Origin of the sequence: Pseudomonas sp. 1D4, from assembly GCF_001728925.1 — a bacterium.
Taxonomy (GTDB): domain Bacteria; phylum Pseudomonadota; class Gammaproteobacteria; order Pseudomonadales; family Pseudomonadaceae; genus Metapseudomonas; species Metapseudomonas otitidis.
The window spans coordinates 1-43,200 of sequence record NZ_LXJQ01000051.1 but is presented as its reverse complement, the minus strand read 5'-3'; the positions used below and the strand labels follow the sequence as shown (position 1 = coordinate 43,200).

General features: G+C 69.4%; 45 protein-coding genes, 2 pseudogenes and 2 riboswitches. Of the genes and pseudogenes, 27 read left to right on the top strand and 20 right to left on the bottom strand.

All coding sequences use genetic code 11. From position 1 onward, the window contains the following. The 4 genes from cbiT to A7D27_RS21815 form a co-directional block, all read left to right on the top strand. Window positions 1-626 (top strand): precorrin-6Y C5,15-methyltransferase (decarboxylating) subunit CbiT (cbiT, locus tag A7D27_RS21830; protein ID WP_069566071.1); only part of this gene is annotated, 626 nt, incomplete at its 5' end. Beyond that, a complete protein-coding gene (locus A7D27_RS21825; RefSeq protein ID WP_069566068.1) occupies window positions 623-1,354 on the top strand; it encodes a cobalt-precorrin-6A reductase in 732 nt (243 codons plus the stop codon). The genes cbiT and A7D27_RS21825, both read left to right, overlap by 4 nt. Next, entirely contained in the window at window positions 1,351-2,058 is a 708-nt protein-coding gene (locus tag A7D27_RS21820; protein ID WP_069566067.1) for a ferredoxin, read from the top strand. Before A7D27_RS21825 ends, A7D27_RS21820 begins: the two co-directional genes overlap by 4 nt. A gap of 32 nt (window positions 2,059-2,090) precedes the next feature. Next, window positions 2,091-2,336, top strand: coding sequence for a type II toxin-antitoxin system CcdA family antitoxin (locus tag A7D27_RS21815; protein WP_069566066.1), 246 nt, complete (start codon window positions 2,091-2,093; stop codon window positions 2,334-2,336). Between the two features lie 127 nt (window positions 2,337-2,463). Here the strand turns inward: A7D27_RS21815 and A7D27_RS21810 are convergent. The 3 genes and pseudogenes from A7D27_RS21810 to A7D27_RS21800 all read right to left on the bottom strand — a co-directional run. After that, window positions 2,464-2,688: pseudogene (locus A7D27_RS21810) on the bottom strand (MFS transporter); the annotation flags it as partial. 528 nt (window positions 2,689-3,216) lie between these two features. Further along, complete coding sequence (locus A7D27_RS21805) at window positions 3,217-3,945, bottom strand: VWA domain-containing protein (protein ID WP_083265734.1); 729 nt, start codon at window positions 3,943-3,945, stop codon at window positions 3,217-3,219. Further along, window positions 3,870-4,877, bottom strand: coding sequence for an ATP-binding protein (locus tag A7D27_RS21800; protein WP_069566064.1), 1,008 nt, complete (start codon window positions 4,875-4,877; stop codon window positions 3,870-3,872). The genes A7D27_RS21805 and A7D27_RS21800 overlap by 76 nt, the downstream gene beginning before the upstream one ends. Before the next feature lie 513 nt (window positions 4,878-5,390). Between A7D27_RS21800 and A7D27_RS21795 the strand changes: the two genes are divergently transcribed. Beyond that, window positions 5,391-6,482 carry a 3-deoxy-7-phosphoheptulonate synthase gene (locus tag A7D27_RS21795; RefSeq protein WP_069566063.1) on the top strand — a complete coding sequence of 364 codons (1,092 nt, stop codon included), beginning with the start codon at window positions 5,391-5,393 and terminating at the stop codon, window positions 6,480-6,482. 51 nt (window positions 6,483-6,533) lie between these two features. On the opposite strand, the gene A7D27_RS21790 is transcribed toward A7D27_RS21795, so the two are convergent. Then, the gene (locus A7D27_RS21790; RefSeq protein WP_069561537.1) at window positions 6,534-6,875 is read right to left on the bottom strand and encodes a zinc ribbon domain-containing protein YjdM; all 342 of its coding nucleotides are present in this window, start codon (window positions 6,873-6,875) and stop codon (window positions 6,534-6,536) included. A gap of 251 nt (window positions 6,876-7,126) precedes the next feature. On the opposite strand from A7D27_RS21790, the pseudogene A7D27_RS21785 reads away from it, so the two are divergent. Then, window positions 7,127-7,774: pseudogene (locus A7D27_RS21785) on the top strand (sulfotransferase family 2 domain-containing protein). Then, the gene (gene cysC / locus A7D27_RS21780) at window positions 7,761-8,369 is read left to right on the top strand and encodes an adenylyl-sulfate kinase (RefSeq protein ID WP_044402573.1); all 609 of its coding nucleotides are present in this window, start codon (window positions 7,761-7,763) and stop codon (window positions 8,367-8,369) included. The pseudogene A7D27_RS21785 and the gene cysC overlap by 14 nt, the downstream one beginning before the upstream one ends. Window positions 8,370-8,472: 103 nt before the next feature. Here the strand turns inward: cysC and A7D27_RS21775 are convergent, their stop codons facing one another. Then, window positions 8,473-8,949, bottom strand: coding sequence for an LEA type 2 family protein (locus tag A7D27_RS21775; protein WP_240920493.1), 477 nt, complete (start codon window positions 8,947-8,949; stop codon window positions 8,473-8,475). 233 nt (window positions 8,950-9,182) lie between these two features. On the opposite strand from A7D27_RS21775, the gene A7D27_RS21770 reads away from it, so the two are divergent. Then, entirely contained in the window at window positions 9,183-10,082 is a 900-nt protein-coding gene (locus tag A7D27_RS21770; protein WP_083265733.1) for a YihY/virulence factor BrkB family protein, read from the top strand. A 4-nt stretch (window positions 10,083-10,086) separates the two neighbouring features. Here the strand turns inward: A7D27_RS21770 and cobN are convergent, their stop codons facing one another. Both cobN and cobW read right to left on the bottom strand, forming a co-directional pair. Continuing rightward, window positions 10,087-13,821 (bottom strand): cobaltochelatase subunit CobN, encoded by a 3,735-nt coding sequence (gene cobN, locus A7D27_RS21765; RefSeq protein ID WP_069566061.1) that lies wholly within the window; start codon window positions 13,819-13,821, stop codon window positions 10,087-10,089. Between the two features lie 61 nt (window positions 13,822-13,882). Further along, window positions 13,883-14,935, bottom strand: coding sequence for a cobalamin biosynthesis protein CobW (gene cobW / locus A7D27_RS21760; RefSeq protein ID WP_069566060.1), 1,053 nt, complete (start codon window positions 14,933-14,935; stop codon window positions 13,883-13,885). Between the two features lie 90 nt (window positions 14,936-15,025). Then, window positions 15,026-15,220, bottom strand: a riboswitch (cobalamin riboswitch). Window positions 15,221-15,318: 98 nt separating this feature from the next. On the opposite strand from cobW, the gene A7D27_RS21755 reads away from it, so the two are divergent. From A7D27_RS21755 to A7D27_RS21740, 4 genes are all read left to right on the top strand, one after another. Next, window positions 15,319-15,759 carry a cobalamin biosynthesis protein gene (locus A7D27_RS21755; RefSeq protein ID WP_069566059.1) on the top strand — a complete coding sequence of 147 codons (441 nt, stop codon included), beginning with the start codon at window positions 15,319-15,321 and terminating at the stop codon, window positions 15,757-15,759. Then, window positions 15,756-16,508: a precorrin-4 C(11)-methyltransferase gene (gene cobM, locus A7D27_RS21750; protein ID WP_069566058.1), complete on the top strand. Its 753-nt coding sequence runs from the start codon at window positions 15,756-15,758 to the stop codon at window positions 16,506-16,508. The genes A7D27_RS21755 and cobM overlap by 4 nt, the downstream gene beginning before the upstream one ends. A 202-nt stretch (window positions 16,509-16,710) precedes the next feature. Next, on the top strand, window positions 16,711-17,595 hold the full coding sequence (locus A7D27_RS21745; RefSeq protein ID WP_069561530.1) for a sugar nucleotide-binding protein: 885 nt from the start codon (window positions 16,711-16,713) through the stop codon (window positions 17,593-17,595). Further along, window positions 17,588-18,514, top strand: a complete 927-nt coding sequence (locus A7D27_RS21740; RefSeq protein ID WP_069561529.1) for an NAD-dependent epimerase/dehydratase family protein — start codon at window positions 17,588-17,590, stop codon at window positions 18,512-18,514. Before A7D27_RS21745 ends, A7D27_RS21740 begins: the two co-directional genes overlap by 8 nt. 130 nt (window positions 18,515-18,644) lie before the next feature. On the opposite strand, the gene A7D27_RS21735 is transcribed toward A7D27_RS21740, so the two are convergent. From A7D27_RS21735 to A7D27_RS21715, 5 genes are all read right to left on the bottom strand, one after another. Further along, window positions 18,645-19,337 (bottom strand): OmpW family protein, encoded by a 693-nt coding sequence (locus A7D27_RS21735; protein ID WP_069561528.1) that lies wholly within the window; start codon window positions 19,335-19,337, stop codon window positions 18,645-18,647. 270 nt (window positions 19,338-19,607) lie between these two features. Then, window positions 19,608-20,129: a DUF3299 domain-containing protein gene (locus tag A7D27_RS21730; RefSeq protein WP_069561527.1), complete on the bottom strand. Its 522-nt coding sequence runs from the start codon at window positions 20,127-20,129 to the stop codon at window positions 19,608-19,610. Window positions 20,130-20,136: 7 nt separating this feature from the next. Continuing rightward, window positions 20,137-21,399, bottom strand: coding sequence for an ABC transporter permease (locus A7D27_RS21725; RefSeq protein WP_069561526.1), 1,263 nt, complete (start codon window positions 21,397-21,399; stop codon window positions 20,137-20,139). 1 nt (window position 21,400) lies between these two features. Then, on the bottom strand, window positions 21,401-22,108 hold the full coding sequence (locus tag A7D27_RS21720) for an ABC transporter ATP-binding protein (protein ID WP_069561525.1): 708 nt from the start codon (window positions 22,106-22,108) through the stop codon (window positions 21,401-21,403). Window positions 22,109-22,148: 40 nt separating this feature from the next. Then, on the bottom strand, window positions 22,149-22,748 hold the full coding sequence (locus A7D27_RS21715) for a DUF2796 domain-containing protein (protein WP_069561524.1): 600 nt from the start codon (window positions 22,746-22,748) through the stop codon (window positions 22,149-22,151). 104 nt (window positions 22,749-22,852) lie between these two features. On the opposite strand from A7D27_RS21715, the gene A7D27_RS21710 reads away from it, so the two are divergent. Then, the gene (locus A7D27_RS21710; protein ID WP_069561523.1) at window positions 22,853-23,206 is read left to right on the top strand and encodes a hypothetical protein; all 354 of its coding nucleotides are present in this window, start codon (window positions 22,853-22,855) and stop codon (window positions 23,204-23,206) included. Between the two features lie 51 nt (window positions 23,207-23,257). Here the strand turns inward: A7D27_RS21710 and trxA are convergent, their stop codons facing one another. The 3 genes from trxA to A7D27_RS21695 are packed head-to-tail and all read right to left on the bottom strand — an operon-like array spanning window position 23,258 to window position 25,282. Beyond that, window positions 23,258-24,127: a thioredoxin gene (gene trxA / locus A7D27_RS21705; protein WP_069561522.1), complete on the bottom strand. Its 870-nt coding sequence runs from the start codon at window positions 24,125-24,127 to the stop codon at window positions 23,258-23,260. A gap of 37 nt (window positions 24,128-24,164) precedes the next feature. Then, window positions 24,165-24,854, bottom strand: coding sequence for a methyltransferase (locus A7D27_RS21700; protein WP_069561521.1), 690 nt, complete (start codon window positions 24,852-24,854; stop codon window positions 24,165-24,167). Continuing rightward, a complete protein-coding gene (locus A7D27_RS21695) occupies window positions 24,851-25,282 on the bottom strand; it encodes a YbaY family lipoprotein (protein ID WP_069561520.1) in 432 nt (143 codons plus the stop codon). The genes A7D27_RS21700 and A7D27_RS21695 overlap by 4 nt, the downstream gene beginning before the upstream one ends. 125 nt (window positions 25,283-25,407) lie before the next feature. Here A7D27_RS21695 and nrdR point away from each other — a divergent pair, with 125 nt between their 5' ends. From nrdR to A7D27_RS21635, 13 genes are all read left to right on the top strand, one after another. After that, the gene (nrdR, locus tag A7D27_RS21690; protein ID WP_044402522.1) at window positions 25,408-25,872 is read left to right on the top strand and encodes a transcriptional regulator NrdR; all 465 of its coding nucleotides are present in this window, start codon (window positions 25,408-25,410) and stop codon (window positions 25,870-25,872) included. 3 nt (window positions 25,873-25,875) lie between these two features. Beyond that, window positions 25,876-27,000 (top strand): bifunctional diaminohydroxyphosphoribosylaminopyrimidine deaminase/5-amino-6-(5-phosphoribosylamino)uracil reductase RibD, encoded by a 1,125-nt coding sequence (gene ribD / locus A7D27_RS21685; RefSeq protein ID WP_069561519.1) that lies wholly within the window; start codon window positions 25,876-25,878, stop codon window positions 26,998-27,000. Between the two features lie 85 nt (window positions 27,001-27,085). Beyond that, window positions 27,086-27,242: riboswitch (FMN riboswitch) on the top strand. Window positions 27,243-27,425: 183 nt separating this feature from the next. Further along, window positions 27,426-28,088 carry a riboflavin synthase gene (locus A7D27_RS21680; protein ID WP_069561518.1) on the top strand — a complete coding sequence of 221 codons (663 nt, stop codon included), beginning with the start codon at window positions 27,426-27,428 and terminating at the stop codon, window positions 28,086-28,088. A gap of 25 nt (window positions 28,089-28,113) precedes the next feature. Continuing rightward, entirely contained in the window at window positions 28,114-29,208 is a 1,095-nt protein-coding gene (ribBA, locus tag A7D27_RS21675; RefSeq protein WP_069566057.1) for a bifunctional 3,4-dihydroxy-2-butanone-4-phosphate synthase/GTP cyclohydrolase II, read from the top strand. A gap of 62 nt (window positions 29,209-29,270) precedes the next feature. Continuing rightward, a complete protein-coding gene (ribE, locus tag A7D27_RS21670; protein WP_069561516.1) occupies window positions 29,271-29,747 on the top strand; it encodes a 6,7-dimethyl-8-ribityllumazine synthase in 477 nt (158 codons plus the stop codon). Continuing rightward, a complete protein-coding gene (gene nusB, locus A7D27_RS21665) occupies window positions 29,744-30,232 on the top strand; it encodes a transcription antitermination factor NusB (protein ID WP_069561515.1) in 489 nt (162 codons plus the stop codon). The genes ribE and nusB overlap by 4 nt, the downstream gene beginning before the upstream one ends. Before the next feature lie 12 nt (window positions 30,233-30,244). Further along, window positions 30,245-31,213, top strand: coding sequence for a thiamine-phosphate kinase (thiL, locus tag A7D27_RS21660; protein WP_069561514.1), 969 nt, complete (start codon window positions 30,245-30,247; stop codon window positions 31,211-31,213). Next, window positions 31,206-31,721: a phosphatidylglycerophosphatase A gene (locus A7D27_RS21655; RefSeq protein ID WP_069561513.1), complete on the top strand. Its 516-nt coding sequence runs from the start codon at window positions 31,206-31,208 to the stop codon at window positions 31,719-31,721. Before thiL ends, A7D27_RS21655 begins: the two co-directional genes overlap by 8 nt. A 19-nt stretch (window positions 31,722-31,740) precedes the next feature. Then, the gene (locus A7D27_RS21650) at window positions 31,741-32,496 is read left to right on the top strand and encodes an ABC transporter substrate-binding protein (protein ID WP_069561512.1); all 756 of its coding nucleotides are present in this window, start codon (window positions 31,741-31,743) and stop codon (window positions 32,494-32,496) included. Next, the gene (locus A7D27_RS21645) at window positions 32,483-33,160 is read left to right on the top strand and encodes a TIGR02281 family clan AA aspartic protease (protein WP_069561511.1); all 678 of its coding nucleotides are present in this window, start codon (window positions 32,483-32,485) and stop codon (window positions 33,158-33,160) included. Before A7D27_RS21650 ends, A7D27_RS21645 begins: the two co-directional genes overlap by 14 nt. A 120-nt stretch (window positions 33,161-33,280) precedes the next feature. After that, a complete protein-coding gene (gene ribA / locus A7D27_RS21640) occupies window positions 33,281-33,895 on the top strand; it encodes a GTP cyclohydrolase II (protein ID WP_069561510.1) in 615 nt (204 codons plus the stop codon). After that, on the top strand, window positions 33,892-34,311 hold the full coding sequence (locus A7D27_RS27450) for an MFS transporter (RefSeq protein WP_083265732.1): 420 nt from the start codon (window positions 33,892-33,894) through the stop codon (window positions 34,309-34,311). Before ribA ends, A7D27_RS27450 begins: the two co-directional genes overlap by 4 nt. After that, window positions 34,311-35,117 (top strand): cobalamin-binding protein, encoded by an 807-nt coding sequence (locus A7D27_RS21635; RefSeq protein WP_083265731.1) that lies wholly within the window; start codon window positions 34,311-34,313, stop codon window positions 35,115-35,117. Before A7D27_RS27450 ends, A7D27_RS21635 begins: the two co-directional genes overlap by 1 nt. 228 nt (window positions 35,118-35,345) lie before the next feature. Here the strand turns inward: A7D27_RS21635 and dxs are convergent, their stop codons facing one another. From dxs to A7D27_RS27445, 4 genes are all read right to left on the bottom strand, one after another. Further along, window positions 35,346-37,268: a 1-deoxy-D-xylulose-5-phosphate synthase gene (dxs, locus tag A7D27_RS21630; RefSeq protein WP_069561508.1), complete on the bottom strand. Its 1,923-nt coding sequence runs from the start codon at window positions 37,266-37,268 to the stop codon at window positions 35,346-35,348. A gap of 114 nt (window positions 37,269-37,382) precedes the next feature. Beyond that, window positions 37,383-37,919, bottom strand: a complete 537-nt coding sequence (locus A7D27_RS21625) for a hypothetical protein (RefSeq protein WP_240915809.1) — start codon at window positions 37,917-37,919, stop codon at window positions 37,383-37,385. Window positions 37,920-38,209: 290 nt separating this feature from the next. After that, window positions 38,210-41,479, bottom strand: a complete 3,270-nt coding sequence (locus tag A7D27_RS21620) for a carboxyl transferase domain-containing protein (protein ID WP_069566055.1) — start codon at window positions 41,477-41,479, stop codon at window positions 38,210-38,212. Then, complete coding sequence (locus A7D27_RS27445) at window positions 41,476-41,733, bottom strand: hypothetical protein (RefSeq protein WP_240919558.1); 258 nt, start codon at window positions 41,731-41,733, stop codon at window positions 41,476-41,478. The genes A7D27_RS21620 and A7D27_RS27445 overlap by 4 nt, the downstream gene beginning before the upstream one ends. On the opposite strand from A7D27_RS27445, the gene A7D27_RS21615 reads away from it, so the two are divergent. Next, the gene (locus tag A7D27_RS21615; RefSeq protein WP_069561506.1) at window positions 41,732-42,637 is read left to right on the top strand and encodes a phosphatase PAP2 family protein; all 906 of its coding nucleotides are present in this window, start codon (window positions 41,732-41,734) and stop codon (window positions 42,635-42,637) included. The two genes, A7D27_RS27445 and A7D27_RS21615, sit on opposite strands and share 2 nt — an antisense overlap. A 4-nt stretch (window positions 42,638-42,641) precedes the next feature. On the opposite strand, the gene A7D27_RS21610 is transcribed toward A7D27_RS21615, so the two are convergent. After that, window positions 42,642-43,028 (bottom strand): hypothetical protein, encoded by a 387-nt coding sequence (locus A7D27_RS21610; protein WP_069561505.1) that lies wholly within the window; start codon window positions 43,026-43,028, stop codon window positions 42,642-42,644. Between the last annotated feature and the right edge of the window lie 172 nt (window positions 43,029-43,200).

The window sequence follows — 43,200 nt, the reverse complement described above, 5'->3', positions numbered from 1 at the left end:
TGGCGGTGGCCGACCTCAACCTGGTGGCGGTGGAGGTGGCGGCCGACCCCGGCACCCGCGCGTTGCCGGTCACCTGCGGCCTGCCCGACGACGCCTACCGCCACGATGGCCAGCTCACCAAGCGCGATGTCCGCGCCGTTACCCTGGCCCGTCTGGCGCCGCGCCCCGGCGAGCTGCTGTGGGACGTGGGCGCCGGCTGCGGCTCCATCGGCATCGAATGGATGCGCGCCCATCCGGCGTGCCGTGCCCTGGCCATCGAGGCCAACGCCGGGCGCCAGGCGCACATCCAGCACAACCGCGACGCCCTCGGCGTGCCCGGCTTGCAGTTGGTGGCCGGCGAAGCCCCGGCCGCGCTGGAGGGCCTGCCGGCGCCGGATGCCATCTTCATCGGCGGCGGCGTCACCGACCCCGGCGTGCTGGCGCAGTGCTGGGCGCGGCTCAAGCCGGGCGGTCGCCTGGTGGCCAACGCCGTGACCCTGCAGAGCGAGGCGACCCTGGTGGCCTTCCGCGCCGAGCACGGCGGCAGCCTGACCCGCATTGCCGTCGCCCAGGCGCAGCCGCTGGGGGACTTCGACACCTGGCGCTCGGCCCTGCCCATCACCCTGCTGGAAGCATTCAAGCCATGAGCCGCCTCCTGCTGCTGGGCGGCGTGACCGAGGCCCTGGCCCTGGCCCGTCGCCTCGGCCCCACCCATGTCTACAGCCTCGCCGGTCTCGGCAAGGTGCCCCAGGACCTGGCCTGCCAGGTGCGCGTGGGCGGCTTCGGCGGGGCGGACGGGCTGGCGCAGTACCTTCGCGAGGAAGGCATCGACCTGCTGCTGGACGCCACCCACCCCTATGCCGCGCAGATCAGCCACAACGCCGCCCGCGCCGCCGAACTGGCCGGGGTGCCCTGCTGGGCGCTGCGCCGCCCCGGCTGGCAGGCCGGCCCCGGTGACGATTGGCGCGAGGTGGACGACTGGGCCGGCCTGATGGCCGCGCTGGCGCCGTTCCGCCGACCCTTCTTCACCCTCGGCCGCGAGCCGTTGGAGCACCTGCACAGCGTGCCCGAGCACCAGCACTGGACGGTGCGCTGCCTGCAGGGGCAGGCGCCCGGCGAGCGCTTCGAGGTGATCGGCTCGCGCGGGCCATTCCATCTGGACGAGGAGCGTGCGCTGTTCGAGCGCCTCGGCACCGACGTGCTGATCAGCAAGAACAGCGGCAGCCAGTCCACCGAGCCCAAGTTGCAGGTGGCCCGCGAGCGCGGCCTGCCGGTGCTCATTCTCAAGCGCCCGGCATTGCCGCCGGTGACCCGCGAATTCGACTCGGTCGAGGCCCTCTGGCAGGCCCTCGGCCCCTACCTGGACACACCATGACCGCCACTGTTTACGCCCGCGTGCTGTTCGCCGGGCCCGACCTCGCCGAGGGCGTCTTCGCCGAGCTGTTCCGCCGCCAACTGGTCGCCCTGCGGGGCGAGGCCGCGTTGGCCGATGTGATCGACACCGGCGCCGGCCTCGACGCCCTGCGCGAGGCCGTACAGGCCAGCCCGCGCCCGCTGCTGGTGATCGACCTCGACCCGCAGAGCACGCCGCCGCACCTGGACTGGCTGCGCAGCGAACTCGGCCAGTACCCGGCCCCGGAGCAACTGTTCATCGCCAGCCTGCTGGGCCAGTACGACAGCGACCCGGCCGGCGCCGCCTGCGCCCTGGTGGCGCGTACCGAACTGCACCTGGCCTGCGCCGAGGTGCCGGCGTTGCCGGAGAGCCACGCCTGGTCCTGCATTCCGCCCCATGCCCGGCGCCTGCTGCTGTGCAACGGCCCGCGCTGCACCCGCCGGGGCGCGCTGCCGCTGTGGAAAAAGCTGCGGGAGACCCTCAAGGCCGCCGGCAAGCTGGAATGCGCAGGCGGCGTGCACATCACCCGTACCCAGTGCCAATACCCCTGCGACCTCGGCCCCACCGCCAGCCTCTACCCCGAAGGCGAGTGGTACCGCCTGGAGAGCGAAGAGCAGGTGCTGCGCTGGGTGCAGGCGCGCATCGTCGAAGAGCGGGCGGTGCCGGAATTGTTGATGAAGGGGTGAGTGCCTGCGCACGCGCTCATGGAGGTAAACCCATGCCTGTCCTGTATGACCCTCGGGCTCCGAAGAAACCTGTCTGCTTCGGCGTCAACGGCGACCTCCTGGGAAAAGCCCGAGCGCTCGGCATCAACCTGTCTGCGACCTTGGAGCAGGCCCTGGTCGAGGTTTTGCGGGCGCGCCAGCGTGAGGCTTGGCTGGCGGAAAACGGCGAGGCCATTGCGGCCTACAACCAGCACGTGGAAAACGATGGCGTCTTCAGTGACGGGTTGAGGCGCTTCTGATGCAGGCAGTTCCCGCTCAGCGCACGAACCCGCGCGCCGTCAGCGGGGCCGAGAGCATCAGCACCCCGAGGATCACGAAGGCCGTCACCAGTCCCAGCCCCTGGGCGACGAAGCCCACCAGTGCCGGCCCACCCCGCCCCGCCAGCACACCGGCCACCGGCATCGACAGCATCGAGCCGACACCCAGGCACAGCAGCAACAGCCCCAGCATCGCTTCGCCGATGCCCGGGCGCGCCTTCGCATAGGGCACCAGCGGCGCCCAGCAGGCCATACCGAAACCGGAGACGAAGAACGCCAGGCGCGTGGCCAGACGGGTGGCAGGGCTGTCGGCACAGGGCACGGCGTGGGTCATGGGCGCTTCCGAACGGGAAAAAGGGGTGGACCCTAACACGGGCACGCGCGCCTTGTGGCTCCACCAGGCGGTTGATGGACGAGGTCGTGTGGTCGTGAGTGGGGCTCGCGTGGGGTGCATGGCGCTTTTCCATCCACCCGTTCTGGGCACTCCGGCTTTGGGGGTAAACCCGATCCCGGGATGAAGACCGTGCAACGAAAGGTGGATCGATGGAGCGCGATCCACCCTACGGGGCGTGAGGGTGCGTAGGGGGGATGGCGCTCTTTCCATCCACCAATTCCGGGCACATGGCCTTGGGGATAACCCCGGTCCTGGGATGAGGTCCGTGCAACGAAAGGTGGATCGATGGAGCGCGATCCACCCTACGGGGTGTGAGGGTGCGTAGGGGGGATGGCGCTCTTTCCATCCACCAGTTCCGGGCACATGGCCTTGGGGATAACCCCGGTCCCGGGCTGAAGCCCGGGCTACGAGTTGGTGGGCTGAAGCCCACCCTACGGGCGGTGTCTCAATCCGTGTACCCCTGATGGATCAATCCGCCAGCGCCTGGTACTCGGCTTCGAGGAGGGTGGCGAGCTGGCGGGCGCGGCCGAGGCGGATGGGGCCGGATTCGATGTCCACCAGCAGGGTGGTGCAGCCCAGGGGGTGCAGGGCTGGCAGGTCCTTGAGGCGGCCGTCGGTGAGGATCAGCACGCGCTGCTCTTCGCCGGGCCGTTGCCGCTGGCGTGTGGCGAGCCAGCGCGCGGCCTGGGCCAGGGCGTCGGGCAGGGGCGTGCCGCCGCCGGCTCCGAGGCCCTGCAGCCAGGGCTGCAGGCGGGCGTCGGCCTTGCGGCCCTGCCAATGCCACTGGGCCTGACGACCGCTGGCGGCGAGCACGGCGAGGCGTGCGCGTGCGCGGTAGGCGTCATCGAAGAGCTGGGCCAGCAGCCCCTTGGCACGGGACAGGGCGCCGTGGCGGCGGGTGGAGGCGGAGGCGTCGACGATCACCAGCCAGAGCTGTTCCGGTGCGCGGCTGCGGGGTGTACGGATGAGATCCTCGGCCCGGCGCGGGCGGCCGCGCAGCAGGGTCGGCAGCCAGGCGATGGCGCCCTCCTGGCCGGGGCTGCGGGCGCCGCTGCGGCCTTGGCCGAGGCGCCCTGGCCGGGGCTTGGCACCCGTCCCCTTGGCGTGGCGCGGGCGGGTGCTCAGGGCTTTTTTGGCCAGGCGGGCAGGGCCCTGCGTTCCCCGGTGGGTGTGGGTTGGGCGGGCAGTTCGCCCCATTGGCCTTCGCCGCTGGCGTCCTGCTGGGGGCGAGGGGGCTGGCCAGGCGCTTCGCGGGGTGGCTGTGCGGCCGGCGGCGCTGCGTGGTGGCGACGGTGGGCGAGGGCGAAGTGCTCCACGGCGTCGATGTCCTCGGGGGCGATGGCGGTCGCGCCGCGCCAGGCGGTGTGGGCGCGGGCGGCGCGCAGCCAGACCAGGTCGGCGCGCAGGCCGTCGACACCGGCGTCGAAGCAGCGCTGGGCGATGGCGTCCAGGGCGTGGTCGTCCAGCGGGATGGCGGCGAGGCGTTCGCGGGCGTCCTGGCAGCGGTGGGCCAGGGTCTGCTGGTCAGCGCTCCAGCGGGCGATGAAGGCGGCCGGGTCGGCGTCGAAGGCCAGGCGACGGCGGATGATCTCGGCGCGTTCGGCCGGAGCCGGGGCGTGGTCGAGGCTGACCTTGAGGCCGAAGCGGTCCAGCAGTTGCGGGCGCAGTTCGCCTTCTTCGGGGTTCATGGTGCCGATCAGCACGAAGCGCGCCGGGTGGGCGTGGGACAGGCCGTCCCGCTCGACGCGGTTGGTGCCGCTGGCGGCGACGTCCAGCAGCAGGTCCACCAGGTGGTCCGGCAGCAGGTTCACTTCGTCCACGTAGAGCACGCCCTCGTGGGCGCGGGCCAGCAGGCCGGGGGAGAAGCGCGCGCGGCCTTCGCCGAGGGCGGCGTCCAGGTCCAGGGTGCCGACGATGCGGTCCTCGCTGGCGCCCAGGGGCAGGGTGACGAAGATGCCGCGCGGCAGCAGGTCGGCGATGCCCCGGGCCAGGGTGGACTTGGCCATGCCGCGCGGGCCTTCGATCAGCACGCCGCCGATGGCGGGGTCGATGGCGGCGAGGTAGAGCGCGAGCTTCAACGTGTCGGCGCCGACCACGGCGCTGAGGGGATAGTGGCCAGGTTCGGACATGGGGGGTTCCTGCTCAGAGATGCCGCGCATGGTAGCGAAAGGCCGATGCAGCCGATAGAAATCCGTGATTGAACGGCGCCTCGGGATGCAGTAGGTTAGCCAGCATTCGCTTTGGAGATCGTCATGTCGCACCGTCCGTCCACTTCGCTCATCGCTGCTCCGGCCCTGGCCGTGGCAGGCGCGCGCGTGGCCGCTGCGACCGGCTATTTCTACGGGTATTGGTTTAGCCACGGGCTGACCTGATACCCATCAGGCGGCCCACTCCAGCAGGGTCGCCGCCAAAGCTCCACGAAACCCCCGGTCGGCAACCCGACCGGGGGTTTTTGTTTTCCGACGGTCCACAAGACCACCACGACGTTACCGAGGATCGCACCATGATCAGTTACCGCACCCATCGCTATTACCGCACCGACTGGCGATTTAGCCGCTCCACCCGCACCCCCACACCGACAAGTCGAACACCCAGTTAGTGCGCCGCGCGCGGATCTGCCGCGCCGGCCGAGGAACCCAGCCATGAATTCGTCCGTTTCCGCCCTGTCCACCGCCGCCCAGCCCCTGCACGTCGTTGCCCTGGATGCGCCGGCATCGTCCACCCGCACCACCCGCCCCCTGCCCACCCCCGCCGAGCTGCGCCGCCGCTTGCCGCTGTCCGTCGAACTGGCCCGCCAGATCCAGGCCCAGCGCGAAGCCGTGCGCGCCGTGCTGGATGGCGAGGATTCGCGCCTGCTGGTGGTGGTCGGCCCCTGCTCGATCCACGACCCGGAGGCCGCTCTGGACTACGCCCGCCGCCTGGCGGCCCTGGCCCCGCTGGTGAGCGACCAGTTGCTGCTGGTGATGCGTGCCTACGTCGAGAAGCCGCGCACCACCGTCGGCTGGAAGGGCCTGGTGTACGACCCGCACCTGGACGGCAGCGGCGACATGGCCGAGGGCCTGGCCCTGAGCCGCCGGCTGATGCTGGAGATCGCCGGGCTCGGCCTGCCGGTGGCCACCGAGCTGCTGCAGCCGCTGGTGGCCGGCTACCTGGACGACGCCCTGAGCTGGGCGGCCATCGGCGCGCGTACCAGCGAGTCGCAGATCCACCGCGAGATGGTCAGCGGCCTGGACCTGCCGGTGGGCTTCAAGAACGGCACCGACGGCAGCCTCGGCATCGCCACCGATGCCATGCGCTCGGCTGCCCACGCCCACCAGCACTTCGGCCTCGATGCCCAGGGTCGCCCGGCGCTGGTGGAAACCGCCGGCAACCCGGACACCCACTTGGTGCTGCGCGGTGGCCACAAAGGCCCGAACCATGATGCCGCCAGCGTGCAGGCGGCCCGCGAAGGGCTGGAGAAACTGGGGATCGCGCCGCGCATTCTGGTGGACTGCAGCCACGCCAACAGTGGCAAGGACCCGCTGCGCCAGCCGGCGGTGCTGGCGGACGTGATCGACCAGCGCCTGGCCGGCCAGGACGCCCTGCGCGGGGTGATGATCGAGAGTCATCTGTTCGACGGTGCCCAGTCGCTGTCGTGCGAGCTGCGCTACGGCGTGTCCATCACCGATGGCTGCCTGGGCTGGGAGGGGACGCAGCGGATGCTGCTGGAGGCGGCCGCGCGCCTGCGCGGTTGAACCGAGCCGGGCGCACCGCGAGGGTGCGCCCGTGACGCGGAGGTGCGGGGGTCAGACCTTGCGCACGAACTCCGACTTGAGCTTCATGGCGCCGATGCCGTCGATCTTGCAATCGATGTCGTGGTCGCCGTCCACCAGGCGGATGCCCTTCACCTTGGTGCCCACTTTCACCACCAGGGACGACCCCTTGACCTTCAGGTCCTTGATCACGGTGATGGTGTCGCCGTCCTGCAGCACATTGCCGACCGAATCCTTGATCACGCGGCCTTCTTCAGCGACGGCTTCGCTGGCCTCGGCGGACCATTCGTAGGCGCATTCGGGGCAGATCAGCAGCGCGCCGTCTTCGTAGGTGTATTCGGAATTGCACTTGGGGCAGGGTGGCAGGTTGCTCACGGGGTACTCACTGTGTGGCACGAAAAAGGCCGCATAGTGTATAGGGTTTTAGCCGCGGATTGGCGGTGGCTGTGGTGGCCGGGGGTTGTATCGGTTTGCTGACACGCTTTACCAAGTGGGCATAAGCCGTGGCATCGCGGTTGATAAGGTTTTCGCAGGGCGCGCGACTGCTCTTGCGTACAGGGATGTGGCGCGACCTCAACCGCGGGGCATGAGACCCCGTATCGCCACGGCCACCCGATGCTGCAGTTCTGCTGGGCCGCCTCGCGGTGGTGGAGGCCGCCAGGCCGTGAACAAGGTGATGTCGGCCAACCTCGCGTTTCCCGAACCGTTCCAGCAGCGCGCCTGCCTGTTCGTTCATGTGCCCAAGTGCGCCGGCAGCAGCGTTTGCGTCAGCCTGTTCGATGGCTGGTACCCCGGCCACCTGCCGCTGTACGGGTACGAGCGGCAGTTCCCGGAGCAGTGCGCCGCGGGCTTCAAGCTCACCTTCGTGCGTGACCCGCTGGAGCGGGTCTGCTCGTGCGGGGCAACCCGCCGCCGCCCGCTATGCCGGGGCTCAGCGCCTGGTGCAGAGCTTTCGCGACTTCGACGAGTTCGTCGCCCGCGGGCTGCACCTGGACAATCTCCACCGCCAGCTACACTTTGCGCCGCAGACTGATTTCCTGGTCGATTCGCTCGGGCAACTGGCCGTGGATTTGATTGGCCGCCAGGAAAACATGGCGCATGATTTCCACCGTCTCTGCCAGTGGCCCGGGGTTCAGGCCGACCTGCCCCGTGCCAACGTCTCATGCGAGCGCCAGGCGGCGCCGGTGAGGCAGTTCTGTACCGCTCGAACCCGCCGCCTGGTGCGACGGGCCTATCAACGCGACTACGAGATGCTCGGCTATGCCCAGTCCTGATTCCTCCGCCGTACCGGCGTGGATCCGCCCCTACAACCTGGCCCTGTCCAAGTCCGCGCGCGCTGCGATCAAGCATCAGCGCCCCTGCTGCATCTGGCTGACCGGCCTTTCCGGCGCCGGCAAGTCGACCCTGGCCAACGCCCTGGAAATGGAGCTGAATGCCCGTGGCCTGCACACCTTCGTGCTGGACGGCGACAACGTGCGCAACGGGCTCTGCCGTGACCTGGGCATGGACGATGCCTCGCGCCGCGAGAACATCCGCCGCATCGCCGAGGTGGCCCGGCTGATGGTGGATGCCGGGCTGGTGGTGATCGTCTCCGCCATCTCGCCGTTCCGCGCCGACCGCGAGGCGGCGCGGGCGCTGTTCCAGTTGGGCGAGTTCCACTGCGTGTACGTCAGCACCTCCTTCGAGGCCTGTGCCCGGCGCGACCCGAAGGGCCTGTACAAGGCCGCGCAGGAAGGGCGCATCCGCAACTTCACCGGGCTCGACAGCCCCTACGAGCCGCCGCTGGACGCCGAATGCGTGATCGACACCGAGGAGGTGGAGGTGCCGCAGGCGCTGGAGCTACTGGTGGACCTGGCGCTGGGGCGTTAGGCGCTCGGTCGTTCCTGGCGGGGCCGTTTGGTCTCGCCGGCCATCTCGCTCCATGGGGCGCTGTTCGGCGCCACCCAGCCTGTGCTTCCAGCTACCCAGCCGCTCAATACACCTGCACCGGTTCGGCCAGGTTCAGCACGCCGCTGTCGTTGAAACGCACGGTGCCCCAGAACCCGCCGCCGAGCTTGCCGCGCACGCTGTAGGGGATGCCGGCGCGGGTGTTGCGGCTGGTGGTGGCGCCCCAGGCCTGGCGCAGGGCGGAGAAGGCCGAGATGGTCACCGGCACGCTCACCACGGTTTCGCTGAAGCGGGGGATTTCCCCGGCCTGATCGGAGACGCCGCTGGCCAGCGGCTGGTTGTTGATGTCCAGGTCCAGGGCGATGCCGTTGTAGCGGATGGGCGTGTCGTTGGGGTTCTGCACCCGCAGCTTCACCACGAAGCGCATCTCCAGCCCCTGGCCGGGGACCGGCTCCATGCCCACCAGGTCGATGCGCACCGGGTCCCGTGGGGCCAGGTTGGCGCAGCCCGAGAGCGCCAGCAGGAGCAGGGTGCAGAGCAACACGTGGAGGGGGTGGCGGATCGTGTGCATCGGGGCGGTCCATCGATAACGGGAGCTGTGTGTACAGACCGGTCGTGCTGCCGATCATTCCCCACCGGCTGCCAGGCGCAGCGCGGTGCAACGCCGCGACCCGCCGGGATGCCGTGCCCCAGGGCCGACGGCTGCGGGCTGACCGCCGGTCGGAAAATCCCCCTGAACTCCTGTCTCCGCTGCGCCGTCCATTGCCTTGCCAAGGAACTAGAGCGAGCCGAGCCATGATCCGCTACCTGGGCCTGAAGGGCGTCACAGCGCGCACCCTGCTGGTCAGCACCGTCAAAGCGTTCATCGACGATGAGCTGCCGACCTATGCCTCGGCGCTGGCCTTCCAGATGTTCTTTTCCCTGTTCCCGTTCCTGCTGTTGCTGATCGCGCTGATCGGCTTCCTGCACCTGCCGACCTTCTTCGATTGGTTGCAGACCCAGGCGGCGCTGGTGCTCCCGGTGGAGGCGATGGACCTGGTGCGCCCGGCCATCGAGCAGTTGCAGACGCAGAAGCCCGGGCTGTTCTCCCTGGGGGCGGTGGTGGCGCTGTGGTCCGCCTCGTCGGCGGTGCGTTCGAGCATGGATGCGATGAATCGGGTCTACGACGTGGTGGAGAGCCGCCCGGCCTGGAAGCGCATTCCGCTCTCGGTGCTCTACACCCTGGGGGTGGCGGCCTTCCTGCTGGCGGCGGCGGGCTTGATGATCACCGGGCCGCAGGCCATGGGCTGGCTGGCGCAGCGGGTGGGCATCGAGGAGGCGGTGGTGATGCTGTGGAACTGGCTGCGCATTCCGGCCGCGATCCTGTTGATGATGGCGGTGGTGGCGACCCTCTATTACCTGCTGCCGGACGTGAAGCAGGCGTTCCGCTTCATCACCCCCGGTTCGGTGCTGGCGGTGCTGGCCTGGCTGCTGGCCTCGTTCGGCTTCAGCTACTACGCCCAGCACTTCGCCACCTATAACGCCATGTACGGCAGCATCGGCGCCATCATCCTCCTTCTGCTGTACCTCTACCTGTCGGCGGCGGTGCTGCTGCTGGGGGCGGAGCTGAACGCGGTGATCGAGCACCACTCCCGCGAGGGCAAGAACCCCGGCGAACGCCGGCCGGGGGAAGACGGCAGCGTGGCGCAGGGCTGAGCCGTCACTGTTCCTCGATGTCCAGCAGCAGGTCTTCGAGGGCCTCGCGGTAATCCCCCGGTTCTTCCCACAGGCCGCGTTGCTGGGCTTCCAGCAGGCGTTCGGTGATGTCACGCAGGGACTCGGGGTTGTGCTGCTGGAGGAAGGCGCGGGTGTCGGCATCCAGCAGGTAGGCGTCGGCCAGCAGGGCGTACTGGTGGTCGTCCACCAGTTGGGTGGTGGCGTCGAAGGCGAACAGGTAATCCACCGTGGCGGCCAGTTCGAAGGCGCCCTTGTAGCCGTGGCGCTTCATGCCGGCGATCCACTTGGGATTGGCGGCGCGGGCACGCACCACCCGGCCCAGTTCCTCCCGCAGGGTGCGGATGCGCGGCAGGTCCGGCTGGCTGTGGTCGCCGTGGTAGCTGGCGACCGTCTGGCCGCGCAGGGTCTCGGCGGTGGCGAGCATGCCGCCCTGGAACTGGTAGTAGTCGTTGGAATCGAGGATGTCGTGTTCGCGGTTGTCCTGGTTCTGCAGCACCGCCTGCAGTCCTTCCAGGCGCTCGCCGAAGCGTTGCCGGGCCGGGGTGCCGGCATCGCTGGCGCCGTAGGCGTAGCCGCCCCAGTTGAGGTAGGCCTCGGCCAGGTCGGTGCGGGTTTCCCAGGTGCGGGCTTCGATCACCCCTTGCACGCCCGCGCCGTAGGCGCCGGGCTGGGCGCCGAACACCCGCCAGCCGGCTTCGCGGCGTGCGGCCTCGGCAGGCAGGCCTTCGCCCTCCAGGCGGGCGCGGTCCTGGCGCACGCGGGCGGCGAGGGGGTTGAGGTCGTCGGGCTCGTCCAGCTCGGCCACGGCCTGCACGGCGGCGTCGAACAGGCGGATGAGGTTGGCGAAGGCGTCGCGGAAGAAGCCCGAGACCCGCAGCGTCACGTCCACGCGCGGGCGGTCCAGCAACGACAGCGGGAGGATCTCGAAGTCCTCCACGCGCTGGCTGCCGGCCTGCCACACCGGGCGCACGCCCAGCAGGGCCATGGCCTGGGCGATGTCGTCGCCGCCGGTGCGCATGGTGGCGGTGCCCCAGACGGACAGGCCGAGCTGGCGCAGGTGGTCGCCTTCGTCTTGCAGGTGGCGCTCCAGCAGCAGGCTGGCGGACTGGAAGCCCAGGCGCCAGGCGGTGGGCGTGGGCAGGTTGCGCACGTCCACGGTGAAGAAATTGCGCCCGGTGGGCAGTACGTCGAGGCGCCCGCGGCTGGGGGCGCCGCTGGGGCCGGGGGGCACGAAGCGCCCGTCGAGGGCGGCCAGCACGCCGCCGATTTCCGCCGCGCCACAGGCGTCCAGGGCGGGGGCGATGTACCGGCGCAGGGTATCGAGCACCGCGTCGCTGGCGGGGCCGATGGCTTCGGCGGCCGGGTTGGCGATCAGCTGGCGGGCCAGCAGTTCCAGGCGCTCGCGGGTGTCGCCGTTGCTGCGCCAGGGCGCGTCGCTGATGCCGTCGAGCACAGCAGGGCGCGGGCCTTCCCAGGGTTCGGCCCAGGCCAGGTCGAGCGGGTCGCGGTCGAGCGCCAGGTCGCGGGCGAGGGCGCGCAGCAGGCTGGCGTTGCCGCCCTTGCCGTCGGCGCGGGGGATGCGCACCAGGGACAGCAGGGTGTCGTCGCGCAGGCCCGCCACGGGGGATTCGCCGAACACGTGCAGGCCATCGCGGATCTGCGATTCCTTGAGGTCGCAGAGGTAGGCGTCGAGCTGCGGCAGCCAGCTGTCGGCGTCGTCGTTGAGGCTGAGCCCCAGCTCGCGGTCGAGGGCGGTGGCCCTGACCAGTTCGAGGATTTCGCCGCGCAGTTGCACGGCCCGGCGCGGATCGAGCAGGGAGGCGTCGTAGTACTCGTCGGCCAGGCGCTCGAGGTCGCGCAGCGGGCCGTAGGTTTCGGCGCGGGTCAGCGGCGGCATCAGGTGGTCGATGATCACCGCCTGGGCACGGCGCTTGGCCTGGGCGCCTTCGCCGGGGTCGTTGACGATGAAGGGGTAGATGTTCGGCAGCGGCCCCATCACCGCATCCGGCCAGCATTCGGCGGACAGGCCGACGCCCTTGCCGGGCAGCCATTCGAGGTTGCCGTGCTTGCCGACGTGAACCAGCGCGTCGGCGCCGAACACTTCGCGCAGCCAGAAGTAGAACGCCAGGTAGCCGTGGGGCGGCACCAGCGACGGGTCGTGGTAGATGGCCGCCGGGTCGAGTTGGTAGCCCCGCGCCGGCTGGATGCCGACGAAGGCGAGGCCGAAGCGCAGGCCGGCGATCATCATCCGTCCGCTGCGGAACATCGGGTCCTGCTGCGGCTCGCCCCAACGCTCGCGCACGGCCTGCTGGTTGGCCTGGGGCAGGCGGGCGAAGCAGGCGAGGTAGTCGTCCAGGGCCAGGCTCTGGGCGCAGGGGCGGGCGTCGAGGTTGTCGAGGTCGTTGCTGACGCCGCCCAGCAGGCTGTGGATAAGCGCCGTGCCGCTCTCCGGCAGGCCGGCCACGGGGTAACCCTGGGCTTCCAGGGCGCGGAGGATGTTCAGCGCGCCGGCCGGGGTGTCCAGGCCCACGCCGTTGCCGATGCGGCCGTCACGGGTGGGGTAGTTGGCGAGGATCAGCGCCACGCGCTTGTCGGCGTTGCTCTTGCGTGCCAGCAGCAGCCAGCGCCGCGCCAGTTCGGCGACGAAGTCCATGCGCTCGACATGGGGCAGGTAGCAGACCACGTCGCTCTGGCTGCGCTCGCTGCGCCAGGCCAGGCCCTTGAAGCTGATGGCGCGGGTGATGAGGCGGCCGTCCAGTTCCGGCAGGGCGACGTGCATGGCCAGGTCACGGGGGCCCAGGCCCTGGGCGTTGGCCTCCCACTGGGGCTGGTTGTCCAGGCTGCAGATGGCCTGGAACACCGGTACATCGCGGCGGAACGGGCGCAGGCTGGGGGTCTCCGGCGAGGACTGGGCGAAGCCGGTGGTGTTGATGATCAGCTCGACGCCGGCCTCGTCCAGCCAGTCTTCGAGGGTGGCCAGGCAGGCGGCCTCCTTGAGGCTGGCCACGGCGATGGGCAGCGGGTTGAGGCCCTGGGCGGCGAGGCGTTCGCAGAAGGTGTCGAGGAAGCCGGTGTTCGCCGCCTGCAGGTGGGTGCGGTAGAACACCAGCGCCACCACTGGCTGGTCGGGTTGCCAGTCGGCGCGCCAGTGGGCGAGCCCGGCGTTGGGCTGGCGCGGGTGGTAGACCGCGACGCGGGGCAGCGCCCTGGGCTCCTCCCAGGGCATCGCGTGGCCCAGGCAGCGGCTGGCGAGGCAGGCGAACAACTGCCGGGCATTGTCCAGCCCGCCCTGGCGCAGGTAGTGCCAGTAGCGCTCGGCGTCTTCTGCGGGAACGGTGCAGAGCCGCGCCAGCTCGGGGTCGGGGCGGTCGTCGCCGGGCACCAGGATCAGCGTGGCGCCGCGTTCGGCCAGCGCCACCAGTTGCTCGATGCCGTAGCGCCAGTAGCCGACGCCGCCGTGTACGGAGATGAGGATGACCTTGGCGTGCTGCAGCACCTCGTCGACGTAGAGGTCCACCGAGGCGTGGTTCTGCAGTTGCATGGGGTTGGCCAGGCGCAGGCTCGGGTAGTCCTCCGGCAGCGCGCGGGCGGCTTCGGCCAGCAGCGCCAGGTGCGAGTCGCCGCTGCACAGGATCACCAGCTCGGCGGGCGTCTGGGCCAGGTGGGCGATGCCGTCGTCGGGGACGAAGCCGCCGGGCTGGGTGCGCAAGAGGTGCATGGCTCGGGCCTCGGCTCGGTGGAGCGGCGCCTCTCCCGGGGGAGAGGCGCCGGTTCGGCGGTTACGCCAGGGCGGTGCGCAGTTCGTTGGCGATGGTGGCCTGGTCCAGCTCCTGGCCGATCACCACCAGGCGGGTGGCGCGGGGTTCGTCGCTGCGCCAGGCGCGGTCGAAGTGCTTGTCGAAGCGCTTGCCGACGCCCTGCACCAGCAGGCGCATGGGCTTGCCGGTGACGGCGACGAAGCCCTTGATGCGCAGGATGGCGTGGCGCTCCACCAGTTGGCCGAGGGCCGCGAGCAGGGCGCGCTCGTCCACTTCCGGGAGGTCGACGTGGAAGGAGTCGAACTCGTCGTGGTCGTGGTCCTCGTGTTCTTCGTGATCGTGGTGGGTGGGGCGGCTGTCGATGTGCAGCTCGGCTTCGGCATTCAGGCCCAGCAGCACGTCCAGCGGCAGCTTGCCGGAGGCGGCCTCGACCACCTTCACCGCCGGCGGCAGTTCTTCGCTGACTTCGGCGCGCACGGCGGCCAGGGTGTCGGCATCCAGCAGGTCGGTCTTGTTGAGGATCACCAGGTCGGCGCTGGCCAACTGGTCTTCGAAGAGTTCGTGCAGGGGCGATTCGTGGTCGAGGTTCGGGTCCTGCTTGCGCTGCTCGTCCACCTGGTCGGGGAAGGCGGCGAAGGTGCCGGCGGCCACGGCGGGGCTGTCGACCACGGTGATCACCGCGTCCACGGTGCAGGCGTTGCGGATCTCGGGCCACTGGAAGGCCTGCACCAGGGGCTTGGGCAGGGCCAGGCCGGAGGTCTCGATGAGGATCTGGTCGAGGTCGCCACGGCGGGCCACCAGCTCGCGCATGACCGGGAAGAACTCTTCCTGCACGGTGCAGCACAGGCAGCCGTTGGCCAGTTCGAAGACGCGGCCCACGGCCTCTTCTTCGCTGCAGCCGATGCTGCATTGCTTGAGGATGTCGCCGTCGATGCCCAGTTCGCCGAATTCGTTGACGATCACCGCGATGCGGCGACCCTGGGCGTTGTCCAGCATGTGGCGGAGGAGGGTGGTCTTACCGGCACCGAGGAAGCCGGTGACGATGGTGACGGGGAGCTTGGCCAGGGTTTTCATGCGCGCCTCTCAGGTGCTCTGTGGCGGGCATGACGAATGCAGCGGGCCGGGCCCACTGGAGGTATTCGCCACCGGATCACCCCGCCCGGTTGTCTGGAAATTCGCCGAGGCAGGTCTCCTGGCTCGCAGCCTGGCGCGGGGCGCCGCCGGGTCCGCCTTCCCGCCCGTGGGCAGTGGCTGTGGACAGGGCATCAGCTGCTTACAGTTGCGGGGGCAGCCGTGGCTTGGACCACGTTCCCTCTTAGCTCCAGCGCTCGCTGGAGAACCTCGAAAGGACGGAAGGCTACGCAGGGCCCGGGCGGCGGTCAATCGCGTTGGTTGACGCCTCGTCGGGCCCGTGCTGTCCTTGCGCGGATTTTTCCCGCCCGGTCACCTGCCACGCCATGAACCCCGCTGCTCCTTCCCTGACGCCGCCTTCGCTGGTGGCCGGTTTCGGCTGCCGCCAGGGCTGCACGGCGGCGGAGCTGGGGGCCTTGCTGGATGCCTGCCTGGCCGAGGCCGGGATGCCGCCAGCGCGCCTGGCGGCGTTGGCGACCCGCGAGGACCGCGCCCTGGAGCCGGGCCTGCAGGCGCTGGCGGCGGAGCGCAACCTGCCGTTGCAGGGCGTTTCCCCCGCGGCGCTGAACGCCCTGGAGGCGCGCCTGAGCCAGCCGTCCGAGCGGGTCCGCGCCCTGGCCGGCAGTGCGGGGGTGGCCGAGGCGGCGGCACTGGCGCTGGCCGATCGGCTGGGGCAGGGGCCTTCGCACCTGCTGCTCGATAAACGCCGCAGTGCCCGCGCGACCTGCGCGCTGGCCTGCATCCACCTGGAGGCTGAACGGCCATGACGGTCTATTTCATTGGCGCCGGTCCGGGCGATCCGGAACTCATCACGGTAAAGGGGCAGCGGCTGATCCGCCGTTGCCCGGTGATCCTCTATGCCGGTTCGCTGGTGCCGGAGGCAGTGCTGGAGGGGCACCAGGCGCAGCAGGTGGTGAACACCGCCGAGCTGCACCTGGAGCAGATCGTTGCGCTGCTGGCCGAGGCCCATGCCCGGGGCCAGGACGTGGCGCGGGTGCATTCGGGCGATCCGTCGCTGTATGGCGCCATCGGCGAGCAGATCCGCCACCTGCGCGAGCGCGGCATTCCCTACGAGATCGTGCCGGGCGTCACCGCCACGGCGGCCTGCGCGGCACTGCTGGGCTGCGAGCTGACGCTGCCGGAGGTGTCGCAGACGCTGATCCTCACCCGCCACGCGAGCAAGACGCGGATGCCCGAGGGCGAGTCCCTGGGGGACCTGGCCCGTCACCGGGCGACCCTGGCGATCCACCTGGGGGTGAGCCGGATGGAGGCGATCGTCGCCGAACTGTTGCCGCACTACGGGCCGGCCTGCCCGGTGGCGGTGATCCACCGCGCCAGTTGGCCGGACCAGGCCCAGGTCACCGGCACCCTTGCCGACATCGCCGAGAAGGTGCGGGCTGCGGACTTCCGCCGGACGGCGCTGATCCTGGTGGGGGAGGTGCTGGCGGCCGAGGGCTTTGCCGACTCGTCGCTGTACCGCGCCGGGCATGCGCACCTGTACCGGCCGGGCGAGTGACGGCGGAGCCGAGCGAGCATCGCTTCATATCGCTGGGTGTTGACGGTGGCTTTCTCGGCTGTGCTCGCCCTGCGAGCCCGCTCCACCTGGGCTTTTCGGCGGGCCCGTAGTGACGTACCGCTGTGAAACCCGCAGAATGCAGCCTTTCCGGCCTTTGGCCGGCCCGTCCGTATGACTTCGGCCTTGAGCGACCTGACTCCCTATGCGAATGCGCTTGATGCTGCTGGGCGGTGGCAATGCCCTTGGACAGGCGCTGATTCGCCTGGGTGCCGAGGATGATGTGGGGTTTCTCGCCCCGCGCCCGCCCGAGCAGGGGTGGGATGCCGCCAGCCTGACGCAGTTGCTCGACGACACCCGCCCCGACGCGGTGGTGAACCTCGCCTACTACTTCGACTGGTTCCAGGCCGAAGAGGTGAGCGCTGAGCGCTTCGCGGCCCAGGAGCGGTCAGTGGAGCGCCTTGCCGAGCTGTGCCAGCACCACAACATCGTGCTGCTGCAGCCCTCCAGCTACCGGGTCTTCGATGGCGCCCGCGCTACGGCTTACAGCGAGAAGGACGAGACCATTCCCCTGAGCCTGCGTGGCCAGTCCCTCTGGCGTATCGAGCAGTGCGTCCGTGCCCTGTGCCCGCGTCATGTGTTGCTGCGCTTCGGCTGGCTGCTGGACGACAGCCGCGAAGGCATCCTGGGCCGCTTCCTGGTCCGCGCCGGGCGTGACGACGAGATCTGCCTGGCGGACGACCGCCGTGGCAACCCGACGCCGGCCGACGATGCCGCGCGGGTCATGCTGGCGGTGCTCAAGCAATTGGATTGTGATGCGCCGTTGTGGGGCACCTACCACTACGGCGCCCACGAGGCGACCACCACCCTGGCCCTGGGCCAGGCAGTGCTCACCGAAGCGCGCGCCCTGCACCCGCTGAAGGTGCAGGACATCACCCCGCAGGCCCATGCGGCCCGCCCCGATGCGGCGGATGAACCGCAGCACGCGGTGCTGGCCTGCAAGAAGATCTTCCACACCTTCGGCATCAAGCCGCGCGCCTGGCGCGCGGCCCTGCCGGCCCTTCTGGATCGTTACTACCGACATGGCTGAATCCATCCTCATCACCGGCGGCGCCGGCTTCATCGGTTCGCACCTGGCGGACCAGTTGCTGGCCCGTGGACACGCCGTGCGCGTGTTGGACAACCTTTCCACCGGCAAGCCCGGCAACCTGGCGCTGGACAACCCGCGGCTGGAACTGATCGAGGGCGACGTGGCCGACGCGGCAGTGGTTGCGCGTGCCATGGCGGGTTGCAAGGCGGTGGCGCACCTGGCCGCCGTGGCCTCGGTACAGGCCTCGGTGGATGACCCGGTGGCGACCCACCAGGCCAACTTCATCGGCACTCTGAATGTCTGCGAAGCCATGCGCACCCATGGGGTGAAGCGCGTGCTGTTCGCCTCCAGCGCCGCGGTCTACGGCCAGAACGGCGAAGGCCAGGCCATCGACGAAGACACCACCAAGGCGCCGCTTACGCCCTATGCGTCGGACAAGCTGGCCAGTGAGCACTACCTGGACTTCTACCGGCGCGAGCACGGCCTGGAGCCGGCGATCTTCCGCTTCTTCAACATCTACGGCCCGCGCCAGGACCCGTCGTCGCCCTATTCGGGGGTAATCAGCATCTTCACCGAGCGGGCGCTGGCCGGCACGCCCATCACCATTTTCGGCGATGGCGAGCAGACCCGTGACTTCCTCTACATCGGCGACCTGGTGCAGGTGCTGGCCGATGCATTGGAGATGCCGGCAGTGGAGGCGGGGGCGGTGAACGTCGGCCTGCGCCAGTCCACCAGCCTCAACCAGTTGCTGGCGGCCATCGGCGAGGTGGTGGGCGTGCTGCCGGAGATTCGCCATGCGCCCGCGCGTGCGGGGGACATCCGCCATTCCCTGGCCGACAACCGGCGCCTGCTGGCCCGCTTCGACTTCCCCGAGCCGACGCCCCTGGCCAAGGGGCTGGCCGAACTGCTCGGCCGCTGAGCACGCTCCACGAGAAAGGCGCCTCCGGGCGCCTTTCTTCTTTCCGCTCGCCGTAGCCCGGGCTTCAGCCCGGGAACGCAGCCCAAACGACAAAGGCGCCCGAAGGCGCCTTTGTTCCGTACAGCAGGGCTTAGAACTTGTAGCCCAGGCCGACCATGTAGACCCACGGGTCGACGTCGACGTTGACCTTGGCACGCACGCCCAGGGCGGTGTTGTCCACGTAGGCGCGGGTGTCGATGTCGATGTAGCGGACCTGGGCGTTCAGCATGACGTTGTCGGTCAGCATGTAGTCGGCACCCACCTGCCAGGCCAGACCCCAGGAGTTCTTCACGTTGAGGTTGTCGAAGCCGGCGGCGCTTGCCTGGCTGCCCACGTGCTCATCGAAGATCCAGGTGTAGTTGATGCCACCACCCAGGTAGGGCTGGAAGGCGGACTTCGGATCCAGCGGGTAGTACACCAGGCTCAGGGTCGGTGGCAGGTGCTTCAGGGTACCCAGCTTGCCGTTGGCCGCGTCGAGGGCGGTGCCCTTGATCTTCACGTCGTGCTCGAACGGGGTGGCTGCCAGCAGTTCGACGGCCAGGTTGTCGGTCAGCATGTAGGCGAAGTTCAGGCCGAGCTGGGTGTCGCTGCTCATGGTGGCCTTGCCACCCAGGTCGGTGCCGGCCAGGCCGCCGCGGTCCACCTTGACGCTGGAGGAATCGGCTTCCGGGTTGACGGTGATGGCGCCGGCACGGATCAGGATGTCACCGGCCTGGTGAGCCTGGGCCATGGGGGCAGCCACGGCCAGTGCGAGAAGAGAGGCAGCGAGGAACGACTTTTTCATTGGGGGCTCCAGGTCTTGAGCTGTGTTGGCTGTGGCGCAGTTTCAGGGAACCGGCCCCCCGTGCGTCTTGATCTAGCTCAATGCCGATGCGGATTCGTTAGCAGGCTTGCTATCAGGCCCTTGAAGGACTGGCTGCGCTGCTGCAGTGGTGCTGAAGCCACCCGCAAAAATGCTCGTTCTTTCCACGCAAATTGCGTTTTTTGGGCTGTTTTCACCTTGCACCGGCGGCCTCGCTTCGTTCTTCAACGGCCTGCCGGCGGCCCCTGGTTTTCATCGGGATTCGTAGGGATAGATCTTGCTCGCTTCCATCTGGTAGCCGGCCTCGGCCAGTTCGCTGGTGGAGGATTTCACCTGCAGCGGGCCTTCGATCCAGAACGGCTGGTAGAGGGCATCCATCAGCACGCCCAGCTCGGTGGTGACGTGGACGATCTGGTTGGACGGCGGCGGCGGGACGTGGATGCAGGCGCCGAAGTAGGGCACCAGCAGGAACTCGGTCACGCGGCCTTCCTCGGTGACGTCCAGCGGGACGATGTAGCCGGGCAGCTTCACCTCCTGGCCGTCCAACTCCTTGACCACCGGGGCGGCCGGGGACTGCTGGGTGGCCGCCGGGCCGGACTCGCTGGCCAGGGAGTCGGCCAGTTGCGACAGATCGTGGATCGGCGTCGGTGGTGGGGGCGGTGGGGCGTCGGCGGGGATCATCTCCGACCAGGTCAGTTCACGCACATCCCCCGCCCAGAGGGCGGTGGTGGCCAGCAGCAGGAGGGCCGGCAGGGTCAGCAGGGCACGTTTCATTCGCAGCTCACAGGCGGATGGAGAGGCCGTCGGCCAGGGACTGCCGATAGGCGCGCCAGGCCGGCACGCTGCCCATCAGCAGGGCGGCGGCCAGGATACCGCCCAGCAGCGTCCACTCATAGTTGGAGGGCAGCGCCAGGGGCAGGTAGAGGCCGTAGTTGGCCTGTACATAGCCCTGGCTGAGGGCGATGCCGAGGTACAGCAGGCCGAGCCCGAGTACCGCACCGGCCACGGCCAGGGCGAAGGCCTCCAGCACCAGCAGGCTGCCGATGTGCCAGGGGCGCGCGCCCACGGAGCGGAGGATGGCCATTTCCCGGCGGCGTTCGTTGAGGCTGGTGAGGATGGCGGTGAGCATGCCGATCAGCCCGGTGAGCACCACGAACAGCGAGACCACGAACAGTGCCTTCTCGGCCGTGCCCATCAGGCTCCACAGCTCCTGCAGGGCGACGCCGGGGAGCACTGCCAGCAGCGGCTCGCCCCGGTATTCGTTGATCTGCCGCTGCAGGGCGAAGGTGGCGATCTTGCTGTTGAGCCCCAGCAGGAAGGCGGTGATGGCCTTGGGCTGCAGGTCCATGGTGCGGGCCTGCTCGGCACTGACTTTGCCGGCACCGCGCGCGGGTACGCCGTTCTGCCAGTCCACGTGCAGCGCCTCCATGCCCGCCAGGGAGATGTGCAGGGTGCGGTCCACCGGGGTGCCGGTGCGTTCGAGGATGCCGACCACGGTGAACGGCTTGTCGTCGTGCTGCACCAGGCTGACGGTGCTGACACCGTGGGCCAGCACGATGTGGTCGCCCAGCTTGTACTTCAGGGCCTCGGCCACCTCGGCGCCGAGCACCACGTCGAACAGGTCGGCGAAGGGTTTGCCCTCGGCCAGCTTCAGCGGCTGGGCGCGGCCGTAGCGGTAGTGCTCGAAGTAGGCCTCGCTGGTGCCCATCACCCGGTAGCCCTTGTGGGAGTCGCCGAGGGAGATCGGGATGGCCCATTTCACCCGCTTGTCCTGGGCGATGGATTCGAAGCTCTCCCAGCGGATGTTGTTGGTGGCGTTGCCGATGCGGAACACCGAGTAGAGCAGCAGGTTCACCGAACCGGAGCGGGCGCCGACGATCAGGTCGGTGCCGCTGATGGTGCTGGCGAAGCTGGCGCGGGCTTCGGTGCGCACCCGCTCCACCGCCAGCAGCAGGCAGACCGAGAGGGCAATGGCGAAGACCGTGAGCAGGGCGGTGAAGCGGCGGTTGGCGAGGCTCGCCAGGGCCAGGCGTAGCAGGTGCATCTCAGGCCTCCAGCGGGCGGGCGGCGCGGTTCAGGTCCAGCAGCGAGAGGCTGCGGTCGAAGAGGGGGGCCAGGCTCTGGTCATGGCTGACGAAGAGCAGGCTGGTGCCGGCGTCGCGGCATTCGTCGAAGAGCAGGCGCAGGAAGCTTTCGCGGGCATCGGCGTCCAGGGCCGAGGTGGGCTCGTCGGCGATCAGCAGCTCCGGCTGGCCGATCAGCGCGCGGGCAGCGGCGACACGCTGCTGCTGGCCGATCGACAGGGCGTCGGCGCGGCGCTCCAGCAGGGCCTCGCCGAGGCCGAGGTGGCCGAGCAGGGTCACGGCGGCGGCCGACACGCTGCCGTGGCGTTGGCTGGCACGCTGGGCGCGCAGGCGGGAGAAGCGGCAGGGCAGCTCGACGTTCTCGCGCACCGAGAGGAACGGCAGCAGGTTGAACTGCTGGAAGATGTAGCCGGTGTGGTCCACGCGGTAGCGGTCGCGGGCCGCGGAGGAGAGGGCGCCGAGGTCCTGGCCGAGCAGGCGGACGTGCCCGCGCCCGGGCGCCTGGACACCGCCCAGCAGGCCCAGCAGGGTGGTCTTGCCGCTGCCGCTGGGGCCTTTGAGGAAGAGGGTTTCACCGCTGTTGAGGGTGAAGGCGGGGATGTCCAGCAACTCGGCCTGGCCGGGCCAGGCGAATCCCAGGTCGGTGATTTCGATCAGTGTCTGGCTCATGTACGGACGGCCGGGTTGCCCCGGCCGGCTCATCGGGGGATCAGAAGCTCAGGGAGGAGGCCGCGGGGGTCAGTTCGGCGCCCTGTTGGCCCATCGGGCCGATCAGTTGTACCTGAATTTTCTGGGTGGCGGGGAAGCGTGTGAACAGGCCCTTGAGGTCCAGCCCGGTCAGCTTGGCCGGCGTTGCGCATTCCAGGTGGTAATGCGCATGGATCTCGCTGTGCTCGTGGTCATGCTTGTCGCCGTCCTCGTGCTTGTGCTCATGTTCGTGTTCGTGGGCCTTTTCCGGGGCGTTGCCGAACAGCGGGCTTTCCAGCTTCTGCTCGGACACCTTGCAGCCGGCGGCCTCGGGGAGGGCGAACAGGGCCAGTGGCTTCTCCAGCTCGGCGCGGGCCTTGGCCACGGCAGCCTTGTCGGCGTCGCTGCGGGCCTCGTGTTCGAAGCCCACCAGGTTCATGGCCGGGCTTTCCAGTTCCAGCTCCAGGGTGCTGCCGTCCAGGGCAGCGTTGAGGCGAGCCACGCCGTGCTCATGGGCACCCAGGCTGCCGTGGCCTTCGTGGTCGTGGTCGTGTTCATGGGCCTGGACGGAGAAAGCCAGGGGGAGCAGTGCGAAGGGCAGGGCGAGCAGCAGGCGGCGCATGGGAGTCTCCAGATGCAAGTGAAAAGCGCTGTTACGTTATAACAAGTGTGGGCTGGCTTCCAGAGGCGTGAGAGCATGGCGCGTTGTTTATCGAGGAGCCTTGCATGCTGCGCATTCGCGGACGGATCGGTGATTGGCCGGTGGACCTGACGGTGGAAATGGACGAGGAGGACTGGCAGCGCCTGGGTGCTCAATTGCACGGTGCCCCGGCAGCGTCGCGCGAGCCGGTTGCGCCGCCTGTGCCCGTCCCCTCTCGCCAGGCGGACCCGCGCTGGGAGGCAGCCCTGGGGCTGCTGCGCGAGGCCGGACGCCTGGAAGGGCCGCGCCTGCTGGCGGATCTGGAGGCCCTGGCGGGCAGTGCGGCAGCCGGCAAGCGCCTGCTGGTGCGCCTGCGCCATTGCGAGCAGGTGCAACTGGAAACCGGGGCAGACGCGCCGGTGTATGTCTGGAAGGGCTGAGACCTGTGAGATGGCCAGGCAGCCCCGGCAACGGGCTGCCTGGCAGGGCGATCAGTAGATTGCCTGGTACAGCTTGCGGCGGTAGGTGGTGACCAGCGGGTGGTCGTTGCCCAGCAGGTCGAACACCTGCAGCAGGGTCTTGTGGGGCAGGCCTTCGCCATAGTTGCGGTTGCGCACGAACAGGCGCAGCAGGGCGTCCAGGGCCGGTTCGTACTGCTGGCGGGCCAACTGGTGGATGGCCAGTTGGTAGCTGGCTTCGTCGTCGCTCGCGTCCTGGGCCAGGCGGCTCTTCAGGGCGGCGGCCTCGGGCAGGTCGTTCACCTGGCGCAGGAAGGCCAGTTGGGCGCGGGCGCCGGCCAGGGCCTGCTTGTGCTCGTCGCCCTTGACCGCATCCAGTACCAGTTGGGCTTCACCCAACTCGCCGCGCTCGGCGAGGCAGCGGGCGTAGAGGATCAGCGCCGGGGCGTTGCCGTTGTCTTCGCCCAGCAGTTGCTTGAGCACGGCCTCGGCATCACCGATGCGGCCGTCGTCGAACAGGGCCTGGGCCGCTTCCATCGGGTCGGCGGCTTCCGGTGCCGGTTCGGCGACGTGGGGGGCGAGCATGGCGCGGATCTGGGATTCCGGCTGGGCACCGGCGAAGCCGTCCACCGGCTGGCCGTCCTTGAACAGCACCACGGTGGGCAGGCTGCGGATGCCGAAGCGCATGACGATGTCCTGCTCGACGTCGCAGTTGACCTTGGCCAGCAGCAGCTCGCCCCGGTAGGACTCGGCGATCTGTGCCAGCAGCGGCATGAGGGCTTTGCAGGGGGCGCACCACTCGGCCCAGAAATCCACCAGCACGGGTTTGTGGAAGGAGTTCTGGATCACCGACTGGTCGAAGTCGAGGGCGGTGGCGTCGAAGATGTAGGGCGTGTCGCTCATCGTGGATTCCGTAAGCGCAGGGAAGAGAGTGGGCGAATCATACGGCCGCTAACGCTGCGCGCCTACCGGGTGGGTGGCGAGCGGCGTGGTACAGGCTCACATGGCGGAACTGCTCGGGTTCGGCCAGGTCCGGCCAGGTGCAGGCCTCCAGCATGGTCAGGCGGCTGTAGTGCGGGTGGGCGAAGTCGCGCACGCGGGAGTCGGCCACCAGTGCTTCGCGGCCCCGGCTGAGGAAGTGGTCCAGCAGCGGCAGGTTGGCGCGGTCGTAGAGCACGTCGGCCACCACCACCAGGTCGAAGCGGTCGGCCTCGGCGAAGAAGTCGGCGCTGTAGCCGAGCGTCACGCCGTTCAGTTCGGCATTGGCGCGGCAGGCCTCCAGGGCCAGCGGGTCGAGGTCGCAGGCCACCACTTCCGCCGCGCCGGCCTTGGCGGCGGCGATGGCCGCTACGCCGGAGCCGGCGCCGAAGTCCAGCACGCGCTTGCCGGCGACCCAGTGGGGCTGCTCGGCGAACCAGCGTGCCAGAGCCAGGCCGCTGGCCCAGCAGAAGCACCAGTAGGGCGGCTCTTCGAGGATGCGCCGGGTCTCGTCGGCGTCGAAGGCGCGGTCCATGTTGTCGGGATCGATCAGCCAAAGGCGCAGGTCGGTGCCCGGCAGCGTTTCGGCGCGCAGGTGGGCATCGCCCAGCAGTTGGGCGAGCGGTGCCTGCAGCGTCGAGGGCGGCGTCATGGTGCGGCCTCCAGTTGCAAGGTGCCCAGGGACTGGCTTTCCGCTGCCGGGATGCGCCGTGGGGCGAGGCGCTGGATCAGTTGGCCGGACTGGCTGACCCGGGCGCGCAGCTCCACCCGCAGGTCCCGGGGGAAAGCCTCGGGATTGAAGATCAGGCGGAAGGGCAGGGCAGTGCCGGTGCCGTCGAGGCGGAGGCTGCCGAGCAGGCGCAGCGGGCGGTCGCGGCTGTCCACCGCCAGCAAGGCCAGCTCCACGTTGCTGCCGGCCGGGGCCCCCAGCAACTGGCCGTCCAGCGCGCGCATGTGGGCGGGCAACGGCTGCTCGGCGGCGGGCTTGGCGAGCGGTTTCGCGGGTGTGGGTTCGGCGGGCGGCTCGCCGGCGCAGGCGGCCAGCAGGGCGGCGAGGGAAAGGATGTAGAGCGGACGCATCATGACTCCTGGCCAAGGGGGTACAGGCGGTGTGCGCGGCCTTATAGCTCAAACCTCGGTTGCTTGTCTTGCCAGGGAGATGCGCTACCATGTGGCCTTCATTTCCGCCATAGCCCCTCCCCGCCATGCACTGTCCCTTCTGCGGCGCCCATGACACCAAGGTGATCGACTCGCGACTGGTCGCGGAAGGCGATCAGGTCCGCCGTCGCCGCGAGTGCCTGGCCTGTGAGGAGCGCTTCACCACCTTCGAGACCGCCGAACTGGTGATGCCACGCCTGATCAAGCAGGACGGCAGCCGCCAGCCCTTCGACGAGGACAAGCTCCGCGCCGGCATGCAACGGGCGCTGGAGAAGCGCCCGGTGAGCATCGAGCGTCTCGAGGAGGCCATCGCCCACATCAAGCACAAGCTGCGCGCCACCGGCGAGCGCGAGGTGAAGTCGCGGGTGCTGGGCGAGCTGGTGATGGTCGAGCTGCAGAAGCTCGACGAGGTGGCCTACATCCGCTTCGCTTCGGTCTATCGCCGCTTCCAGGACCTCAACGAGTTCCGCGAGGAAATCGAGCGGCTGGCCCGTGAGCCTTCCAAAGACTAAGGCATGACCGCATCCGACCAGGCCTTCATGGCCCGTGCGCTGGAACTGGCCCGCAAGGGCCTCTATTCGACCCACCCCAATCCCCGCGTCGGCTGCGTGATCGTCCGTGACGGCCAGGTGGTCGGCGAAGGCTGGCACGCCCGCGCCGGCGAGCCCCACGCCGAGGTGCATGCCCTGCGCCAGGCCGGCGAGCGCGCCAGGGGGGCCACGGCCTACGTGACCCTGGAACCGTGCAGCCACCACGGGCGGACCCCGCCCTGTGCCGATGCGCTGGTGAATGCCGGTATTGCCCGGGTAGTCGCCGCCATGCAGGACCCCAACCCCCAGGTGGCCGGCCGTGGCCTGCTGCGCCTGATGGACGCCGGCATCGCCGTGCAGTCCGGGGTGCTGGAGAGCGAGGCGCGGGCACTCAATGCCGGCTTCATCAAGCGCATGGAGATCGGGTTGCCCTTCGTCTGCGTCAAGCTCGCCATGAGCCTGGACGGCCGCACCGCCATGGCCAGTGGTGAAAGCCAGTGGATCACCGGCCCGGCCGCCCGTGCCGCCGTGCAGCGCCTGCGGGCGCGGGCCAGTGTGGTGCTGACCGGTGCCGACACCGTGCTCACCGACGGCGCCCGCCTGACCGTGCGCCCCGACGAACTGGGCCTGAACGCCGAACTGACCGCCCTGGCTTTGACCCGCCCGCCGCAGCGGGTGCTGGTGGACGGCCGTCTGCGGGTGCCGCTTTCCGCGCCCTTCTACCAGGTCGGCAAGGCCCTGGTGGCCACCTGCGCGGTGGCCTCGGCGCGGGATCGCTTCCAGGAAGAAGGCCACGAACTGCTGGCAGTGCCGAGCAGCAACGGCCATGTCGACCTGCGTCGCTTGCTGCTGGAGCTGGGCTCGCGCGGTGCCAACGAAGTGCTGGTGGAGGCTGGGCCGCGCCTGGCTGGTGCCTTCGCCCGGGCGGGCCTGGTGGATGAGTTCCAGATCTTCATGGCCGGTCGCCTGCTCGGCTCCAGCGCCCGTCCCCTGCTGGACTGGCCCCTGGCGCGGATGGCCGAGGCGCCGCAGTTGAAGATCACCGAAGTGCGCGCCGTCGGTGACGACTGGCGGATCATTGCCGTGCCGCTACCCTCGGCGGCTCGATAGCTGATCATTTCCATCGAGACGACCGGCTTGGAGCGGGCCGCGCCCTGTGTTAAAAACGCGCTCGGCCTTCTGGAACGGAAGGCCGGAACGTTCTCAGGGCGGGGTGGAAGTCCCCACCGGCGGTAATTGCGCCACGCGCATAGCCCGCGAGCGCTTCCCGGTCGCCATGGCGAGGGGAAGGTCAGCAGACCCGGTGTGATCCCGGGGCCGACGGTCACAGTCCGGATGAAGAGAGAACGGGATTGCCCGCCTGGGTGCGCGTTCGCGCGTCCGCGAAGTCCCATTCGATCCAGAGCCCTGTTTCTCACCGAACAGGAGATCGACATGCTCAACCCCCTTCGACCGAACCGCGCGGCCCAGGCCGTTCGCGTGCCGGTCCTCGCCCAGGCTGCCGATGGCGGCCGCTCCAAGACTCGGGAGGCACCATGTTCACCGGCATAATCGAAGCCATCGGCACCCTTCGCGCCATCACCCCCAAGGGCGGTGACGTCCGGGTCCTGGTGGAGACCGGCAAGCTGGACCTGGGCGACGTCAAGCTCGGCGACAGCATCGCCGTCAACGGTGTCTGCCTCACCGCCGTGGAACTGCCTGGCAACGGCTTCTGGGCCGACGTCAGCCGTGAAACCCTGGCGCGCACCGCCTTCGACGACCTCAAACCGGGTAGCCCGGTGAACCTGGAAAAGGCCCTCACCCCCACCAGCCGCCTCGGCGGCCACCTGGTCAGCGGCCACGTCGATGGCATCGGAGAAGTGATCGCTCGGGAAGACAATGCCCGTGCCGTCCAATTCAGGGTCCGCGCGCCGCGTGAACTGGCCAAGTACATCGCCCTGAAGGGATCGATCACCGTCGACGGCACCAGCCTGACGGTAAACGCGGTCAATGGCGCCGAGTTCGAGTTGACCATCGTTCCGCACACCCTGGCGGAAACCATCATGGTGGATTACCGGCCCGGACGCCGGGTGAACCTGGAAGTGGACCTGCTGGCCCGTTATCTGGAGCGCCTGCTGCTGGGCGACAAGGCCGCCGAGCCCCAGGCGTCCGGCATCACCGAAGGTTTCCTTGCCGAACACGGCTACCTCAACCGCTGAATTCATAAGCTCATAAGGAGGGCCCATGGCTCTCAATACCGTTGACGAACTGATCGAAGACATCCGCCAGGGCAAGATGGTCATCCTCATGGATGACGAGGACCGTGAGAACGAAGGCGACCTGATCATGGCCTCCGAGTGCGTGCAGGCCGAGCACATCAACTTCATGGCGCGCTTCGCCCGTGGCCTGATCTGCATGCCGATGACCCGCGAGCGCTGCGAGCTGCTCAAGCTGCCGCTGATGGCGCCGCGCAACGGCTCCGGCTTCGGCACCAAGTTCACCGTCTCCATCGAGGCGGCCGAAGGCGTCACCACCGGCATCTCCGCCGCCGACCGTGCGCGCACCGTGCAGGTGGCCGCCGCCAAGGGCGCCAAGGCCGAGGACATCGTAAGCCCCGGCCACATCTTCCCGCTGATGGCTCAGCCCGGCGGCGTGCTGGCCCGTGCCGGTCACACCGAGGCGGCCTGCGACCTGGCACGCATGGCCGGCTTCGAGGCGTCCGGGGTGATCTGCGAGATCATGAACGACGACGGCACCATGGCCCGTCGCCCCGAACTGGAGGCGTTCGCCGCCGAGCACGGGATCAGGATCGGCACCATCGCCGACCTCATCCACTACCGCCTGATCCACGAGCGCACCGTCGAGCGCATCGCCGAACAGCCGCTGGACAGCGAGCTGGGGCACTTCAATCTGGTGACCTACCGCGATGCCGTGGAAGGCGACGTGCACATGGCGCTTACCCTGGGCGAGATCAGCCCGGACGAACCGACCCTGGTGCGCGTGCACAACATGGACCCGCTGCGCGACCTGTTCATGGTCAACCAGCCCGGCCGCTGGAGCCTGCGTGCGGCGATGAAGGAAGTGGCCACCTCCGGCAGCGGCGTGGTGCTGCTGCTGGGCAACCCGCTGACCGGCCCGCAACTGCTGGCCCACCTGGAGCGCCAGTTGGGCACCGAGGCCAAGATCACCACGCCCTCCACCTACAGCACCGTCGGTGCCGGTTCGCAGATTCTCCGGGACCTCGGGGTACGCAAGATGCGCCTGATGAGTTCGCCGATGAAGTTCAACGCGATATCCGGTTTCGACCTGGAAGTTGTAGAATACCTGCCCGCTGAATGACCCGAAGGGCCCTGGCCGTGAACGGCCGGGGCCTTCGCTCTTTAATTGACGAGAACCCGCCCATGCCCCTAAAGACCATCGAAGGTACTTTCATCGCCCCCAAAGGCCGCTATGCCCTGGTGGTCGGCCGTTTCAACAGCTTTGTCGTGGAAAGTCTGGTAAGTGGCGCCGTAGACGCCCTGGTCCGCCATGGCGTGGCCGAGGACGACATCACCATCATTCGTGCCCCCGGTGCCTTCGAGATCCCCCTGGTCACCCAGAAGGTCGCTCAGCGTGGCGATTTCGCCGCCATCATCGCCCTGGGCGCGGTCATTCGTGGCGGCACCCCGCACTTCGAATACGTCGCCGGTGAGTGCACCAAGGGCCTGGCCCAGGTGTCCATGGAGTTCGGCGTACCGGTCGCCTTCGGCGTCCTGACCGTCGACTCCATCGAGCAGGCCATCGAGCGTTCCGGCACCAAGGCCGGCAACAAAGGCGCCGAAGCCGCACTCTCCGCCCTCGAAATGGTCAGCCTGCTGGCGGCCTTGGAGGCCAAGTGAGTTTCAACCGTGACAACGACGCCCCCGAGGCGCCGAAGAAGCCCGCCAAGGGCAAGATCGCCACGCGTCGCCAGGCCCGCAGTCTGGCCATGCAGGCGCTCTACTCCTGGCACATCGCCGGGCAACCCCTGAACGAGATCGAGGCGCAGTTCCGCGTCGACAACGATTTCAGCCAGGTGGACGGTGCCTACTTCCACGAGATCCTCCATGGCGTACCGCGCCAGAAGACCGAGATCGACGAGGCCTTCCTGCCCTGCCTGGATCGCCCCCTGGAAGAGGTCGATCCGGTCGAGCTGGCCATCCTGCGCCTCTCCACCTACGAGCTGATGAACCGCGTCGACGTGCCGTACCGCGTGGTCATCAACGAAGGCATCGAGCTGGCCAAGGTCTTCGGTGCCACCGACGGGCACAAGTTCGTCAACGGCGTCCTCGACAAGCTGGCGCCCCGGCTGCGTGCTGCCGAGGTTCGTGGCGGCAAGCGCTGAGCCCCGCCACCGATGGGTGAGTTCGAGCTGATCCGTCGCTACTTCGCCTCCGCCGCCTGTGCGGCGGGTGGCGAAGGCATTGCCCTCGGTATCGGCGACGACTGCGCCTTGCTGCAGCCCTCACCGGGCGAGCAGTTGGCCGTGTCCACCGACACCCTGGTGGCCGGCGTCCACTTTCCCTTGGTGTGCGATCCCTTCCGGCTGGGCCAGCGAGCCCTCGCCGTGTCCGCCAGCGACCTGGCCGCCATGGGCGCCGCGCCCCTGGGCTTCACCCTGGCCCTGACCCTTCCCGTTGCCGACGCCGACTGGCTGCAAGGCCTGGCTGCCGGCCTCGACGCCATGGCCCGCCGTTGCGGCCTGGCTCTGGTGGGCGGCGACACTACCCGTGGCCCCTTGAGCCTGACCCTCACCGTATTCGGACGCCTGCCGGCTGGCGCCGCGCTGCGGCGCTCCGGTGCCCGTCCCGGGGACCTGCTCTGCGTGAGTGGCAGCCTGGGCGATGCCGGCGGCGCCCTGCCGCTGGTGCTCGGCCAGCGGTCGGACGACGGCCCCGAGGCGCGTGCCCTGGTGGATCATTTCTGGGCACCGCCGCCGCAGTTCGCTCTCGGGCTGGCCCTGCGTGGCCGGGCCAGCGCCGCGCTGGACGTGTCCGATGGCCTGTTGGCCGACTGCGGGCACATCGCCGCCGCTTCCGGCGTCGCCCTGTGGCTGGAGGCTGGGCGCGTCCCGCTGTCCCCGGCCCTGCAAGCGCTCTACCCCCACGACCAGGCCCTGGGCCTGGCCCTGTCCGGCGGTGACGACTACCGCCTGGCGTTCACCCTGCCGCCGCACCAGCTCGACGCCGTGCAGGCCGCCTGGCCGGCACTGGCCGTGATCGGCCGTGTCGAAGCCGGCCAAGGTGTCCACCTGTTGGATGCCGACGGCTGCGCGCGACCGCTGCCGGCCCAGGGTTATCTACATTTCGGGAGTCACGGTGACTGATCATCCGCAACAAGCGCCGGCTCAGCCGGTTCCGCACTCGGTCTGGCGCAACCCCTGGCACTTCCTCGCCTTCGGCTTCGGTTCCGGCACATTGCCCAAGGCGCCCGGTACCTGGGGCTCGCTGGTGGCCCTGCCGTTCATCCCGCTGTGGCAGATGCTGCCCGACTGGGGCTACTGGCTGATGCTCGGACTGACCATGCTGTTCGGCTTCTGGCTGTGCGGCAAGGTTGCCGACGACCTGCGTGTGCACGATCACGAAGGCATCGTCTGGGACGAGATGGTCGGCATGTGGATCACCCTCTGGCTGGTGCCCGAGGGTTGGCACTGGCTGCTGCTAGGCTTCGTGGTGTTCAGGGTCATGGATATCCTCAAGCCCTGGCCGATCCGCTGGATCGATCGCCACGTGCATGGCGGCGTTGGCATCATGCTCGATGATGTGCTGGCCGGCGTCTTCGCCTGGCTGGCCATGCACCTGATCGTATGGGGCGTTGGTCTGACAAGCGTCTGATTTGAAGGGAGACGGTACGATGCTCCGCAGGTTCCTCGGTGTGTTTTCTCTACTGCTGGCTTCCTCTGCCTGGGCAACCGAAGGTTCTGCCGCAGCGCCCGAGATCGTCATCGCCTCGGAGGTCTGGGCCGGCCACACCAATGCCGACGGCAGCGGCCTTGGCTGGGACATCCTGCGCGCGGTCTACGAACCGGTGGGTGTACGGCTGAAGATCCGTAACGAGCCCTACACCCGTTCGGTGGGGCTGGTGCAGCGTCACGAGGCCGATGCCTGGATGGGCGCCTACCGCGACGAAGTCGCCGGTGCCGTCTACCCCCGCTGGCACTACGACGCCGACCAGATCAGTGCCCTTGGCAAGGCCGGTGCACCGGTCCCCAGCCTAGAGACCCTCGGTCACTATCGCCTGGTGTGGATTCGCGGCTACGACTACCAGCAGTACCTGCCAAACCTGAAGCACTTCGAAGAAATCCAGCGCAGCAGCGGTATCCTCTCCATGCTCGATCTCGGGCATGTGGACTACTACATCGATGCCCGCACCGAGATCAACGGGCTGCTCGCCCAGACGGCTCATCCGGAGCGCTACCAGGCCACTTTCCTGACCTCGCTGCGGCTCTACGTCGGTTTCGCAGCCAACGAACGCGGCCGCGAGTTCGCTGCCTTGTTCGACGAGCGCATGGAGCGTCTGGTGGCGAGCGGCGAACTGCGCCCGTTCTACGCCCGCTGGAAGCAACCCTACCCCTTCGACCCACCGGAGAAACCCCATGCGTCGCGTTGAGCTGTCCTGCCTTGGCCTGTTGTTGATGGCCTGTACCAGCGCCTGGGCCGAGCCCGTGGTGCAGGTGGTGGGGCTGTTCCCCAATGCGGCGGTGATCAGCGTCGACGGCCAGCGCAAGCTGGTGCGGGTCGGCCAGACCGGCCCCGGCGGCGTGCAGGTGGTCAGTGCCGACAGCAAGGGCGCCGTCCTGCGCATCGACGGCGTCGAGCGGCCCTATGCCCTCAGTCGCGAATACAACAGTGCCGCCCCGCCCCCGAGCAGTGCCGGCGCCGCCGCGCCCGCGCCGCGCAAGGCGCAGATGAGCATCGCCCGGAGCAACAACGGGCACTACATGGTGGCTGGCGCCATCAACGGTCACCCCGTGCAGTTCATGGTGGACACCGGTGCCACCAGCGTGGCGATGAACGAGAACCAGGCGCGCATGCTCGGCCTCGACTACCGCGTCGAGGGTAAACCGATGACCGCCAGTACCGCCGGCGGCAACGTGCGTGCCTGGCGGGTGCGCTTTGACCGGGTCAAGATCGGCCCGCTGGAAGTGCTCGGCGTCGAAGGCGCGGTGGTGGAGGGCGATGCCCCGGTGGACGTGCTGCTGGGCATGAGCTTCCTCAACCAGGTGCGCTGGCGCGAGGACCAGGGCGTGCTGCGCCTGGAGTCCAAGTTCTAGGGCTTCCGAGCGGAGCCGACCGGCCAAGCCTTTCGATCCTTATCCCCAACTATTCAGTCTGACGGGCCGGCAGACGCTGCTGATACAATGCCGGCCTTTCGCAAACCCAGGAGAACCGTGGTGTCCGTCGTTTTCGTCGCCGCCTCCCAACTGCCCACGCCCTTTGGCCTGTTCACCATGCACGGCTTCCTAGACGAGGAAAGCGGCAAGGAACACGTCGCCCTGACCATGGGTGATATCGCCGACGGCCAGCCCGTGCTGGGGCGCCTGCACTCCGAGTGCCTGACCGGCGATGCCCTGTTCAGCCTGCGTTGCGACTGCGGCTTCCAGCTTGAGGCCGCCCTGCGCGCCATCGCCGAAGCCGGCCGTGGCGTGCTGCTGTACCTGCGCCAGGAAGGCCGTGGTATCGGCCTGTTGAACAAGATCCGCGCCTACGAGCTGCAGGACGGCGGCGCCGACACCGTCGAGGCCAACGAACGGCTGGGCTTCGGCGCCGACCAGCGTGAGTACGCCTTCTGCCTGCCGATGCTCGAACACCTGGGCATCAGCAGCATCAAGCTGATGACCAACAACCCGCGCAAGGTGAAGGCCCTGGAAGGCTTCGGCATCCGCGTCGCCGAACGCGTGCCGCTGCAGACCGGCCTCAACCCGCACAACAAGAAGTACCTGGCCACCAAGGCCGGCAAGCTCGGCCACATGCTGGGCAGCCTGCACCAGGGCGAAGTCGAGCTATGACCCGCAGCCAGGTTCGCCGTCTGCTGGCACTCGAATGGTGGGCGCATCTGGGCGCCGCCCTGGGCCCGCTGTTCCTGGTCAACCTGCTGTTCGGCTCCGGTGACCCGGTGTTCCCGGCCCTCGAGATGCCCCTGTTCGTCGCCGCGCTGTTCTCCATGTTCATCAGCCTGCCGCTGTTCCGGGGTTACAAGCGCGCACTCATCGCCACCGAAAAGGCACTGGACGGCGACCACGAGCGCGAAGCCTGGATCGAACTGCGCCGGGTGCGCCGCATCGCCCTGCTGGGCGCCGGCCTGCCCGCCTGGGTGGGTGCCGTCGCCGTGTTCGCCGGACTCAATGCCGTGGCCCTGGTGCTGCTGGCCCTGAGCAGCGCCGTGGTGCTGTCGCTCTACCGCATTCCCCGCCAACTGGCCTGATGCGCCACCTGCTCGGCCTCCTGCTGCTGGGCCTGGTGCTGCCGGCGCTGGCCGATGACGGCGCACGGCGGGTGGTCAGCCTGGCCCCCTCCCTCAGCGAAATCATGCTCGAACTGCATGCCGAGGACCGCCTGGTGGGCGTGCTCGACGGCGGCGAGCGCCCGGCGGCCCTGACCGCGCTGCCCAGCGTCGGCCACTACGGCCAGGTGCAGCTTGAGCGCGTGGTGGCCCTGGCGCCCGACCTCATCCTGCTCTGGCCCGACAGCGTCGGCGCACCCATGCAGCAGCGCCTGGAGCAGCTCGGCATCCCCTTGCTGGTGATCGAACCGCGTCGGCTGGACGAGCTGGCGGACGTCTTCGAACAGATCGGCCCCCGGGTCGGTCATGGCGCCGAAGGCCAGGCCCTGGCCCGGCGCTTCCGAGACGGGCTGGCCGAGCTGCGCCAGCGCTACCGCCGCGAGCCGCCGCTGCCGGTGTTCTACCAGGTCTGGGATCACCCGCTGTACACCCTGGGTGGCCGACAGATCGTCAGCGACGCTCTGGCCCTGTGCGGCGCGCGCAACCTGTTCGCCGACCTCGACCTGCCGGCGCCCCAGGTCGGCATCGAGGCCGTACTGCAGCGCCAGCCCCGCGTCATCCTGGTCAGCGAGCCGGCCCAGGCCGCCGTCTGGCAGGCTTGGCCGCAATTGCCGGCAGTGGCCGCTGGGCAGGTCTGGGCGGTGCCCGACCGGGGCCTGGAACGCCCCAGTTTCCAGATGCTCGGGGCCACCCGCGCGCTGTGCGAACGCCTGGCTCAGGCACGCTAGCGCTCTCTTGTTAAAACCGCGAAGCCCCACCCGGTTGCGCCCCATCGGCACCTGGCAGTCGCAGGTCGGAGGCACCCTGAACCAGCAGGAATGGCCGGAAGAATGCGGCCCAGAAATCCGTAGGCGGTTGAGGAGGGGCGGCGGCGACAGGAAAGGGGGCGAAGGGCTGTTCCGCCAGAGGTGAATCACCGGCCCGGCTGCGCCACAGCGGCGCAGCCGAGTCCCGGGTTACAGCCCGGCAGCCTTCGAAGGCGCCTGCGGCTCCAGCAAAGCCAGGCGCTGGCGCACGGCGGCTTCGATGCCCGCCTCGTCCAGGCCGCACTCGGCCAGCATCTGCGCCGGCTTGGCGTGTTCCACGTAATAGTCCGGCAGGCCCAGGTGCAGCACCGGCACCTGCAGGTTCTCGTGGGCGAGGAACTCGCTGACGGCAGCACCGGCGCCGCCCATCACGCTGTTCTCTTCAATGGTCACCAGCAGCCCGTGGCTGCCGGCCAGCTCCCGCAGCAGCGCTTCGTCCAGGGGTTTGACGAAGCGCATGTCCACCACCGTGGCGTCCAGGCGCTCGCCCACCTGCAGGGCTTCGGCCAGTTGCACGCCGAAGGCCAGCAGGGCGACGCCGCTGCCACGGCGGCGAACCACTGCCTGGCCGATCGGCACTGGCGCCAGTTCTGGCTCGATGACCGCGTTGGGGCCGCTGCCACGGGGGTAGCGCACCGCCGCCGGGCCCTGGAAGTGGTAACCGGTGGTCAGCAGCAGGCGCAGTTCGTTCTCATCGCTCGGGGTCATCACCAGCATGCCGGGGATGCAGCGCAGGTAGGACAGGTCGAAGCTGCCGGCGTGGGTCGGGCCGTCTTCGCCCACCAGGCCGGCGCGGTCGATGGCGAACAGCACGTCGAGGTTCTGCACCGCCACGTCATGGACCAGTTGGTCATAGGCGCGCTGGAGGAAGGTGGAGTAGATCGCCACCACCGGCTTCACGCCGTCGCAGGCCATGCCGGCCGCCAGGGTCACGGCGTGCTGCTCGGCGATGGCGACGTCGAAATAGCGCTCCGGGAAGCGCTCGGCGAAGGCCACCAGGTCCGAGCCTTCCTTCATCGCCGGGGTGATGCCCACCAGGCGCGGGTCCTGGGCGGCCATGTCGCACAGCCACTGGCCGAAGACGTTGGAGTATTTCGGCCCCGACGGCTTCTTCGGCGCCGCCGGGGCATCCAGCGGCTCCAGCTTGGTGATGGCGTGGTAGCCGATAGGGTCGACCTCGGCCGGGGCGAAGCCCTTGCCCTTCTTGGTCACCACATGGAGGAACTGCGGGCCCTTGAGGTCACGCATGTTGCGCAGGGTGGCCACCAGGGTGGGCAGGTCGTGGCCGTCGATGGGGCCGATGTAGTTCCAGCCCAGCTCCTCGAACAGCGTGCCGGGAACCAGCATGCCCTTGGCGTATTCCTCGGTGCGGCGGGCGATCTCCCAGGCGCCGGGCAGGCGCGAGAGCACCTTCTTGCTGCCCTCGCGCATGCTCGCGTAGGTGCGGCTGGAGAGGATCTTGGCCAGGTAGTTGGACAGCCCGCCGACGTTGTGGGAGATCGACATGTCGTTGTCGTTGAGGATCACCAGCATGTCGGCCTGCACGTCCGAGGCATGGTTCAGCGCCTCGAAGGCCATGCCGGCGGTGAGCGCGCCGTCGCCGATCACGGCGATGGATTTGCGCCCCGAGCCCTGCATGCGGGCGGCGATGGCCATACCCAGGGCCGCGCTGATGGAGGTGCTGGAGTGGCCGACGCCGAAGGTGTCGTACTCGCTCTCCGAGCGACGCGGGAAGGCGGCGATGCCGTCCTTCTGGCGCAGCGTGCCCATGCGCTCGCGGCGACCGGTGAGGATCTTGTGGGGGTAGGCCTGGTGGCCCACGTCCCAGACCAGCCGGTCGTCGGGCGTGTCGTAGACGTAGTGCAGGGCGATGGTCAGTTCGACCACCCCCAGCCCCGCGCCGAAGTGCCCGCCGGTCCGGCCGACGGTGTAGAGCAGGTACTGGCGCAGTTCGTCGGCCAGGGTTTCCAGCTCGGCCTCGCCCAGCCGACGCAGCGCGTCCGGCGTCTCCGCGCGGTCGAGCAGGGGCGTGAGCGGGCGCTCGCGGGGAATCTCATGGAACGTCGTGGGCATCAGGCTAATCGTTATGGGTGCAAAAAGATGCGGCAGTTTACCTGATGCCGCTTTGCCTGCCCAAGACATGGTGTCGGATGCCCGGCCTCGCCGCGTCGGGCATCCGATGACAGGTCATTTCGGTTTCAGGTCATGGCCCCAGAGCCGGATGAGGTGGGGTGACTCGCTGGAGGCCTCGAAGTGGAAGACCTGGCGCACACCGACGTTGGCGGGAACGGTCAGCTCGTCCGGGTTGTTGCCGGCGGCAAGTGGGCTGGAGTAGCCGTCCGCATCGATGGCAATCAGGCTGCCGCCGTCCAGCAGGTTGATGATCCGCAGCGGTTTCGCGGTGCGGTTGCGGAACCCCAGGGTGACCGCCAGGCCGCTGCCACGCGGCTCCATCCTGAGCAGCTCGACGCTGCCCACCTGGGTCAGTTGCTCGTAGTCGGCGACCACGGCCGCACCATCGATGCCTTCGGTATTGATCCGGCCTTCGGTGATGCCCTCGGACACGCCACCCAGCAGGTGCTTGCCCGCTGAAATGGCCGAGGAAACCGCCGCCTTGGTCGATTCCTTGAGGGAGTTGCCGGCCGCCGGCTCTTCCGCCAGGCATGGCAGGGCAGCGGTGAGGGGCAGGATCAGCAGGGCCGAGCAGAGGATCGGGTGGCGCACAGGGAGGCTCCTTCTAGTCGTGCAATGACCCGCCGACGCTAGGCGCCTGCCTCCCCGGCAACAAGACCGGCAGCGACGCTTGGGAAATTTCCGCGAGCCGGAACGGCCACCCCGTGCCACTGCCGGCCCAATTCAGCCGCGATCAGGCCCGGCACAGGCGTTTCGCTCCCGCTCGGCTCCGTAGCCCGGGCTTCAGCCCGGGGCCTGCTCGATACCTGGGTTGCTTCGCGAGCAGGGCTCATTCCTGCGGCAGGGCCTCTGTAGGATCGCGCTCTGCTCGCGAAGGCGGCCTACCAGGTGTCCACGAACGATCGCCTGCCGCCTTCCGGTGCGGAAGAGGGCACGGTGGCGTTGAGGCCGCGCAGGAGCCAGGCGCGGGTCTGCTCCGGGTCGATGACGGCGTCGATCTCCAGGAAGCTGGCCATGTTGATCGCCGTGCCGTTCTGGTAGGCCTTGTCGACCATCCTGCGGAACAGCCGCTCGCGCTCCCCAGCATCCTCCACGGCCGCCAGCTCTTTGGCGTAGCCCAGGCGCACCGCGCCTTCCAGCCCCATGGCGCCGAACTCGCCGCTGGGCCAGGCGACGGTGAACAGCGGCGAATGGAAGCTGCCGGCGGCCATGGCCTGGGCGCCCAGGCCGTAGCCCTTGCGCAGCACCACGGTGAACACCGGCACCTCCAGCGCCGCAGCGGCGACGAACATGCGCGAGACGTGGCGCACCGTGGCCTGCTTCTCCGACTCCGGGCCGACCATGAAGCCGGGGGTATCGCACAGCGACAGCAGCGGCAAGCCGAAGGCGTTGCACAGCTGCATGAAGCGCGCGGCCTTGTCGCCGGCCTGGGCGTCGATGGCGCCGCCGAGGTGGGCGGGGTTGTTGGCGATCAGCCCGAAGGTGCGTCCCTCGATGCGGATGAAGGCGGTGATCAGCCCCGGCGCGAAGGCGCGGCGCAGTTCCAGTACGGAGTCCGCGTCGGCCAGGGTCTCGATCAGCGCGCGGATGTCGTAGACCCGCAGGCGGTTCTCCGGGATGGCATGGCGCAGCGCACGCTGGTCGGCGCAGCGCCAGTCCGCCAGGCGCCCCTGGAAGTAGGACAGGTAGCGCTTGGCGGTGGCCACCGCTGCGGCCTCGTCCTCCACCAGAATGTCGATCACCCCGTTGGGCGCCTGCACGGCGGTCGGGCCGACCTCCTCGGCGTTGTAGCGGCCGAGGCCACCGCCCTCGATCATCGCCGGGCCAGCCATGCCGATGCTGGCGTTGCGGGTGGCGATGATCACGTCGCAGCAGCCCAGCAGGGCCGCGTTGCCGGCAAAGCAGCGGCCGGAGACGACGCCCACCAGCGGCACCTGGCCGGAGAGCCGGGCCATGGCGACGAAGGTGTGGCAGTCCAGCCCGGCGACACCGACGAAGTCCGAGTCCCCCGGCCGACCGCCGCCGCCCTCGGCGAACAGCACCAGGGGCAGGCGCCACTGTTCGGCGAGGCCGAGCATGCGGTCGGTCTTCTTGTGGTTCATCACCCCCTGGGTGCCGGCGAACACCGTGTAGTCGTAGGCGATGGTCATGCAGCGGGCGGCCTCGGCGCCGAAGGCGTCGGCGTTGACCGTGCCGATGCCGGCCACCAGGCCGTCGGCCGGGCTCTGCTCGATCAGCTCCTCCAGGCTGCGGCGCCGGCGCTGGGCGGCCAGGGCGAGGGCGCCGTATTCGATGAAGCTGCCGGCGTCGAGCAGGTCGTCGAGGTTCTCGCGGGTGGTGCGCTGGCCGGTCTTGCGGCGCTTGGCCACCGCCTGGGGGCGGCGTTCGTCGCGGGTGATGGCGTGGCGTTCGAGCACTTCGGCGAGGTCGGCGCGGATGTGCGCCAGGTCCAGGCTTTCCTCGCTGGCCAGCGCCTCGCCGTCCACCTCTGCAGGCTCCAGGTAGAGCAGCGGCGCGCCTTCGAACAGGCTGTCGCCGGGCTGCACCGCCAGGGTGCGGACGCGGCCGCTGTGGCTGGTCTTGACCACGAACTCCATTTTCATCGCCTCCAGCACCGCCACCGGCTGGCCCAGGGCCACGCTGTCGCCTTCGGCCACGTCCAGGCTCACCAGCACACCCTGGCTGGGGGCCAGCAGCGGCAGGCAGCCGGGCGGCGCGTCGATGCCGCCGGCCTGTTCGACCTGTGGGGCGGCGCTGCTGACGAACAGGTGCGGGTGGGCGCTGGTCTGGGGCGCCAGCAGCTCGGGCAGGTGGCGTTCGAGGAAGCGGGTGTCCACCGGCGCCGCCAGTTCGGGGCGGCGCAGCAGGTTCTGCAGCAGGTGCAGGTTGCTCGCCACGCCCTCCAGGCGGAACTCGCAGAGGGCGCGGTAGGCCCGGCGCAGGGCGGCGGGCAGGTCGTCGGCCTGGACGATCAGCTTGGCCAGCAGCGCGTCGTAACGCGGGTTGGTGGTGCAGCCGGCGTAGCCGTGGCCGTCCACCCGCAGGCCGGGGCCGCTGGGTGGCTCGTAGGCGCTGATGGTGCCGCCGGCGGGGCGTGTGCTGCCGTCGGCGAGCTGGGTCTCCAGGTTCACCCGCAGTTGCACGGCGACCCCGCGCGGGGCCACCGGCTCGTCCAGGCCGAGGTCTTCCAGGCGGGCACCGGCCGCCAGGTGCAACTGGGCCTGGACCAGGTCGACGCCGGTGATGGCCTCGGTGATGGTGTGCTCCACCTGGATGCGCGGGTTGGCTTCCATGAACACGAAGTCGCCCCGGGCCGGGTCCACCAGAAACTCGAAGGTGCCCAGGCCCCGGTAGCCCGTCTCGCCGGCCAGGCGCAGGGCGGCGTCGAGCATCCCCTGGCGCAGGGCTGGGGCGAGGTCGACGGCCGGGGCGATCTCCACCAGTTTCTGCCGGCGCCGTTGCAGGCTGCAGTCACGTTCCCACAGGTGGCTGACGCGCTCGCCGTCGCCCAGCACCTGCACCTCGATGTGCCGGGCGCCTTCGATCAGCCGCTCGACATAGAGGTCGTCACGGCCGAAGGCGGCGCGGGCCTCGGACTGGCAGCGGGCGTAGGCCTCGTCCAGCTCCTCCGCCCGGTGCACCGGGCGCATGCCGCGCCCGCCGCCGCCGGCCAGGGCCTTGAGCATCAGCGGGCCGTGGCTGGCGAGGAAGGCGTGGGCCTCTTCCAGCGAGGTGGGGCGGTTGGTGCCGGCGGCCAGGGGCACGCCACAGCGCTCGGCCAGGGTGCGGGCGCGGGCCTTGTCGCCGAACAGCTCGAGAGCCTCGGGCGCCGGGCCGACGAAGCGGATGCCGACGGCCTCGCACTGGCGCGCCAGTTCGGCGTTCTCGCTGAGGAAGCCGTAGCCGGGGTGCAGGGCGTCGCAGCCCTCGCGGCGGGCGATGGCCACCAGTTGGGCGATATCCAGGTAGGCCGCCGGGCCCTGGCCGGCGAGGGCCACGGCGCGGTCGGCCTTGCGGGTGTGCAGGGCGGCGTGGTCGTCCTCGGCGTAGACGGCGACGCTGTCGATGCCCAGCTCGGCGGCGGCGCGGGCGATGCGGATGGCGATCTCGCCACGGTTGGCGATCAGCAGGCGTGCGAAGGGTCGGTTCACAGCAAGGGCTCCAGTTCGTTCTTCTTGATCTTCCCGGTGGCGGTCATCGGCATTGCTGGCAGCAGCCGCACCTCCGGTACTTTGTAGACGGCCATGGCGTCCTGGCACCAGGCGACCAGGCTTTCGGGCGTCTCCTCAGCGCCCGGCTTGAGCACGATGAAGGCCACCGGCTGCTGGCCCAGCTCGGCGGAGGCTTGCCGCTTCGCAGGTCCTCGCGTATCAGTAGGCGCCTTCTTCCTGAAAGGACTCGCCATGAACGAGCTGTTGCACAGTCTGGACTGGGTGCTGCCCCTGCGCAGCGACGCACTGACGCCGCTGATGCGCTTCTTCACCCTGCTGGGCTACGAGAAGTTCATCCTCTTCTTCCTGCCGCTGGGCTACTGGGCCTGGCAGCGCACGGTGTTCTTTCGCCTGCTGGTGCTGGTGGCCGTGACCGCGCTGCTCAACGCCTGGCTCAAGGACTACTGGCAGGACCCGCGCCCGGATATCGCCCTGCGCATGGACCACGAGGTGGGCGAGAGCTTCGGCCTGCCCAGCGGCCACGCGCAACTGTCGGTGGTGCTGTGGTTCTGGCTGGCGCTGGAAGTGCGCCGCCTGTGGTTCTGGGCCCTGGCCTGCGTATTGGTGGCGGGCATCCTGTTCAGCCGCCTGTACCTGGGCGCCCACGACATCGAGGACCTGCTCGGCGGCAGCGCCCTGGGCCTGGCGACCCTCGGCCTGTTCGCCCTGGCCAAGCGCTGGCGCTTCTGGCGCGAGGGCCCGGCGCTGGCTCACCTGGCGCTGGTGGTGGCGGTGGCTACGGCCTTCGCGCTCACCTGGCGCGGCGAGCCACCGAGCTACATACCGCTGCTGGCGGGGCTGATGCTGGTGGTGATCATCGGCTACCGGCGGGTGGGTTTCAGTGTGGCGGTGCCGCTGTGGCGGCGGGTGACGGCGGCGGTGCTCGGCGCGCTGGCCTTCATCGGCCTGCAGTGGGGGCTGAAGCACACCGGGCTGGCGCTGCACCTGGAGGGCCCGGCCTGGCAGGCCTTCCGTGGCCTGGCCATCGGCACCTTCGTTGCGGTGCTGGCGCCCTGGGTGCTGGTGCGCCTGGGCCTGCTGGCCCCTGTGCCGGCACGGGACGAGGCGCCGGCCGACGCCCTGCCCCGCGCCGCCTGAGCCTTCAGGCGCTGTGCTCCACCCGCAGCGGGTAGGCCGAGCGCTCGCTCTCGCCCTTCTCCGGCAGCACCGCCAGGAGCGACGCGGCTTTCGCCTCCAGGCGGTACCAGAGCCCGCGCGGGACCACATAGAGCGAGCCCGCCGGCAGGGGCTCGCGCACCAGCCCGATCACCGCCAGCAGGCTGATCGCCACGTCACCTTCCAGCACCTGCAGCAGCGCGTCGCCCTCGGGGTGGCGCTGCCACGGGCCTTCGCCGTCCAGGTGGCCCAACTGCACGCTGGCCGGGCCCGGCTGGAAGGGCGCGACCGGCTTCAGCTCGGCACAGGCCGGCGCGAAGGGATGGGGTTTGGGGATGCCGTCGAGCACGGCCTGGATGGATATCGCTTTCATGGGAGCCTCCCGGCGCTGGCTGTGAGTCCGGGGACGTTAGCAGCCAGAGGGTTCGGAGGTGTCCGTAAATCCTGTGCGTTAAATGCCTATGCCATTCGTGATTTGTTTTTGAGCTACCGGAGTTCGCAATGATTGCGGTCACTTTGCTTGCTTTCTGACTGTTATTGCAGAC

What these genes read in the sequence shown, in the direction of transcription:
- A7D27_RS21825 (WP_069566068.1), top strand. Translation starts at nt 623, where the DNA reads ATGAGCCGCCTCCTGCTGCTGGGCGGCGTGACCGAGGCCCTGGCCCTG.
- A7D27_RS21820 (WP_069566067.1), top strand. Translation starts at nt 1,351, where the DNA reads ATGACCGCCACTGTTTACGCCCGCGTGCTGTTCGCCGGGCCCGACCTC.
- A7D27_RS21815 (WP_069566066.1), top strand. Translation starts at nt 2,091, where the DNA reads ATGCCTGTCCTGTATGACCCTCGGGCTCCGAAGAAACCTGTCTGCTTC.
- A7D27_RS21805 (WP_083265734.1), bottom strand. Translation starts at nt 3,945, where the DNA reads ATGGGGCGAACTGCCCGCCCAACCCACACCCACCGGGGAACGCAGGGC.
- A7D27_RS21800 (WP_069566064.1), bottom strand. Translation starts at nt 4,877, where the DNA reads ATGTCCGAACCTGGCCACTATCCCCTCAGCGCCGTGGTCGGCGCCGAC.
- A7D27_RS21795 (WP_069566063.1), top strand. Translation starts at nt 5,391, where the DNA reads ATGAATTCGTCCGTTTCCGCCCTGTCCACCGCCGCCCAGCCCCTGCAC.
- cysC (WP_044402573.1), top strand. Translation starts at nt 7,761, where the DNA reads ATGCCCAGTCCTGATTCCTCCGCCGTACCGGCGTGGATCCGCCCCTAC.
- A7D27_RS21770 (WP_083265733.1), top strand. Translation starts at nt 9,183, where the DNA reads ATGATCCGCTACCTGGGCCTGAAGGGCGTCACAGCGCGCACCCTGCTG.
- cobN (WP_069566061.1), bottom strand. Translation starts at nt 13,821, where the DNA reads ATGCACCTCTTGCGCACCCAGCCCGGCGGCTTCGTCCCCGACGACGGC.
- cobW (WP_069566060.1), bottom strand. Translation starts at nt 14,935, where the DNA reads ATGAAAACCCTGGCCAAGCTCCCCGTCACCATCGTCACCGGCTTCCTC.
- A7D27_RS21755 (WP_069566059.1), top strand. Translation starts at nt 15,319, where the DNA reads ATGAACCCCGCTGCTCCTTCCCTGACGCCGCCTTCGCTGGTGGCCGGT.
- cobM (WP_069566058.1), top strand. Translation starts at nt 15,756, where the DNA reads ATGACGGTCTATTTCATTGGCGCCGGTCCGGGCGATCCGGAACTCATC.
- A7D27_RS21745 (WP_069561530.1), top strand. Translation starts at nt 16,711, where the DNA reads ATGCGAATGCGCTTGATGCTGCTGGGCGGTGGCAATGCCCTTGGACAG.
- A7D27_RS21740 (WP_069561529.1), top strand. Translation starts at nt 17,588, where the DNA reads ATGGCTGAATCCATCCTCATCACCGGCGGCGCCGGCTTCATCGGTTCG.
- A7D27_RS21735 (WP_069561528.1), bottom strand. Translation starts at nt 19,337, where the DNA reads ATGAAAAAGTCGTTCCTCGCTGCCTCTCTTCTCGCACTGGCCGTGGCT.
- A7D27_RS21730 (WP_069561527.1), bottom strand. Translation starts at nt 20,129, where the DNA reads ATGAAACGTGCCCTGCTGACCCTGCCGGCCCTCCTGCTGCTGGCCACC.
- A7D27_RS21725 (WP_069561526.1), bottom strand. Translation starts at nt 21,399, where the DNA reads ATGCACCTGCTACGCCTGGCCCTGGCGAGCCTCGCCAACCGCCGCTTC.
- A7D27_RS21720 (WP_069561525.1), bottom strand. Translation starts at nt 22,108, where the DNA reads ATGAGCCAGACACTGATCGAAATCACCGACCTGGGATTCGCCTGGCCC.
- A7D27_RS21715 (WP_069561524.1), bottom strand. Translation starts at nt 22,748, where the DNA reads ATGCGCCGCCTGCTGCTCGCCCTGCCCTTCGCACTGCTCCCCCTGGCT.
- A7D27_RS21710 (WP_069561523.1), top strand. Translation starts at nt 22,853, where the DNA reads ATGCTGCGCATTCGCGGACGGATCGGTGATTGGCCGGTGGACCTGACG.
- trxA (WP_069561522.1), bottom strand. Translation starts at nt 24,127, where the DNA reads ATGAGCGACACGCCCTACATCTTCGACGCCACCGCCCTCGACTTCGAC.
- A7D27_RS21700 (WP_069561521.1), bottom strand. Translation starts at nt 24,854, where the DNA reads ATGACGCCGCCCTCGACGCTGCAGGCACCGCTCGCCCAACTGCTGGGC.
- A7D27_RS21695 (WP_069561520.1), bottom strand. Translation starts at nt 25,282, where the DNA reads ATGCGTCCGCTCTACATCCTTTCCCTCGCCGCCCTGCTGGCCGCCTGC.
- nrdR (WP_044402522.1), top strand. Translation starts at nt 25,408, where the DNA reads ATGCACTGTCCCTTCTGCGGCGCCCATGACACCAAGGTGATCGACTCG.
- ribD (WP_069561519.1), top strand. Translation starts at nt 25,876, where the DNA reads ATGACCGCATCCGACCAGGCCTTCATGGCCCGTGCGCTGGAACTGGCC.
- A7D27_RS21680 (WP_069561518.1), top strand. Translation starts at nt 27,426, where the DNA reads ATGTTCACCGGCATAATCGAAGCCATCGGCACCCTTCGCGCCATCACC.
- ribBA (WP_069566057.1), top strand. Translation starts at nt 28,114, where the DNA reads ATGGCTCTCAATACCGTTGACGAACTGATCGAAGACATCCGCCAGGGC.
- ribE (WP_069561516.1), top strand. Translation starts at nt 29,271, where the DNA reads ATGCCCCTAAAGACCATCGAAGGTACTTTCATCGCCCCCAAAGGCCGC.
- thiL (WP_069561514.1), top strand. Translation starts at nt 30,245, where the DNA reads ATGGGTGAGTTCGAGCTGATCCGTCGCTACTTCGCCTCCGCCGCCTGT.
- A7D27_RS21650 (WP_069561512.1), top strand. Translation starts at nt 31,741, where the DNA reads ATGCTCCGCAGGTTCCTCGGTGTGTTTTCTCTACTGCTGGCTTCCTCT.
- A7D27_RS21645 (WP_069561511.1), top strand. Translation starts at nt 32,483, where the DNA reads ATGCGTCGCGTTGAGCTGTCCTGCCTTGGCCTGTTGTTGATGGCCTGT.
- A7D27_RS27450 (WP_083265732.1), top strand. Translation starts at nt 33,892, where the DNA reads ATGACCCGCAGCCAGGTTCGCCGTCTGCTGGCACTCGAATGGTGGGCG.
- A7D27_RS21635 (WP_083265731.1), top strand. Translation starts at nt 34,311, where the DNA reads ATGCGCCACCTGCTCGGCCTCCTGCTGCTGGGCCTGGTGCTGCCGGCG.
- dxs (WP_069561508.1), bottom strand. Translation starts at nt 37,268, where the DNA reads ATGCCCACGACGTTCCATGAGATTCCCCGCGAGCGCCCGCTCACGCCC.
- A7D27_RS21615 (WP_069561506.1), top strand. Translation starts at nt 41,732, where the DNA reads ATGAACGAGCTGTTGCACAGTCTGGACTGGGTGCTGCCCCTGCGCAGC.
- A7D27_RS27445 (WP_240919558.1), bottom strand. Translation starts at nt 41,733, where the DNA reads ATGGCGAGTCCTTTCAGGAAGAAGGCGCCTACTGATACGCGAGGACCT.
- A7D27_RS21610 (WP_069561505.1), bottom strand. Translation starts at nt 43,028, where the DNA reads ATGAAAGCGATATCCATCCAGGCCGTGCTCGACGGCATCCCCAAACCC.